This window comes from Kushneria sp. AK178, assembly GCF_053903105.1.
Genome location: NZ_CP096381.1, coordinates 1,891,567 through 1,949,237 on the forward strand (window position 1 = coordinate 1,891,567; position 57,671 = coordinate 1,949,237).

At 59.3% G+C, this 57,671-nt stretch carries 47 protein-coding genes (2 of these 47 only partly in view); 21 read left to right on the forward strand and 26 right to left on the reverse strand.

All coding sequences use genetic code 11. The annotated features are described in order from the left end of the window. The 3 genes from mscL to M1D97_RS08565 all read right to left on the reverse strand — a co-directional run. Positions 1–459 carry the 5' portion of a large conductance mechanosensitive channel protein MscL gene (gene mscL, locus M1D97_RS08555; RefSeq protein ID WP_456267323.1) on the reverse strand. Its footprint begins 48 nt before the window's first position, so the window shows 459 of its 507 coding nt (coding positions 1–459); it begins with the start codon at positions 457–459; its stop codon lies off the left edge, out of view. A gap of 120 nt (positions 460–579) precedes the next feature. Continuing rightward, positions 580–2,166 (reverse strand): peptide chain release factor 3, encoded by a 1,587-nt coding sequence (locus M1D97_RS08560; protein WP_456267324.1) that lies wholly within the window; start codon positions 2,164–2,166, stop codon positions 580–582. Between the two features lie 189 nt (positions 2,167–2,355). After that, the gene (locus M1D97_RS08565; RefSeq protein ID WP_456267325.1) at positions 2,356–2,586 is read right to left on the reverse strand and encodes a hypothetical protein; all 231 of its coding nucleotides are present in this window, start codon (positions 2,584–2,586) and stop codon (positions 2,356–2,358) included. Between the two features lie 207 nt (positions 2,587–2,793). On the opposite strand from M1D97_RS08565, the gene M1D97_RS08570 reads away from it, so the two are divergent. The 5 genes from M1D97_RS08570 to M1D97_RS08590 all read left to right on the forward strand — a co-directional run bounded on the left by M1D97_RS08570 (position 2,794) and on the right by M1D97_RS08590 (position 8,344). Further along, on the forward strand, positions 2,794–4,086 hold the full coding sequence (locus tag M1D97_RS08570; protein ID WP_456267326.1) for an ATP-binding protein: 1,293 nt from the start codon (positions 2,794–2,796) through the stop codon (positions 4,084–4,086). A 5-nt stretch (positions 4,087–4,091) separates the two neighbouring features. Further along, entirely contained in the window at positions 4,092–4,628 is a 537-nt protein-coding gene (locus M1D97_RS08575) for a response regulator transcription factor (RefSeq protein WP_456267327.1), read from the forward strand. A gap of 53 nt (positions 4,629–4,681) precedes the next feature. After that, the gene (locus tag M1D97_RS08580; protein ID WP_456267328.1) at positions 4,682–5,497 is read left to right on the forward strand and encodes an inositol monophosphatase family protein; all 816 of its coding nucleotides are present in this window, start codon (positions 4,682–4,684) and stop codon (positions 5,495–5,497) included. A gap of 95 nt (positions 5,498–5,592) precedes the next feature. Next, positions 5,593–7,404, forward strand: coding sequence for a monovalent cation:proton antiporter-2 (CPA2) family protein (locus tag M1D97_RS08585; RefSeq protein ID WP_456267329.1), 1,812 nt, complete (start codon positions 5,593–5,595; stop codon positions 7,402–7,404). Between the two features lie 97 nt (positions 7,405–7,501). Further along, positions 7,502–8,344 (forward strand): fructosamine kinase family protein, encoded by an 843-nt coding sequence (locus tag M1D97_RS08590; RefSeq protein WP_456267330.1) that lies wholly within the window; start codon positions 7,502–7,504, stop codon positions 8,342–8,344. An 18-nt stretch (positions 8,345–8,362) separates the two neighbouring features. Here the strand turns inward: M1D97_RS08590 and M1D97_RS08595 are convergent, their stop codons facing one another. Further along, positions 8,363–9,646 carry an MFS transporter gene (locus tag M1D97_RS08595; RefSeq protein ID WP_456267331.1) on the reverse strand — a complete coding sequence of 428 codons (1,284 nt, stop codon included), beginning with the start codon at positions 9,644–9,646 and terminating at the stop codon, positions 8,363–8,365. A gap of 148 nt (positions 9,647–9,794) precedes the next feature. Here M1D97_RS08595 and M1D97_RS08600 point away from each other — a divergent pair, with 148 nt between their 5' ends. From M1D97_RS08600 to M1D97_RS08635, 8 genes are all read left to right on the forward strand, one after another. Beyond that, entirely contained in the window at positions 9,795–10,673 is an 879-nt protein-coding gene (locus tag M1D97_RS08600) for an acyltransferase (RefSeq protein WP_456267332.1), read from the forward strand. Beyond that, positions 10,655–11,515 carry a LysM peptidoglycan-binding domain-containing protein gene (locus tag M1D97_RS08605; RefSeq protein ID WP_456267333.1) on the forward strand — a complete coding sequence of 287 codons (861 nt, stop codon included), beginning with the start codon at positions 10,655–10,657 and terminating at the stop codon, positions 11,513–11,515. The genes M1D97_RS08600 and M1D97_RS08605 overlap by 19 nt, the downstream gene beginning before the upstream one ends. Before the next feature lie 41 nt (positions 11,516–11,556). After that, on the forward strand, positions 11,557–12,744 hold the full coding sequence (locus M1D97_RS08610; protein ID WP_456267334.1) for a glycosyltransferase family 4 protein: 1,188 nt from the start codon (positions 11,557–11,559) through the stop codon (positions 12,742–12,744). Further along, positions 12,734–13,303: a phosphatase PAP2 family protein gene (locus tag M1D97_RS08615; protein WP_456267335.1), complete on the forward strand. Its 570-nt coding sequence runs from the start codon at positions 12,734–12,736 to the stop codon at positions 13,301–13,303. Before M1D97_RS08610 ends, M1D97_RS08615 begins: the two co-directional genes overlap by 11 nt. Before the next feature lie 314 nt (positions 13,304–13,617). Beyond that, positions 13,618–14,637 carry a TRAP transporter substrate-binding protein gene (locus M1D97_RS08620; protein ID WP_456267336.1) on the forward strand — a complete coding sequence of 340 codons (1,020 nt, stop codon included), beginning with the start codon at positions 13,618–13,620 and terminating at the stop codon, positions 14,635–14,637. 65 nt (positions 14,638–14,702) lie between these two features. After that, positions 14,703–15,761, forward strand: coding sequence for a TRAP transporter substrate-binding protein (locus M1D97_RS08625; protein WP_456267337.1), 1,059 nt, complete (start codon positions 14,703–14,705; stop codon positions 15,759–15,761). A gap of 77 nt (positions 15,762–15,838) precedes the next feature. After that, entirely contained in the window at positions 15,839–16,471 is a 633-nt protein-coding gene (locus M1D97_RS08630) for a TRAP transporter small permease subunit (protein WP_456267338.1), read from the forward strand. Further along, positions 16,468–17,769, forward strand: coding sequence for a TRAP transporter large permease (locus tag M1D97_RS08635; protein ID WP_456267339.1), 1,302 nt, complete (start codon positions 16,468–16,470; stop codon positions 17,767–17,769). Before M1D97_RS08630 ends, M1D97_RS08635 begins: the two co-directional genes overlap by 4 nt. A 68-nt stretch (positions 17,770–17,837) precedes the next feature. Here the strand turns inward: M1D97_RS08635 and gcvT are convergent, their stop codons facing one another. Beyond that, positions 17,838–18,953: a glycine cleavage system aminomethyltransferase GcvT gene (gene gcvT / locus M1D97_RS08640; protein ID WP_456267340.1), complete on the reverse strand. Its 1,116-nt coding sequence runs from the start codon at positions 18,951–18,953 to the stop codon at positions 17,838–17,840. Between the two features lie 83 nt (positions 18,954–19,036). Beyond that, entirely contained in the window at positions 19,037–20,407 is a 1,371-nt protein-coding gene (locus M1D97_RS08645; protein ID WP_456267341.1) for an alanine/glycine:cation symporter family protein, read from the reverse strand. Positions 20,408–20,739: 332 nt separating this feature from the next. Here M1D97_RS08645 and gcvH point away from each other — a divergent pair, with 332 nt between their 5' ends. Both gcvH and gcvP read left to right on the forward strand, forming a co-directional pair. Further along, entirely contained in the window at positions 20,740–21,138 is a 399-nt protein-coding gene (gene gcvH / locus M1D97_RS08650) for a glycine cleavage system protein GcvH (RefSeq protein ID WP_456267342.1), read from the forward strand. Between the two features lie 144 nt (positions 21,139–21,282). Then, positions 21,283–24,174 carry an aminomethyl-transferring glycine dehydrogenase gene (gene gcvP, locus M1D97_RS08655; RefSeq protein ID WP_456267343.1) on the forward strand — a complete coding sequence of 964 codons (2,892 nt, stop codon included), beginning with the start codon at positions 21,283–21,285 and terminating at the stop codon, positions 24,172–24,174. A gap of 77 nt (positions 24,175–24,251) precedes the next feature. Here gcvP and M1D97_RS08660 read toward each other — a convergent pair whose 3' ends face one another. Then, positions 24,252–25,184 carry a LysR family transcriptional regulator gene (locus M1D97_RS08660; protein ID WP_456270199.1) on the reverse strand — a complete coding sequence of 311 codons (933 nt, stop codon included), beginning with the start codon at positions 25,182–25,184 and terminating at the stop codon, positions 24,252–24,254. Between the two features lie 196 nt (positions 25,185–25,380). On the opposite strand from M1D97_RS08660, the gene M1D97_RS08665 reads away from it, so the two are divergent. Then, positions 25,381–25,665, forward strand: a complete 285-nt coding sequence (locus M1D97_RS08665) for a hypothetical protein (RefSeq protein WP_456267344.1) — start codon at positions 25,381–25,383, stop codon at positions 25,663–25,665. Between the two features lie 62 nt (positions 25,666–25,727). Beyond that, complete coding sequence (gene ppnN, locus M1D97_RS08670; RefSeq protein WP_456267345.1) at positions 25,728–27,101, forward strand: nucleotide 5'-monophosphate nucleosidase PpnN; 1,374 nt, start codon at positions 25,728–25,730, stop codon at positions 27,099–27,101. A 20-nt stretch (positions 27,102–27,121) separates the two neighbouring features. Here ppnN and M1D97_RS08675 read toward each other — a convergent pair whose 3' ends face one another. The 13 genes from M1D97_RS08675 to galE form a co-directional block, all read right to left on the reverse strand. Continuing rightward, on the reverse strand, positions 27,122–27,499 hold the full coding sequence (locus M1D97_RS08675) for a hypothetical protein (protein WP_456267346.1): 378 nt from the start codon (positions 27,497–27,499) through the stop codon (positions 27,122–27,124). After that, the gene (locus M1D97_RS08680) at positions 27,496–27,948 is read right to left on the reverse strand and encodes a flavodoxin domain-containing protein (protein ID WP_456267347.1); all 453 of its coding nucleotides are present in this window, start codon (positions 27,946–27,948) and stop codon (positions 27,496–27,498) included. The genes M1D97_RS08675 and M1D97_RS08680 overlap by 4 nt, the downstream gene beginning before the upstream one ends. A 146-nt stretch (positions 27,949–28,094) precedes the next feature. Continuing rightward, positions 28,095–28,391, reverse strand: a complete 297-nt coding sequence (locus M1D97_RS08685) for an integration host factor subunit alpha (protein WP_086622906.1) — start codon at positions 28,389–28,391, stop codon at positions 28,095–28,097. Positions 28,392–28,432: 41 nt separating this feature from the next. Beyond that, a complete protein-coding gene (gene pheT / locus M1D97_RS08690) occupies positions 28,433–30,817 on the reverse strand; it encodes a phenylalanine--tRNA ligase subunit beta (RefSeq protein WP_456267348.1) in 2,385 nt (794 codons plus the stop codon). Between the two features lie 24 nt (positions 30,818–30,841). After that, positions 30,842–31,861, reverse strand: a complete 1,020-nt coding sequence (gene pheS, locus M1D97_RS08695) for a phenylalanine--tRNA ligase subunit alpha (RefSeq protein ID WP_456267349.1) — start codon at positions 31,859–31,861, stop codon at positions 30,842–30,844. A 169-nt stretch (positions 31,862–32,030) separates the two neighbouring features. Continuing rightward, positions 32,031–32,381, reverse strand: coding sequence for a 50S ribosomal protein L20 (rplT, locus tag M1D97_RS08700; protein WP_456267350.1), 351 nt, complete (start codon positions 32,379–32,381; stop codon positions 32,031–32,033). A gap of 33 nt (positions 32,382–32,414) precedes the next feature. Beyond that, the gene (gene rpmI, locus M1D97_RS08705) at positions 32,415–32,609 is read right to left on the reverse strand and encodes a 50S ribosomal protein L35 (protein ID WP_456267351.1); all 195 of its coding nucleotides are present in this window, start codon (positions 32,607–32,609) and stop codon (positions 32,415–32,417) included. Between the two features lie 104 nt (positions 32,610–32,713). Beyond that, a complete protein-coding gene (gene infC / locus M1D97_RS08710) occupies positions 32,714–33,259 on the reverse strand; it encodes a translation initiation factor IF-3 (protein WP_456267352.1) in 546 nt (181 codons plus the stop codon). A 26-nt stretch (positions 33,260–33,285) separates the two neighbouring features. Then, entirely contained in the window at positions 33,286–35,184 is a 1,899-nt protein-coding gene (gene thrS / locus M1D97_RS08715; RefSeq protein WP_456267353.1) for a threonine--tRNA ligase, read from the reverse strand. A gap of 262 nt (positions 35,185–35,446) precedes the next feature. Further along, positions 35,447–36,382: an OmpA family protein gene (locus tag M1D97_RS08720; protein WP_456267354.1), complete on the reverse strand. Its 936-nt coding sequence runs from the start codon at positions 36,380–36,382 to the stop codon at positions 35,447–35,449. A 339-nt stretch (positions 36,383–36,721) separates the two neighbouring features. Next, complete coding sequence (locus M1D97_RS08725; RefSeq protein WP_456267355.1) at positions 36,722–37,183, reverse strand: DUF2489 domain-containing protein; 462 nt, start codon at positions 37,181–37,183, stop codon at positions 36,722–36,724. A 102-nt stretch (positions 37,184–37,285) separates the two neighbouring features. Further along, a complete protein-coding gene (locus tag M1D97_RS08730; RefSeq protein WP_456267356.1) occupies positions 37,286–38,434 on the reverse strand; it encodes a glycosyltransferase family 4 protein in 1,149 nt (382 codons plus the stop codon). A 213-nt stretch (positions 38,435–38,647) separates the two neighbouring features. Continuing rightward, entirely contained in the window at positions 38,648–39,670 is a 1,023-nt protein-coding gene (gene galE / locus M1D97_RS08735) for a UDP-glucose 4-epimerase GalE (protein ID WP_456267357.1), read from the reverse strand. 156 nt (positions 39,671–39,826) lie between these two features. Here galE and M1D97_RS08740 point away from each other — a divergent pair, with 156 nt between their 5' ends. Beyond that, entirely contained in the window at positions 39,827–41,281 is a 1,455-nt protein-coding gene (locus M1D97_RS08740; RefSeq protein WP_456267358.1) for an SLC13 family permease, read from the forward strand. A gap of 121 nt (positions 41,282–41,402) precedes the next feature. Here M1D97_RS08740 and gltS read toward each other — a convergent pair whose 3' ends face one another. Beyond that, on the reverse strand, positions 41,403–42,590 hold the full coding sequence (gltS, locus tag M1D97_RS08745) for a sodium/glutamate symporter (protein WP_456267359.1): 1,188 nt from the start codon (positions 42,588–42,590) through the stop codon (positions 41,403–41,405). A gap of 539 nt (positions 42,591–43,129) precedes the next feature. Further along, positions 43,130–44,908: a methyl-accepting chemotaxis protein gene (locus M1D97_RS08750; RefSeq protein ID WP_456267360.1), complete on the reverse strand. Its 1,779-nt coding sequence runs from the start codon at positions 44,906–44,908 to the stop codon at positions 43,130–43,132. A gap of 269 nt (positions 44,909–45,177) precedes the next feature. Between M1D97_RS08750 and guaD the strand changes: the two genes are divergently transcribed. Both guaD and M1D97_RS08760 read left to right on the forward strand, forming a co-directional pair. Next, a complete protein-coding gene (guaD, locus tag M1D97_RS08755; protein ID WP_456267361.1) occupies positions 45,178–46,494 on the forward strand; it encodes a guanine deaminase in 1,317 nt (438 codons plus the stop codon). Positions 46,495–46,586: 92 nt separating this feature from the next. Then, complete coding sequence (locus M1D97_RS08760) at positions 46,587–47,960, forward strand: uracil-xanthine permease family protein (RefSeq protein WP_456267362.1); 1,374 nt, start codon at positions 46,587–46,589, stop codon at positions 47,958–47,960. Positions 47,961–48,443: 483 nt separating this feature from the next. Here M1D97_RS08760 and M1D97_RS08765 read toward each other — a convergent pair whose 3' ends face one another. The 4 genes from M1D97_RS08765 to M1D97_RS08780 form a co-directional block, all read right to left on the reverse strand. Then, a complete protein-coding gene (locus M1D97_RS08765) occupies positions 48,444–51,671 on the reverse strand; it encodes an efflux RND transporter permease subunit (protein ID WP_456267363.1) in 3,228 nt (1,075 codons plus the stop codon). A 15-nt stretch (positions 51,672–51,686) separates the two neighbouring features. Beyond that, positions 51,687–52,970, reverse strand: coding sequence for an efflux RND transporter periplasmic adaptor subunit (locus M1D97_RS08770; protein WP_456267364.1), 1,284 nt, complete (start codon positions 52,968–52,970; stop codon positions 51,687–51,689). Positions 52,971–53,205: 235 nt separating this feature from the next. Then, complete coding sequence (locus M1D97_RS08775) at positions 53,206–54,030, reverse strand: helix-turn-helix domain-containing protein (RefSeq protein WP_456267365.1); 825 nt, start codon at positions 54,028–54,030, stop codon at positions 53,206–53,208. Positions 54,031–54,869: 839 nt separating this feature from the next. Continuing rightward, complete coding sequence (locus M1D97_RS08780; RefSeq protein ID WP_456267366.1) at positions 54,870–55,586, reverse strand: RNA polymerase sigma factor FliA; 717 nt, start codon at positions 55,584–55,586, stop codon at positions 54,870–54,872. A 1,232-nt stretch (positions 55,587–56,818) separates the two neighbouring features. On the opposite strand from M1D97_RS08780, the gene M1D97_RS08785 reads away from it, so the two are divergent. Further along, a protein-coding gene (locus M1D97_RS08785; protein WP_456267367.1) for a FliC/FljB family flagellin crosses the window boundary here: on the forward strand, positions 56,819–57,671 show its 5' portion. 236 nt of this gene lie beyond the right edge of the window; the window shows 853 of its 1,089 coding nt (coding positions 1–853); it begins with the start codon at positions 56,819–56,821; its stop codon lies off the right edge, out of view.

Below are 57,671 nucleotides of genomic sequence, written 5' to 3' on the forward strand. Positions count from 1 at the left end.
ACAGCTGGGGCAGCGGGTCGCCTGAACCGAGATGGGTGTCACACAGTAGGGGCAGTTGCGAACGGTCGGTGTCGTGGCCGGCACGGCCTCCTCCCTGCGTGCCCCCAGCTCGCGAATGCGGTGGATGTTGCGAATCAACAAAAAGCAGACCATGGCCACCAGCGTGAACGAGATCAGGGCATTGAGGAAAATGCCGTAGTTGATGGTCACCGCACCGGCCGCCTGCGCCTCCGCCAGGGTATTGTAGGGGCCTGCTGCCCCAGCACCCTCCTTGAGCACCACGAACAGGTTGGTGAAATCGATCCCCCCGGTGATCAGGCCCAGCACCGGCGTAAAGACATCCCGGACCAGGCTATTGACGATGCCGGTAAAGGCCGAGCCGATGATGATCCCCACCGCCAGATCCACGACGTTGCCCTTGACGGAAAAATCGCGAAACTCCCTGAAAAATCCTGGCATGCCATACCCTCCCGGGCTCAAATGTCATCCCGGGTGGCCGCATGTCGGCCACCCCGCCGCTATCAACAGCACTACTGTAGCGAATGCCTATAAAGACGCACCGGCAGGCTACCCTGGCGCTCAGTGCTCACGCGTGGCATCGAAGGAGAGGTCGGGCCAGCGCTCCTCCATCAGCTGCAGATTGACGCGAGTGGGCGCCAGATAGGTCAGGTGCCCGCCGCCATCGATCGCCAGATTGGTGCTGACCTTGTTGCGCAGCTCGTCGATCTTGCGCTCGTCACCATGGATCCAGCGAGCCGTCTGAACGTTGACCGGCTCGTAGATGCAGTCGACCTTGTACTCGTCCTTGAGACGGTGCGCGACCACGTCAAACTGCAGCAGGCCGACCGCCCCCACGATCAGGTCGTTGTTGTCCAGTGGCATGAAGACCTGCGTGGCCCCCTCTTCGGAGAGCTGCTGCAGTCCCTTCTGGAGCTGCTTGGTCTTGAGCGGGTCCTTCAGGCGCACGCGGCGAAAGAGCTCGGGGGCAAAGTGCGGAATACCGGTGAAACGCATCTGCTCGCCGCTGGAGAAGGTGTCGCCGATCTGGATGGTGCCGTGATTGTGCAGCCCGATGATGTCACCGGGCCAGGCCTCCTCGACATGCGCCCGGTCAGCGGCCATGAAGGTCAGCGCATCGGCAATCTTGACGTCCTTTTTGATGCGCACATGGTGAATCTTCATGTTGCGCTCATACTTGCCGGAGCAGACGCGCAGAAAGGCGATCCGGTCGCGGTGGCGCGGGTCCATGTTGGCCTGGATCTTGAAAACGAACCCGGTAAAGCTGCCATCTTCGGAGGAGACTTCCCGCACGTTGGTCTCGCGCGGACGGGGCGACGGGGCGTACTCGACGAAACCATCGAGCATTTCACGCACGCCGAAGTTGCCCATGGCCGTGCCAAAGAACACCGGCGTCAGCTCGCCGCGGCGGTAGGCCGCCAGATCGAACTCGTGCGAGGCACCCTGTACCAGCTCGATCTCGTCGCGCAGTTCGGCAGCCTGTGAGGCACCGAGTGCCTCATCGACCTCCGGATTATGCAGTCCCTCGATCCGGACATCCTCCGGAATGCGGTTGCCCTGCCCCTGACGATAGAGATGGACCGTGTCATTGATCAGGTGATAGACGCCACGGAAGTGACGCCCCATACCGATCGGCCAGGTCACCGGCGCACAGGCGATATTGAGCACGGTCTCGATCTCGTCCATGACCTCGATCGGGTCGCGCGTGTCACGGTCCATCTTGTTGATGAAGGTCAGGATCGGCGTGGTGCGCAGCCGGCAGACCTCCATCAGTTTGATGGTGCGGTCCTCGACCCCCTTGGAGCCGTCCACGACCATCAGCGCGGAGTCCACCGCGGTCAGCGTGCGGTATGTATCCTCGGAGAAGTCCTCGTGCCCCGGCGTGTCCAGCAGATTGACGATGCGATCCTTGTAGGGGAACTGCATGACGGAGGTCGTCACGGAGATACCGCGCTCCTGCTCCATTTTCATCCAGTCGGATGTCGTGCTGCGGTCCTGACGCTTGCTCTTGACGGCGCCGGCCACCTGAATGGCATTGCCGAACAGCAACAGCTTTTCGGTGATGGTGGTCTTGCCCGCATCAGGGTGGGAGATGATCGCAAAGGTTCTGCGAAGGCTGGCTTCCCGGGCGATCCGGGTATCGGTCATGGATGTTTCGGTAGTCATTAAGTACACAGTCTGTACGTGGACGGGTTTGTTTGCATTCTACAGGCAGTGCCGAGCGCGGGGATAGAAGCTCTGACGTATCGCTCGTGACCGCCGGACTGCAGGCACTAAAAAGCCGACCCCGGCAGGAGTCGGCTAAAAGGGTATGGCTCGGGTGCGAGTCATCCGATATCAGGGCTGATACGGCGGGGTCTGTTCCGGCGGCACCTCGGGCGGTGGCTGCGCCGGCGGGGGATCCTGCAGCGGTGGATCTTCCCGTGGCGGCTCCTCGACCGGCGGCTCCTGCGGCTGCGGCGGTTCCTCGGGCGGGGAATGCGGCGCCGGGTCCGGCGGCTGGACCGGCGGTTCGCTCATGGCCATCCAGGGCATGCAACGAGCATCAACACGGGATTGCATCATCATGATCATCTCCTCCTTCGAGGCGCACAGCGGGGCGGGCGTATCGGGATATCGCCAGGTGCCCGCCCCGTTGTCATCACGGTAGGCCCGATATCGCCATGACGCCAGCCCATTATCATCATGGCGTCAGTGCGCATTCTTTACTCCACGACCCTGCAGCGATTGCGATATCATGGACACACAACGCTACATTCTCTGCTCTGGACACTCATGACGCAGGCGCTACTGCTGACCACACCGGCGCGCAATCTGGTACGGCTGACCATCGCCCGCGGTATTACCTGGACCTGCTTTCTGGTCGTGATCCTCTTTGGCATCGAGGTCATGAACTTCAAGCTCAGGGTCGTGCCGATCATCACCATCATCGTCGCCATGGGGCTTTTCAACGTGGCCACTTGGTGGCGGCTGGGCCAGACCCGTCAGGTCACGGATATCGAATACCTGATTCACCTGCTCATCGATGTCACGGGCCTGACCCTGATCTTTTATTACACCGGCGGAGCCACCAATCCGGCCATTACCTACTATCTGATCCCCGTGGCCATGGCCGCCGCCACGCAGCCCTGGCGTCACGCCTGCATCACGGCGGCCTCGGCCTTTGTGGCCTATTCGCTGCTGATGGTCTTTTTCGAGCCGGTGCCGGAGCTTCGCCACACGATCGGCGACAGCCTGCTGACGCTCAACGTGCTGGGCATGTGGCTCAATTTTGCCCTGTGTGCCGGGCTCATTACCTTTGTGATCTTTCGCATGGCCGACACCCTGCGACAGCGCGACCGGATGCTTTCCCGCACTCGTGAATCCTCCCTGCGCAACGAACAGATCCTGGCCGTGGCCAGCCAGGCCGCGGGTACGGCCCATGAGCTGGGCACGCCGCTGTCCACCATGACCATGCTGATCGACGAAATGAAAGCGGAGCCCGTCACCGACACCCAGCGTGCCGATCTGGACCTGCTGCGCAGCCAGGTCGACACCTGCAAGCGCCACCTGCGCGAGCTGGTGGCCAGTGCCGAACGGCGCCAGAGCGATACACCGGCGCGCGTCAACGCCGCCGACTGGCTGGAAGCGCTGATTCAGCGCTGGCTGGTCATGCGCCCTGATGTCACCCATCAGCTGCACATCGAGCACCGCGATATACCACTGATGGCGGACCCAACGCTGGATCAGGCCATCATGAACCTGCTCAACAATGCCGCCGATGCCAACCCCCGCGATATCACCATCACGCTGGGCGAGAGCACCTTCAAGGAGGACATGCGCCGGATCGTGATCTCGATTGTCGATCACGGCCCGGGCATCTCGATGGACATTGCCAACCGCATGGGCGAAGGCTTTATCTCCGGACAATCCAGAGGGCTGGGCATCGGGCTGTTTCTGACCCACTCGACGCTGGACCGCTTCGGCGGCAGCGTCAGCCTCTACAATCAGACCGAAGGGGGCACACTGACCGAGGTCAGGCTGCCGCACCCGGATGCCGATCCGTCCTCTTCACTCTCAAGGGAATGAACGTCATGCACGAAAAGGCTTCCTTTCTGGTCGTCGACGACGACCCTGTATTTCGCCGAATCATGGAGCGTGCCCTGACGCGCCATGAATTTGATGTCATGGTGGCTGCGACCATCGAAGAAGCCCGGCAGCTGTCGCAGCAGCGCCCGCCGGAGTACGCCACGCTCGATCTGAAGCTCGAGGAGAGCTCGGGACTGCAGTTTCTGCCCACGCTGCTGTCGATCAGCCCGGCCTGTCGCATCGTGATACTGACCGGCTACTCGAGCATCACCACCGCCGTCGAGGCAATCAAGCTGGGCGCCGTCAACTATCTCTGCAAACCGGTCGAGGTCAGCGAAGTACTGCAGGCGCTGGATGCCCAGGAGGGCAATCCGGATGCCGAGGTTCCCGATAACCCGCCATCGGTCAACCGGTTGACCTGGGAACATATACAGCGTGTGCTGCAGGACAACGACGGCAATATCTCGGCCACCGCCCGAAGCCTTGGCATGCATCGCCGCACCCTGCAGCGCAAGCTGCAGAAACGCCCGGTCAAGCGCTGAGCGCTGATCCGCCAGCGCCCCGTCCTTCACGACAGAATCCGACAGGAGTTTGCATGACCCTTGAAGAGCGCCTTGAACAGGCCACCCGCATTGCCGAGGAGGCAGGACGCCGTATCCGGGCGGCCCGTGAAGGCGGCAGCCTTCAACGCAACATCAAACACGGCAATGAGCTGGTCACCGACACCGATGTCGCCATCGACCGCTATATCAGCGAACAGCTGGAATCACTGTTTCCGGGCGAGGCCCGCCTGACCGAAGAGCTCTCGCCGGACCGCCACGACCTCGGTGACGAGGGCCCCCTGTGGGTGGTCGACCCCATTGATGGCACCGTCAACTTTGCTCATGGCCATCACCATGTGGCGGTTTCCATTGCCTGGGCCGACCGGGGCCGCATTCAGGTGGGGGTCGTGCATGCCCCGTTTCTGGAAGAAACCTTCAGCGCCGTTCGCGGCAGCGGTGCCTGGTGCAACGATACGCCGATTTCGGTCAGTGGCACGCGCGAACTCGATAATTCGCTGATCGGCACCGGCTTTCCCTACAACCGCGATGCCCGCTTCCCGCTGCTCAGACGCCTGCACGCCGTGCTGGAAAACTGCCGCGACATTCGCCGCAACGGCGCCGCGGCGCTGGACCTGTGTGCGGTGGCCTGCGGCCGACTGGACGGCTACTACGAAAGCAGCTCTCCCTGGGACTTTGCCGCGGGCCTTTTGATCGCTAGGGAAGCCGGCGCCCGCACCGGCCATGTCTATGACTGTCCGGAGGGCATTGCCGCCGAGCTCTACGGCGAGAACCTGCTGGTCTGCACGCCGGAGATCTACTCTCCCCTGAAAGGGTTGATCAAAAAGGCCGATAGCGGGCAGTACCGCTGATCGTCCATCATCGGCGGTATCGATCAACCGGTCGGAGGCCATGATGCCTCTGACCGGCCCACTGCGCCGGCCGGCACTGCTCGGGACGTACTGTCATGCACTTTCTGTTTGAAGCAACCGTCATGCTGGGGGCTGCCGTGCTGGCAGTGCCCCTGTTTGCACGCTTCGGCCTGGGCTCGATACTGGGTTATCTGTGCGCCGGGCTGATTCTGGGCCCCTCGATCAGCGGTTTTGTTGCCGACCCCGAATCGGTGCTTCATTTTTCCGAAATCGGCGTGGTCATGCTGCTGTTCGTGATCGGACTGGAGCTGGAGCCCGCCCGGCTCTGGCGCCTGCGCGGGCGCCTGTTCGGTCTGGGCAGCCTGCAGCTGTTGCTCACCGGTCTGCTGCTCACGCCGCTGGGATTCATGCTGGGGCTGGGTCAGGCCGCCTCGATCATGCTCGGACTGACGCTGGCGCTCTCCTCCACCGCCTTTGCCCTGCAGCTTTTAACCGAACATCAACACCTTGCCAGCCCTCACGGCCAGACCGCCTTCGCCATTTTGCTGTTTCAGGATCTGGCGGTCATTCCCCTGCTGGCCCTGATGCCCATTCTTGCCGGCAGTGCCGGTGCTGAAGACACCAACCTGTGGCTGGCCATTGCCAGAACCACCGCCATCGTCGCGGCCACGCTGCTGGTGGGCCGTTTCGTCTTTCCGCGCGTGCTGCGCATTGTGGCACGCAGTGAAGTCCATGAAGTCTTCACGGCGGCGGCCCTTTTCATGGTACTGGGCACGGCCTGGGTCATGGAGGAAGCCGGGCTGTCCATGGCACTGGGCGCCTTTCTGGCCGGCGTTCTGCTGGCGGACACACCCTATCGCCATGAGCTTGAAGCCAACATCGAACCCTTCAAGGGCATTCTGCTCGGCCTGTTCTTTCTCTCGGTCGGCATGTCGGTCGATCTGTCGCTGGTGTTGCACAATCTGCTGACCGTGCTGGGCATCACGCTGGCCGTGCTGGTGGTCAAGATCGGGGTGCTGTGTGTGGTCGGCGTGATCGCCCGCCTGCCGCGTCAGAACATTCCACGTCTGGCCGCCGTGATCGCCCAGGGGGGCGAATTCGACTTCGTCCTGCTGACCACGGCCGTGGCCGCCGGCGTCTTCGAGCAGCGCATTGCCAGCCTGGGTATCGCCGCCGTGACGATCTCGATGGCCTGTACGCCCTTTCTCTACACGCTGGGCAGCCGCCTCGGCAATCGCCTCAAGCCCTCACAGGACTGGGACAATCAGTTTCCCGATGATGACCCGCCCGTGATCATCGCGGGCCTGGGCCGCTTCGGCCAGATGGTGGCGCGCGTGCTCAAGATGCAGAACGTACGCTTTACGGCGCTGGACCCCAACATTCGCCAGGTAGAGTTCATCCGCCAGTTCGGCTCGCGCATCTACTACGCCGATGCCACCCGTCTGGAACTGCTTCGCTCGGCGGGCATCGACCGCGCGCGCATGCTGATCATCTGCGTGGACGACGAGCAGGCCTCGCTGACCATCGCACGCCTGGCGCGCGACAATTACCCTGAACTGAGCATCCATGCCCGGGCCCGTAACCGCCACCATGCCTGGCGCCTGCAGGAGCTGGGCGTGGAGGTGGTGGTTCGCGAAACCTTTTCCGCCAGCCTGGAGCTCTCCCAGGAAGTGCTGGTCGGGCTGGGCTACCCCAGCGCCAGTGCCAGCCAGGCGGTCAGGACCTTCCGCGACTTCGATGTTCGCCTGTTTGAAGAGTCCTATCAGTATCGCAATGACAATGCGCAGCTGCTCGAAAGTGACCGGGCCGCCATGGAGGAGTTCTACAAGCTTTTTCAGAGTGAAGAGAGATCCCACCACGCTCCGCGTCAGAAGCCCCGCGATGAGGACAGTCCCGACCCGTTTTGATCGCGACCTGCCTTAATGGGGCGTCGTGGCGCTGCTACGCTGGGAAGACATTGTTCTGCAACAACATCGTTTCATGTCGACACAGGAGTATCGCGCCATGGCGTCCTCAACCCCACAGGCAACGCTCGAGGCACTGGGCATCCACGCCACGACCCCTCCCGAGCCGCTGGGCGGCGGCGATATCGGTCAGGTCTGGCGGGTCACTACCGCCGAGGGGGATGTGCTGGTCAAGCACGCCGACCCGGAAGGACTCGACGCGGAGGCCGACGGGCTGAGAGCCCTGCTGGCCGCCGACACCGGATTGGTCATTCCGGATATCGTGGGCGAGCTGCCCGGGGCGCTGGTGATGACCTATCTGCCCCGGGCCCGGCCCGACCGGCAGGCGCACGAGGCTTTTGGCCGCGGCCTGCGTGCGCTCCATGCCGATATGGACACCAGCCACGGCTGGCATCGCGACAATTTTGCCGGCACCACACCGCAGATCAACACCCAACATGACGATGGGCGCGTCTTTCAGCGCGAGTGCCGGCTGCTGCCGCTGGCGGACAGGTGTCTGCAAAAGAAACGCATGGATCAGGGCCTGCATGATCAGCTGGTCAGCGTCGCCAGCGCTTTGGAAGAGTGGCTGCCCGACGCACCGGCCAGCCTGGTCCACGGGGATCTCTGGTCCGGCAACGTACACTTCAGTCAGCAGGGGCCGGCCCTGATCGACCCGGCCATCTATCGCCACTACCCGGACGCGGACATCGCCCTGCTGGAGCTTTTCGGCAGCCCCGCCGATGCCTTTTACGAGGCCTACTGGGAAGGCGACGCGCCGGATGACTGGCCCCGACGACGCGCGCTCTTTCAACTCTACCCGCTTTTGAACCATCTCTACATGTTTGGCGGCAGCTACTATCAGGGCGTGCGCTCGGCCGTGGCGCAGCTGCCCGGAAGCTGAGGCCGGGCGACTGCCGCGCTAGTGGTGGTCGCCTTCCGGCGCCAGTTTAAGCTCGAACTGGTAGGGCTCATAGCGCGGGTCCAGCTCGACATAGTGGGAGGTTTCCATGGGCGCTGTCGGCAGCCAGGGCTCCTGGGCTACCTCGGGCGCCCAGCTGCGGCGTCCGCGCAGGCGCGTCAGGATAAATCCTGCCAGCAGCAGCGATACGCTGCCCAGAAACATCCACAGGCCATCGGGCCCGAGCAGCTGCATGGCCAGCGAGGCGCTGAACGGCCCCACGATCGAGCCGATGCCATACCAGATCAGCAGCTTGGCATTGGCCTGAATGGTCTCTTCCGGCTCCAGCCAGTCATTGGTATGGGCAAGGCTCAGGGAGTACAGGGTGTGCAGCATGGACGTATGCAGACAGGCCACCAGCAGCAGAAACAGGTAGTCAATGCGTGCCACGGTGGAAATCATCGCCCCTGATATGGCCATGACCAGCGCCATGAACAGGATCACCTTGCGTCGGTCAAACCGATCGGACAGTCGCCCCAGTGTCCATTGCGCCACCAGCGCTACCAGCGTGGTGATGGACATGAACTGGGCGGTCTGACCGGTGGACAGCCCGATCTCCTGACCATAGTACGGCGTCATGGCAAAGAAGGCCTGCACCATCATGCCGGCTACAAAGGCTCCTACCAGCCCCACCGGGGCTCGCTTGTAGAGCATCTTGAGCGGCAGCTTGAGCGCTGTTTCATGGCCGGAACGTTTGGGTCCATGGATCCGGTAGATAGATAACGGTATAAGAGAGAGGGCAAACAGGATGCCGGTCACGCTGAACAGCACCATCGAGGCCGGATCGGCCGCATTGAGCAGCCACTGTCCGCCCGCCAGCGAGGTGGTAGAGATGACCAGATAGATGGCCAGCACCCGGCCCCGGTTGTCGTTGCTGGACTCGCCCGAGACCCATGACTCCATGACCATCAAAAGGCCGGCAGTGGCCGCGCCCCCGAACAGGCGCCAGAACAGCCAGGCCCACTGATTGACCCAGAGCCCGTGCAGGATGGCCGTCACGGCCAGAACGGCAGCACAGGCGGCGAACACACGAATATGACCGACCGAGCGAATTCGTTTTTCGAGCAGATAGCTACCGGCCACGAACCCCAGCGAAAAGCTCGACATCAAAAGGCCCGCCATCTGCGAGGGGAATCCTTCAAGCGACATGCGCACGCCAAGCAGGGTCATGATCAGACCGTGTCCCAGCAAAAAGAAGATTTCACAGATAAACAGTACTGGTAATGTCGATGGCAGATTCCGCACTCGCGACTCCCCCGGGGTTGTCGAAATGTCACCATGTGCCTGGCGGACAGGCATTGTAGTGGCCCCGGCCAAACGACGTCATCCTTGCGCTGGGCCCGACGCGGACGATCCATTACGATACCGGCACTGCAACAAGGATCCGGACACCATGGCATGGCTCAAGGGCATCATCAGTATCGTGCTGCTGACCGGCAATACGCTGTTCTGGGGCATACCGCTGGTGGCATTAAGTCTTCTCAAACTGGCACTCCCCATTCGCCCGGTACAAACGCGGCTGCTCAGGGGATTGAACCGGATCGCCAGCTTGTGGATCACGACCAATAATGTCTGGATACGCCACTGGCTCAGACCGGACTGGCATATCGCCGTGCCGGCGACGCTGTCCAGAGAGCGTCACTGGCTGGTCATTGCCAATCACCGCAGCTGGACGGATGTCTTTATCCTGCTGTACGCCCTGCACGACCGGCTGCCGATGCCGCGTTTTTTCATCAAGCGCGAACTGATCTGGGTACCCATCCTGGGGCTGGCCTGGTGGGCGCTCGAGTTCCCCATGATGCGACGCTACAGCCCCGCCCGGCTCAAACGCCGGCCGCAGCTGGCAAAACACGATCTCAAGGCAACGCAAAAACTGCTGACCCAAATCGATCGTACGCCTGTTACCATCTACAACTTTGCCGAAGGCACGCGCTTTACCCGGGTCAAACATGAACAGCAGCAAAGCCCCTATCAGCATCTTCTCAAGCCTCGTGCCGGCGGTTGCGCCCAGGTAATGACAATGATGGGCCATGAACTCTCCGGTGTCGTCGATGTGACCCTTGACTACCGCCATGGCCGAACACGCTTTCGCGACCTGCTGTGCGGTCGAAGCGGCGGCATCAGTCTGGAGGCCAGACGACTGACCATCCCCGACTGGATGCCCGGCGGGGATTACCTCAACGACACGCATTACAGGGAACGCTTTCAGGCATGGATCAATGCACTATGGCAGGAAAAGGATCAGCAGCTTTCATGTACCACCGCTTCCTGACCCTTTTAGTGCTTCTCCTGCTGGCAGGCTGTGCCGGTCGTCACGCCGGTGGCGGGGGCGAGGCCGGCTACATTACCGTCCAGCGTGGCGATACCATGAGCGCCATCGCTCGTCAGGCAGGCATTCCATTACTGCGTCTGCAGCGCTTCAACCCGTCCGTCAAGGCCAACGACATGCGTATCGGTCAGCAGTTGATGCTGCCCGGTCGCAACGAACGGGCCCCGGGAAGCGGCCAGTATCGCTACGCTGTCAGAAGCGGCGATACGCTGGGACGCATTGCCAGCCACTTCGGCACCTCCAGCAGCCGCATCGCCGCTGCCAACCGTGGCATCGATCCCGACCGTTTGCGCATCGGTCAAGTGCTGACCGTCCCCGTTGGCAATGCCTCGTCCAATACGGCGACATCCCGGACAACGGGCACCGCCGGTGCCAGCACCAGCCCGGCACCGGCAAGCGCCCTGCCGAAGGGCGCCGGCCCATGGTCGTGGCCGCTGCGCGGTGGCCGGGTCCAGCGCGAGTTCGGCAAGGACGGCCGTGACGCGTTGCAGCCCATGCTGCTCTCGGCGGGCAGTGACCACACCGCTCGTTCCGTGGCCGCCGGTACCGTGCGTTTTGCAGGCACGATGCGCCAGCTTGGCGGCGTCGTGATCGTGCATCATGACCAGAACCTGCAGAGCGTGTATGCCCAGTGCAACCGTCTCAATGTCAGCAACGGACAGCGCATCGGTGCGGGAACCCCTGTCTGCGAGGTACGTCGTGATGCCGGCACCGGCCGCCATGACCTTTTGTTTGATACGCGCAATGCCGGACGCCCCTTCAATCCCAGGCAGATTCTGCGATGACACGCGACACAAGACCGTCACCCGAGCGACCTGCGACTGTCATGAACGGCCCCGATACTGGCAGACATCATGAGACAACCCGGCCACCGTTGAAGGTCGCTTTTGTGAGCGAAACCTGGGCACCCGAAATCAATGGCGTCACACATACCCTCGGCCATCTGTCGCGACATCTCGGCGCGTGCGGCATGTCGCTGCAGCTGATTCGCCCCAGACCACAGACGCCCCATCATGACAAGCTCATGAGTGAAGAACTGCAGGTTGGCGCCATCCCCATCCCGGATTACGACGGTGTCAGCATGGGGCTGCCGGCGCCCCGCAGGATCACCGGACTGTGGCGCACGCATCGCCCCGATGTTGTCTACATCGCAACGGAAGGCCCGCTCGGGCTTTCCGCCCTCAATCAGGCCCGAAAGCTGGGCATTCCGGTGGTCAGCGGCTTTCATACCAATTTTGATCAGTACAGCCGCCACTACATCATGCTGAAGGTCCTCACGCCGCTGGTGAGGCCCTTTCTGCGTCGTTTTCACAATCGCTCGACCATGACGCTGGTACCGACCAAAGCCCAGGCAGACAATCTCGCCCAATATGGTTATGACAATGTTAAGGTGCTCAGTAGAGGGCTTGATTGCGAGCGCTTCTCGCCCTCTCGCCGTGATACGTCGCTGCGAGCACAGTGGGACGCGGATGACCATACGCCCGTTGCCCTCTACGTCGGCCGCCTGGCGGCCGAGAAAAACGTTTTGCTGCTGATCGACACACTCGACACCATGCGTCAGCACCAGCCTGACCTCAAAGCGGTACTGGTTGGCGATGGTCCCCAGCGGGCGCTGCTGGAAGCACGTCTGCCCTGGGCAGAGTTTGCAGGCTTTCAGCGCGATGAAGCGCTGGCAAGGCACTATGCCAGCGCGGACATTTTTCTGTTTCCATCGCTGTCGGAAACCTTTGGCAATGTCGTGACCGAGGCAATGGCGAGTGGTCTGGCAGTCGTCGCCTTCGATTACGCCGCCGCCGGCGAGCTGATTTGTGAAGACAGACAGGGTAAGCTTGCCGCCCCTGACAGACCAGCGCAGTTCATCGAGGCGGCCGTGACGCTCTGCAACGACATGGCATCCGCCCGGGAAATGGGGCGTGCTGCCTGTGAGCGGGTACATACACTGGGCTGGCCAAAGATTGGCGATGCCTTTATTGATTATCTGCTTCAGGCACAGGAGGTGAACGATGGCAGGTGAACGACTTATCCCGGTTTTCAAAAGGCTCGATACACTCGAGTGGAAAGCCTGCAATCGGCTGGCTCGCCTTGGCGCCTATCGTCCGCTGCTTTTCGTTCTGCGCTGGGCAAGCCGACTGGGCGATGCGCCGGCCTGGATCGCGATGTGTCTGAGCATTCCACTGCTGACGCAGTGGTGGTACGGCTGGTTTCTGGGCGTATGTTTCGGCCTGTCAGCCGCGGTGGGCGGTATTCTCTATCGGCTGCTCAAGAACCGGCTGTGCCGCGAGCGCCCCTATATCTCCTTTGAAATCCCCTGCACCATGCCGCCGCTGGACCGCTACAGCTTTCCCAGCGGTCATACCCTGCATGCCGTGATGTTCACCACCCTGGCCGCGCTGTTCGTGCCCCAGATGCTGATTGTGGTCGCGCCGTTTGCGGTGCTGGTCATGCTTTCAAGGATCATTCTGGGCCTGCACTACATTACTGATGTGGCAGCCGGTGCCCTGATCGGTTTTGTTCTGGCCCATGGCACGGCACTGGTGATCGTGGCCCTGCGCGGCATGCTGTTCGGCATGTAATCAAGAGCGCCTTGATACGATATAACTTCCGGGCCGGCGCAATTTCTGCGCCGGCCCCTTTGTTGCGTGCAAATGGAGGCCCTGCCCTTCACTACCCTCTCCATTCCGACGCGTCCGATTCTGCCATCATGCCACCTTACTTACGGTAATCCGCTCCACCTGGCTTTTTAACTCTTGTAACACTCTGGACTAACGTCTTACAGCCAGACGCAACGCATTACTGAATGCTATTCCAGCAAACATAATGACAAGGAATCGGTCGGGACAAGGTGTCTGTCCCGCCTCTATCCATACATTCAGCGGAGCGCGTCATAATGAATACTCTCCTATCGCTGAAGGCAGGTGCCTTTGTTGTGCTCGGTGCATTGGCATTCAATGCCTACGGCGCCGAATACGAATGGAAGTTCCAGGCCTCCGAAACTTCCGGCGAACCCAGTTTTAAAATCAAGCAGGAATGGGCCGACAGGATCGAAACCATGACCGACGGGCGTGTTTCGATAGAGGTCATGCCAATCAACGCCGTAGTAGGCCCGACGGAGACACTGCAGGCCGTCAGTTCAGGCATCCTGCAGGGGCATATGACCGATCCCAGCTACTTCTCCGGTCAGAACCCGGCCTTTGGCATGCTGGGCAATCTGGTAGGCGCCTGGCAGAATCCCTATGACTTTCTGGAGTACATGAAATACGCCGGTGGCGAAACGCTCTACAACGAGCTGGTTGAACCCTACGGCGCCCACCTCATCTCGGCAGCCACTTTCCCGCTGGAGTCGGTGCCTTCAACGGTGGAGATCAAGACCATCGAGGATTTCCAGGGGCTCAAGATCCGAGCGCCGCAGGGCATGGTCTACAACATCTTTGAACGTATCGGTGCTACACCCGTCAATCTGCCCGGGTCAGAGGTCTATACCGGTCTGGAAAAGGGCGTCATCGATGCCGCCGATTCCACGGTACTCTCCAACAACGATGCCCAGGGACTCCACCAGTTCGCCCCCTATCCGCTCTATCCGGGCTTTCATTCGATGCCGATGATCGCGGTGTCGATCAACAAACAGATCTGGGATGGCCTTCCGGAAGATTTACAGACAACCCTCAAGACCGCCTTCGACCGTATGGCATATGACCTGATCGCCCGTCTCAAGGCTCAGGATCTGGAAACGCTGGCCAGACTCGAACAGGATCCGAACGTTCATCCCTATGACCTGCCACCGGAAGAGCGCAAAAAGTTCCGTCAGGCTGCCGAGAAGGAGTGGCAGGACTGGGCCGGTCGCAACGAGATGACCCGGGAGATCTACGACTCGACAACAGAATTTTTGCGCTCTCGAGGCCTGCTCTGAACACAGATTCCGATTAGCCACAATTCTTTTGGATAAACCGATAATAACATCAAGGGGAATTCATCATGCCGATTTGCTTTCCGCTCAAAGCCCTCGCCTTCATCACGCTTGGCATGGCAGCCGGCCATACCTGGGCTGCGGAATATGAGTGGACATTCCAGACATCGGAAACCTCCGGCGAGCCGCAGTTCGAGATGAAAAAGACGTGGGCCGAAAACGTCGAACAGATGACAAATGGTCGTATCGCTATCGAGATTCTGCCTGTCGGTGCGGTAGTACAGGCCAACCAGACACTGCAGGCTGTTCGCTCGGGTATTCTGCAGGGACATCTGACCGATCCCAGCTACTTTACCGGTCAGGACCCCGCCTTCGGCATGATCGGCAATCTGGTAGGTGCCTGGAGCGATCCTTACGACTTTCTCGACTATATGAACAACGCTGGCGGCGAAGCACTCTACAACAGATTGGTCGAACCTTATGGCCTGCACCTGATTGGCGCCGCCGCGACCGGGCTGGAGTCGCTACCTTCCAGCAAGCCGGTGCGTACCATCGAGGACATGAAGGGGCTCAAGCTGCGCGCTCCGGAGGGAATGGTCTACAACATTTTCGAAAAGGCGGGCGCCACCCCGGTCAACCTGCCCGGTTCGGAGGTCTATACCGGGCTTGAGAAAGGCGTCATCGATGCCGCCGATTACACTGTCTTCGCTACCAACCAGGCCCAGGGCCTGCATGAGTTCGCTCCCTACCCCCTGTATCCCGGCTTTCATTCACTGCCGATGGTCGCCGTCTCGCTCAACAAACAGATCTGGGACGGCCTGCCGGAAGATCTCAGAGCGATTCTGGAAACGTCGGTCGATGCTCTCGCCTACAAGATGGTTGCCGAACTCAAGACCCGTGATCTGGACGCGGTACGCGAAGCACGACGGGACCCGGCTATCGACATCATCGATCTGCCTGCCGAAGAGCGCGTCAGATTCCGTGATATTGCCCGTCAGGAGTGGGCCGAGTGGGCCGAACGCAACGAGATTACCCGTGAGTTCTACGACTCGGTGGTCGCCTACCTTCGCGCGCACAATCTACTTGCTGACGACACACAGGAAGACAGCGCCAACGTTTCATCCTGATTCATTGTGGGTACCGGTGCGCAGCGACCAGTCATCGCGCACCGGGATTCTTATTGCATGTCATGCGGAGACCGCTAATGCCCAGAGATTCCCGCAGCCAGGACGGCGTTATCAAGTCCAGCGATCCGGAGCTTGCCCAACCGGACCATGAAAGCAGCGAACGCGCGCCGGACCCGGTACGCAGCAACCTTGACCGCGGCGTCGTATGGTGCGCCCGTGGCGCTGCCTGGCTGATCTTTATTGCCATGGCAATCAGTGTCTATGAGGTCATCATGCGTTACGGCCTCGATTCTCCGACCTCCTGGGTCCATGAAAGCGTGGTCATGCTGGTAGCCGTCAGTTTTGCCCTTGGCGGACCGGCGGCACTGGCCAGCAATCGACATATCAGGGTGCGGGTGCTTTATGACAGCGCCGGCCCACGCCTGAGACTGTGGCTGGATCGTTTCAACGACCTGGTGACCTTCGGTTTTTGTGTTGCCATGAGCTACGCCGCCTGGATCATGTTCTGGGACGCCTCACACAACCCCATGGGTGCCTGGCAACTGGAACGCTCGGGCACATCCTGGAACCCACCGTTTCCAGCCTTGATCAAGGGAGTCATCATGATCTCGCTGATGGTGATGTGCGTCCAATCCCTTGTTCATCTGGTCCAGTCGCTACGCGGCCGCCCGGCGACAGCCGGGACGATCGATGAGGAGGCACGCTCATGAGCATTGCCGACGGTACCATCCTGATGGTTGGAGCCATCTTTGCACTACTCATTACCGGCCTGCCGCTTGCCTTTATTACCGGTCTGGTTGCCCTGGCCTTCACCTTTGGCTGGTTCGGGCCCATGGCGATGCCACTGGTCACCAGTCGTGTATATGGTTTTGTCACCGAATATTCGCTGGTAGCGGTGCCAATGTTCGTCTTGATGGCCTCGCTGCTGGACCGTTCGGGAATTGCGAAGGATCTCTTCAATGCCATGCGGGTATTCGCCGGACGGTTACCCGGTGGCGTTGCGGTACAGACCGTCGTGGTTGCCTTCTTCCTCGCCGCACTGTCAGGCATCATCGGCGGCGAAATCGTACTGCTGGGGATTCTCGCCCTACCGCAAATGTTGCGACTGGGTTACGACAAGCATCTCTCCATTGGCGTGGTATGCGCCGGCGGCTCGCTGGGAACCATGATGCCGCCGTCGATCGTATTGATCATCTACGGCCTGATTGCCAGCGTCTCGATCGCCGACCTGTTCACTGCAGCCATTACGCCGGCGGTGATTCTGATGCTCTCCTACATCGGTTACATACTGGCACGCTGTCTGAAAAACCCGGACCTCGGGCCGCCGCTTACCGAAGAAAACCGGGGCGACACTTTCGAGACAAGGGGCCAGGCCCTGCAGGCCATTATTGTGCCGGCTCTGATCGCGGTGCTGGTGCTGGGATCGATCTACGGGGGGGTTGCCTCGGTTACCGAAGCGGCGGCAATGGGTGTGTTCGGCGTGTTGCTGGCCATCGTGCTGCGCGGTGAATTCTCGTTCAAAACCATGCACGAAAGCCTCGGCCAGACGCTGATGACCTGCGGCATGATCATCTGGATCGGCATCGGCGCAGCGGCCCTGGTGGGGGTTTACAATCTGATGGGCGGCAACCGCTTCATCTCGGGCATGATTATGGGCCTGGATGTGGCACCCATCGTGATCATACTGGTCATGATGGCCATTCTGCTGGTGCTGGGCATGTTCCTTGACTGGATCGGTGTGGCGATGCTGACCCTGCCGATTTTTGTGCCGATTATTGTGGAGCTCGGCTACAGCCCGATCTGGTTCGGTATTCTGTTTGCCGTCAACATGCAGGTCTCCTTTCTGTCGCCGCCTTTCGGGCCCGCTGCCTTTTATCTAAAAGGCGTGGCGCCGCCGGAAGTCAGTCTCAAGGATATTTTTGTCTCGGTACTGCCCTTTATTGCCCTTCAATTGCTGGTGCTGTTTGCGCTTTTGTTGTGGCCCGACCTCGCTATATGGTTGATATAACACCTCTGGACAGGTCACTACCTGACGTCGTGGCCCTGCCATCCGTGGCAGGGCCTTTTGTATCCGCATCAGCCGCGATACTGACGCGTCGTGATAAACGGCATGGGGGTTACGGTCATGTCCAGTCGTCGACCGCGCACCTCTGCCTGCACGGTCTGTCCGACCTCATGGAAGCCGCGTCTGACGTAGCCCATGGCCACGGGCGCCCCCACCGACGGGGCAAAGGTGCCCGAGGTCACCTCACCGATGGGATCACCATCCGTATTGTAAAGCTCGGCACCTTCGCGGACCGGCGCCCTTCCCTTGGCCTTCAGGCCCACCCTGACACGCTCGGTGTCCTGGTTGCCCTGCTGGGTCAGAATGACATCGGCGCCGGGAAAGCCGCCTTCGCGTTCACCGCCGCGCCGTCTCGCCTTGCCGATCGCCCAGCCCAGCGATGCCTCGATGGGGGTGGTGTCCTTGTCCATGTCGTGGCCGTACAGACACAGCCCTGCTTCAAGGCGTAGTGAATCGCGCGCGCCCAGGCCGATGGGCGCGACCTCCTCCTGATCAAGCAGCCACTCGGCCACAGGGATGGCGCCTGTATCGGGGATCGACAGCTCGAAACCATCTTCGCCGGTATACCCCGAGCAGCTGATCCAGAGCTCATGGCCCATGACCTCGAACTGCCCGTACTGCAAAAAGGTCAGCTCTGCCGCCGCCGGACACAGCCGACGCATGATCTCGCGCGCCATGGGCCCCTGAAGCGCCAGCAGCGCCCGGTCCTCGAGTACCTCGAGTGTCCCTTCATCTCCCAGCCCGCTTCTCAATAGCGCGGCATCCGATGCACGGCAGGCGGCATTCACGACCAGGTAGAGGTGGTCCCCGGCATTGACTGCCATGAAGTCGTCATGAATGCCGCCCATGTTGCTGGTAAACAGACCGTAGCGCTGGCGCCCGGGCGCGATGCCGACGGCATCGATCGGAGACACGCGCTCCAGCGCCCGGGCGGGATGACTTCCCCGGATCAGCATCTGACCCATGTGAGAGACATCAAACAGTCCGCACTGGCTGCGGGTGTGCTCATGTTCCCGCTTGATTCCCATATCGAACTGAACCGGCATCTCATGACCGGCAAAGGGGACGAACCTGGCCCCGCGCTGTTGCCAGAGCGTATAGAGCGACGTTCGATGCAGGGTGGACATAAATCCTCCGGGTCCGGTGCGTGAATGAATGCTGTTGAATGGGCATGGCCTTTTCTGACAAAAGCCATGCCCCTGCAGCCGATCTATTGCTGCCGATGATCGACCGTCTTCCCTTCGCCGGCGAAATGCTCCCGGGTCAGCTTGAACACGACCGGCGACAGCAGCGCCAGCGCAATCAGATTGGGAATGGCCATCAGGGCGTTGAATGTATCCGCCAGCAACCAGATGAAATCAAGTTGCGCCATTGCCCCCACGGGGATCGCCAGCACGAAAACGATGCGATAAAAGCGCGCAGCGCGGCTGCCGAAAAGATACTGGAAGCAGCGCTCACCGTAATAGGACCAGCCCAGAATGGTGGTAAAGGCAAAGATTGCCAGCGCGATGGCGACGATATAGTCCCCGGGCCCCGGCAGTGCAGTGCGAAAGGCCAACGATGTCAGCGAGGCCCCCGAATCTCCTTCAAGCCACTGCCCTGACGTGATGATGGCAAGCGCCGTAATCGAGCAGACCACGATGGTATCGATGAAGGTGCCCAGCATGGCCACCATGCCCTGGCGGATGGGGCTGTTGGTCTGTGCCGCCGCATGAGCAATCGGCGCGCTGCCAAGACCCGCCTCGTTGGAAAAGACACCCCGCGCCACGCCAAAGCGAATGGCCGCGGCCACGGCGGCACCGGCAAACCCGCCCGCCGCCGAAATGGGCGTAAAGGCATGCTGAAGGATCAGCCAGAGCGCCGAAGGAACGGCGGCATAATTGATGGCCAGCACCACCAGACCCGCCAGCAGATAGGCCACGGCCATGAACGGCACCAGACGGCCGGCAACGCTTGAAATACGCTGGATCCCCCCCAGAATCACGGCCCCTGCCAGCACCATGATGATCAGACCGGTCACCCATGACGGGATGTTGAACGAGGTCGACAGGGCATCGGCGACCGAATTGGCCTGAACCGTATTGCCAATACCAAAGGAGGCCAGCGTGCCAAACAGGGCAAACATCACACCCAGCCAGGCATAGCGCTTGCCGAGACCGTTTTTGATGTAATACATCGGCCCGCCCACAAATTTCCCCTGGTCATCGCGTTCGCGATAGCGCACGGCACAGACCGCTTCAGCGTATTTGGTCGCCATGCCGACCAGTGCCGTCATCCACATCCAGAACACGGCGCCCGGTCCGCCCAGAGCGATGGCGGTGGCAACCCCGGCAATATTGCCGGTGCCGATGGTGGCCGACAGCGAGGTCATGAGCGCGTTGAATGATGAAATCTCGCCGCTGCTTTTCTCGCCCGGTGAGCGCCCCTGCCAGAGCAGGGCAAAGGCGCGGCCGATGTTGCGCACCGGCATCCCCCTGAGCCCGATCTGCAGATAAAGCCCCACGCCCAGCAACAGCACCAGCATCAGTGGTCCCCAGACCACCCCGTTAATGCCTTCCACCAGTCCCTGTAATACGTCCATGCCTGATATCCCCGTAATTGTTATTGACGTCATTGTGCATCACACACCACGACCACTGGCGCATCATGGAAATCTACAGGCTGACTCACCTGATGTCATGGCAAGCCGGTCGAACGGCGACGTTTTTAACGCCCGCCCCTTTCAGTCCCTGATCGGCAACGTTACGATAAGCAAAAAGTTTCCGATCGGAAACACGCGGGCATGACAAATTGCCGATCCGCAATCAGCAGTGGACGCGCCGGCTGCCTGAAGCCACCCTATAGACAGGTCAGCCTCGTTATTCCCGGGATGTTTCGCCATCCGTTATCTTGGCATTGAACAGGACATACAAAATGAGCCAGATCCCCTCTAATCTCCGCTATTCGGACAGTCACGAATGGGTCCAGGACAATGGTGATGGTACGGTTACCATCGGCATTACCGATCATGCCCAGCAGGCGCTCGGCGATGTGGTCTTCGTGGAGCTTCCCGAGGTGGGCAGCACCATCACGACCGGTGAGGAGTTCGGTGTGGTGGAATCGGTCAAGGCCGCTTCCGATCTTTATGCCCCTTTGGGCGGTGAAGTTCTGGGTGTCAACACCCTGCTTGAAGACACGCCGGAAAGCCTTAACGAAAGCCCCTACGACGATGCCTGGCTGGTCAAGATTCGTCTGGCAGAACCCGATGAACTCGAGTCGCTGATGGACGCCGACGGCTATGCCGAGCTTGTCGCCAATGAAGAAAGTGACTGATCGCAACAACCAATAGCGCTTACGACTGACACCACGAGGCTGACCTCCTCGCTGCTGTCAGAAGGGCCACCTGATCACCGCTCGTCCATCCGTCGGCTGCGCCCTGCAGAGCCACCTTCTGATACGCCATCTTACGGAGATCCCATGGCCGCTGATTCTCGCTCGCTGGATGACCTCTTCGCGCATGACGCGTTCATTGACCGTCACATCGGCGTTGATGCCGAGACCCGCCACAGTATGCTGGAGGCCCTGGGTGCCGACTCGATGCCGGAGCTGCTCGATCACACCATTCCCCGGGATATTCGCCTGCAGGAGGCGTTGAACCTTGCCGGGCCGGTGTCGGAAACCGACGCACTGACGCGTCTGCGCCGTGTGATGAGCACCAACCGGGTGATGAGAAGCCATATCGGTGCCGGCTATTACGGCACCATCATGCCCGCGGTCATTGCGCGCAACGTTCTGGAAAATCCGGGCTGGTATACGGCCTACACGCCCTATCAACCCGAGATTGCCCAGGGGCGCCTTGAAGGGCTTCTCAACTTCCAGCAGATGGTCATGGACATGACCGGCATGGCGCTGGCCAACGCCTCGCTGCTGGACGAGGCGACCGCCGCGGCCGAAGCCATGGCGCTGTGCAAGCGCGCCAACCGGAAAAACAAAAGTTCGGCCTTTTTTGTCGCGGACCACGTGTTTCCCCAGACTCTGGATGTCGTACGCACCCGTGCGCACTGGCTGGGCCTTGAGGTTATCGTTGATCGGGCCGAGCGGCTGGATCAGTACGACGTGTTCGGCGCGCTGGTGCAGTCTCCGGCCGATGACGGCAGCGTCACGGATCTTGGTGATCTCATCGAGCGCGCCCATGAGCGCAGCGTCATGGTCGCAGTTGCCACGGATCTGCTGGCGCTGGCACTTTTGAAGACGCCGGGAGAGATGGGCGCCGATATCGCCCTCGGGTCGGCCCAGCGTTTTGGTGTTCCCATGGGCTTTGGTGGCCCGCATGCGGCCTTTTTTGCCGTCAACGATGATCTCAAGCGCGCCATGCCCGGACGCGTCATCGGCGTCTCCCGCGATCGTCACGGCCAGCCGGCCCTGCGCATGGCCATGCAGACGCGCGAGCAACATATCCGTCGCGAGAAGGCGACCTCCAACATCTGCACGGCGCAGGCACTGCTGGCCAATATCGCCGGCTTCTATGCGGTCTATCATGGCCCTGATGGCATTCGCACCATCGCGACACGCGTTCATCGGTTGACCCGGATTCTGGCCCACGGTCTGGCCGGCAGCCGGATCCAGATAGACAACGAGCATTTCTTCGATACGCTGACCCTGCGCGTGGACGACACCCGGGCCCTGCGCCAGCGCGCCGAAGATGCCGGCCACAATCTGCGCTATCGCGAGGATGGCCGCGTGGGCATCAGTCTGGACGAGACCACCACATCGGACGATATCGAGGCGCTTTTCACTGTTTTGCTGGGAGAACAGCACGATCGTAATATTGCCGCCATTGATGCCGAACTGCAGAAAACCGACGCACAGCTGCCACCGTCCTGTCAGCGGCAGTCGGAATTTCTGACGCACCCGACCTTTTCGCGCTACCACAGCGAAACCGAGATGCTGCGCTATTTAAAGCGTCTCGAGAATCGCGATCTGTCGCTGACGCACGCCATGATTCCGCTGGGCTCCTGCACCATGAAGCTCAATGCCACCACCGAGATGGTGCCGCTGTCATGGACCGAGTGTGCCGATATCCACCCCTTTGCGCCCGACTCGCAGGTTCCGGGCTACATGACGATGATCAGGGAGCTGGGCGACTATCTCATCGAGGTGACCGGCTATGACGCCATCTCGATGCAGCCCAATTCGGGCGCTCAGGGAGAATATGCCGGGCTGCTGGCCATTCGACGCTATCAGCAGTCGATCGATCAGGGCCACCGGCACATCTGCCTGATCCCGTCATCCGCGCATGGCACCAATCCGGCATCGGCCGCCATGGCCAGCATGAAGGTGGTGGTGGTCGAGTGCGATACCGAGGGCAACATCGATCCGAGTGATCTGCAGGCCAAGGCCGAGCAACACAGCAGCGAACTGTCGGCCATCATGCTCACCTACCCCTCGACCCACGGGGTATTCGAGGAGGGCATCCGTCAGGCCTGCGAGATCGTGCATCAGCACGGCGGGCAGGTCTATATCGACGGCGCCAACATGAACGCTCAGGTCGGCCTGTGTCGGCCGGGCGATTACGGCGGCGACGTCTCGCATCTCAATCTGCACAAGACCTTCTGCATTCCGCATGGCGGCGGTGGTCCCGGCATGGGACCGATCGGTGTCAAGGCGCATCTGGCCGAGCACCTGCCGGGCCATGTGCACCGTCAGGGGGAAACCCGCTTTGAACCCGGGACCGCCGTGGCCTCGGCCGCCTTTGGCAGTGCGCTGATTCTGCCCATCTCGTGGGCCTACATCGTCATGATGGGCGCCCGAGGGCTGCGCGAGGCCAGCGAAGCGGCCATTTTGAATGCCAACTACGTGGCGCATCGCCTGAGCGATCACTACAGCGTGCTTTATCGCGGTCAAAAGGGTTACGTGGCCCATGAATGCATCATCGACATTCGCCCGCTCAAAACCGCCAGCGGCATCGATGAGGAAGACATTGCCAAACGGTTGATGGATTACGGCTTCCACGCACCGACCATGTCCTTCCCGGTGGCAGGAACGCTCATGATCGAACCGACCGAATCCGAATCACGCCAGGAGCTGGACCGTTTCTGTGACGCGATGATCGCAATTCGCGAGGAAATTCGTGCCATCGAGCGAGGTGATGCCGCCCGCGACAACAACGTCCTGGTCAATGCCCCGCACACCCAGCATGACCTGTACCGCGATGACTGGCCCTGGCCCTATTCGCGTCAACAGGCCGCCTTCCCGACACAGGCGACAAGGGCTGCCAAGTTCTGGCCCAGCGTCAATCGGGTGGATAACGTTTATGGCGATCGCAACCTGATCTGCAGCTGCCCGAGCATCGACGACTATCGTGACTAGGCAGCCATGATTTATCAGGCCGATCCGGGAGGCACTTATCCGATCGGCCTGGTCATGACAGTATGCGAAGGCATTCATCAGGCGCTGCGGTCGTCAGACACCATGTCGGCAGGGGCTTCGTAGCCGTAAAGCGCGTTGCGACGCTGCTCGCGGAACTCATCCAGCAGCTGGCGATAACGCCGTGGCAATTCGGCACCGCGGCGCGTCAGCACATACAGCGACTCATAGACCGGCACCGATAGCGGCACTTCCTGTACCTGCCGCTGCCAGGGCGAGGTTTCCAGCACCGGTCGCGATACCACGGTAAATCCCAGCCCGCGCGCCACCGCATCGAGCACGACCGCGACATCGTTGGTATAGCCCTTCTGCGGGAAATGACTGATCGAACGAAACTCGTCGGCGTAATTGTCGCGCAGCACCTGGCTGGCGTTATGAATGCCATCGAAGTAGTTCAAAAAGCCCAGCGCCAGCAGCTCATGGATACTGTTGCCGCGAAAATCGGCCGGCACCACCAGACACAGCGGCTCGTGATGCCAGAGCTCATACTCGAGATCGGGATGGCGCGTGATGTCGGTCACAATGCCCAGATCATGGCGACCCGCCATGACGTCCTGAACGATTTCGGCATTGAAGGCAAAGTTATAGCTGATGGTCAGCCCGGTATGCACCTGCTGATAGCCCAGTGAGAAGGGATAGAACATCAACCCGATGCTGGAGGGGCTGGCAATACGACAGTCACCGCTGCTGAGGGATTCATCATCGAGGCCGTGACGAAACTGTTCGTGCTCGGCAAAAAGCCGGATGGCATAGTCATAGGCACGCCGGCCCGCCTCCGTTAACGTGAAACGGCGACCATGGCGGCGCAGCAGCGTCTTGTCCAGATAGTGTTCAAGCTTGCGGATGTGCTGGCTGACCCCCGGCTGGGTCATCTCCAGTTTATGAGCCGTATGGGTAAAACTGCCTGTTTCCACCAGCGTGATAAAGGTCTTGAAATACTGGGCATTAAACATGAGGGATTGTCGGCTCACTAACGGCTCTGGCCGCAGTACGACCCAGGCAGATAAAAATCTTCATGTCCGATCAGACAGATACGACGTGACCGCCTACCTTATCAGAAAATGGCACGGCTCGCATGAGCTCTCGAGGCTCACGTGTTAGCATCCACAAACATGATTTCTGACACCGCTGCCCACTGGAATATCCATCATGTCCGATCCCTTTCTGGAACGCGCTGACAACATCAAGAAAACGCTGCTTTTGATGGAATCCGAAGCGCCTGACGATGATCTCTTTGCACTGGGTTACATGATCCCGCAGATCGAGCTTGTACAGGAGATGGCGCAATACGACCCCGAGGACGTGACCGGTGAGGATTTCGATACCACCTATCGACAGTGGCTTGAAAGCACCTTCACGGAAGATGCCATGGCAAGCGATGACCGTCGACGCATTGAAGAGCTGTGGCGAAGCGCCCTGAACCGAACGGCCTGATACATCGCTGCCAGGGCCCCTCTCTGGCATTTGTTGACTGCAGGAAAAGGATATTGACGAGGATGACAGAAGCCACCCGAATTTCAGCCACCATCTCTCCGGAAGGCAGTCTCGAAGTACTCTCGCAGCAAGAGGTCAACCGCCTGCGGGATACGTCGTCCAACGGCATGCATGATGTGCTGCGTCGCTGCGCACTGGCCATTTTGAACTATGGCACCATGGTCGACGACAGCTGCAGCGTGCTGGAGACCTATCACGACTTTGATATCGAGGTCATTCAGCAGGATCGGGGCATCCGCCTGAAACTCAGCAATGCCCCGGCGCACGCCTTTGTGGATGGCAGCATGATTCGCGGGATTCGTGAACTGCTCTCTTCTGTCCTGCGCGATGTGGTCTATGTCTCCAACGAGATCGAAAAGCACGGCCGTTTTGATCTTGATTCTGCCGAAGGCATCACCAACGCCGTCTTCCATATCCTGCGCAATGCCGGCGTCATGAAGCCCTCGCGCGATCCCAACCTCGTGGTCTGCTGGGGCGGGCACTCGATTTCACGTGACGAGTACGACTACAGCAAGTCGGTGGGCTATCACCTGGGCCTGCGCGACATGGACATCTGCACCGGCTGCGGACCGGGCGCCATGAAAGGACCGATGAAGGGGGCCAACGTGGCGCACGCCAAGCAGCGCCGCCGCGAAAGCCGCTATCTGGGCATCTCGGAACCCGGCATCATTGCTGCTGAATCCCCCAACCCGATCGTCAATGAGCTGGTCATCATGCCGGACATTGAAAAGCGTCTCGAGGCCTTCATCCGGGTCGGACACGGCATCATTATCTTTCCGGGGGGCGTGGGCACCGCCGAGGAAATTCTCTATCTGCTGGGCGTACTGCTGCACCCGCGCAATGCCGATATCCCCTTCCCCATCATCTTTACCGGGCCCGCCGGCAGCGCTGACTATTTCCGGCGTATTGACGAGTTTATCGCCTTTACGCTGGGCGCCGAGGCGCAGAAGTATTACCGCATCATGATCGATGATCCCGTGGGCGTGGCACGTGCCATGAAAGAGGGGATCGAGGAAGTGACCGAATTTCGCCGCCAGCATCAGGATGCCTTTTACTTCAACTGGCGTCTGGACATTCCCCGCGACTTTCAGCAGCCCTTTACGCCCGATCACGACGCCATGGCCGGCCTGGCACTGCATCGCCGCCAGGATGTTCATGACCTGGCCGCCAACCTGCGCCGCGCCTTTTCGGGCATCGTGGCCGGCAACGTCAAGGAACAGGGCGTGCGCGCCATCGAAAGACATGGCCCCTTCCGCCTGAACGCCGAAAGCGAGCTCATGCAGCCCCTTGATGAACTGCTGACCTCTTTCGTGGCTCAGGGACGCATGAAGCTGCCGGGCAGCGAATACGTCCCCTGCTACACGCTCAACGCATAGCTTCCGAACCGCTGGCGGCGCTACTGCCCTGCAGGGCGCCACCAGCCGTAGAGGGTGTGCAGCAAAAGCCCTACCGTCATGGCTCTGGGCAGCCATTGATACCAGCGAGTCGCCTCGCCGGTCATCAGCTGCCACAGGGCCGTGGCGGCCACTCCCGCCACCAGCCACAGCAGCAACCGCTTCAGCGATCGCTGCGTGTCGTTTTTGACACTGTCTGATGCCCGCTGCCACAGCAGCGCGGCGACCACCACCAGGGCGGCCACGCCCGCGCAGACCAGTACCAGCCGCTCGTTGTCACGAACGATATAGTAGCCGGGCGCTGCCATCAGCATGGTCAGGGCCAGCCCCAGCAGGATGGAAATCCGCTCACCGCTGGCCAGCAATCCCTGACGGCTCATGAATGCGTTGCCAGCCACTGCTCCACCCAGGGCAGTGCCGCATCATCGGCCATGGGCGTTTGTGTGGCATCCACTTCCAGACGCTCACCAACCCGGGTGGCCCCCAATTCGGTCAGGAGCTCATCCAGTTTGCGGCCGGCACCACAGAAGCTCTCTTCATAGTCACTGTCTCCCATGGCAATCAGGGCATACCGCAGCCCTTCAAGCGAAGGACGCTCCTGCTCGAGGGCATTGCTCAGTCCGGTGAAGTTGCCCGGATAATCCCCCCGCCCCGTAGTGGAAATGCAAAACAGCGCCAGATCCGGCCTTGGCTCGATCAATCGATCAAGCGTTGGTGTTTCATGAATGTTGACACCGTATCCCGCCGACTCAAACAGTGGCGCTACCTGCTCGGCCACATCCAGCGCGCCGCCATAAACAGTTGCAACATAGATTCCGACATCAGACATGACGTGTAATCACCGCGTTGAATTTAATACACAATAGCATGGTTCACCGGGCGCTTTCCCGGATGGTCATACAGGAAAGCCCCGCCATGAGCGGGGCTTTCAATGACACGACGAACCCGGGTCAGGTTCGTGACGCCAGCGTCGAATTACGCCTTGTCGCGCTCTTCCACCAGCGCCTTGAGCTTTTGACCCGGTCGAAACGTCACAACACGGCGCGCCGAGATAGGAATTTCTTCTCCCGTCTTGGGATTACGACCAGGCCTTTCGCGCTTGTCACGCAGATCGAAGTTACCAAAGCCCGAAAGCTTTACCTGTTCGTTTTCCCTGAGACAACCGCGGATTTCGTCAAAAAACTGCTCGACAAGCATCTTGGCTTCACGCTTTGAAAAGCCAAGCGACGTGTGCAGATGCTCTGCCAGTTCAGCCTTGGTCAACGCACTCATTTATCCGCCATCCTGTAGGAGACCATACCCCGTCACTGCCGTCAGTTGCGCAGCAACGCACCAAAACGTTCCGAGGAAACCGCTACAATATTGTCAATCGTTTCATTGATTTCAGTATCTGTTAGCGTGCGCGAAGGATGCTGCCAGGTCAAGCCCAGCGCCACGCTCTTGCGCCCCTCTTCCACGCCGGCACCCTGATAGACATCGAACAGCCGTAGATCCGTCAATGCTTCCCCGGCCTGCTCATGGATCATGTCCATAAGCGATTGTATCGGCAGGTTTTCGTTCACCAGTAACGCCAGATCACGTCTGACTTCAGGGTGACGGGACAGGGGCGTGAAGGCCGCCAGCCTGCCCCTCTGTAGCGACGCCAGCTCGAGTTCAAAGACGTAAACCTCGGGCTTGATCCCGAGACGCTCCCTGACCGCCGGGTGCAGTGCACCGAGCCAGCCGGCGCAGTGGTCGCCGCGCATGATACGGGCACACTGCCCCGGATGAAGCGCGTCGTGCTCACCGGCTTCAAAGCGCCATTCATCGTCGGCCCCCCCCAGAGCCAGAAGCCGCTCGACATCTCCCTTGATATCGAAGAAGTCAACACCCTCCCTGCGACTCGTCCAGCCTTCCGGGTCGCGTGTGCCGCAGATCATGCCGCCCAGCATGGGCCTTTGCGTCAGCGCATCGATCTCGCCGCTGAACACCAGCCCCGTTTCGAAAAGGCGAACACGCTGCTGCTGGCGATTGAGATTGTGCAGCAGTGCACGGCTGAGCCCCGTCCACAGACTCGAGCGCATGACGGACATATCGCTGGAGATGGGGTTGGCAAGGGTGGGCGTCACGGCGCCGGGAGCAAACGCCTGCTGACTCTCATCGGACACGAAACTGTAGGTAATGGCTTCCTGATAGCCGCCTGCCACCAGATGCTGGCGAATGACGTCCAGAGAAACCTTTGCGCCATCCTCTCGCCCAGGAGAGAGATTCGACTGCGGATACCGCACGGGCAGCCGGTTATAACCGTGAATGCGTGCCAGCTCCTCGACCAGATCCTCTTCCAGACGTACATCAAAGCGCCAAGCAGGAACACTGACGTTCCAGCTGCCCGCCCCCTGAGGGGTCAGGGTCATGCCAAGCCGCGACAGAATGTCGTTGATCTCGTGATCGTCGAGTGCCATGCCCAGCATCCGGGTGACACGTTCGGCGCTCAGCGTGATCTGACAGGTCCCGGGCAGTGCCTGCTGGTCCGTCTGCTCGATGACCGGGCCGGGGCGACCACCGGCCAGCTCGACCAGCAGCTTCGTGGCGCGCTCGAGTGCACGCACCTGCAGCTCCGGGTCCACACCACGTTCGAAGCGATGCGACGCATCCGTATGCAGACCGTACTGGCGCGCCTTGCCGGCCACGGCCAGCGGCGCAAAGAAGGCCGACTCCAGCAGCACATGGCGCGTGCCCTGATTGACCCCCGAGCGCTCGCCCCCCATGACGCCGGCAATGGCCAGCGGGCCTTCGGCATCGGCAATCAGCAGGGTATCGTCTTCAAGCTGAACGGTCTGGCCATCGAGCAGCGTCAATGTTTCGCCCTGGCGTGCATTTCGCACTTCGATATGCCCCTGGAGGCGCTCAAGATCGAAGGCGTGCATCGGCTGGCCAAGCTCGAGCATCACATGGTTGGTAATGTCCACCACGATATCGATGGATCGCAGTCCGCAGCGTCGTAGCGACTCGGTCAGCCACAGGGGGGAAGGCGTGCTGACATCGACGTCACGAACCACACGCGCACTATAGCGTGGGCAGGCGTCAGTATTTTCAAGACGAACCTCAAAGCGCTCGTCCATCTGCGCCGCAACGGGGGCAATTTCGGGCGCCTTGACTTCAACGCGATTGAGCACACCAATCTCGCGTACAAGCCCCATCACACTCAGACAGTCGCCACGGTTGGGCGTGAGATCCACATCGATACTGTGATCATTCAGCCCCAGCCACTGTCTCAGGTCTTCACCAACGGGTGCACTGTCCGGCAGCACCCAGATGCCCGGCGACTTCTCTTCAACCAGCCCCAGTTCGGACTCGGCGCAGATCATGCCATGAGATGCCACACCCCTGAGTCTTGCTTCCTTGATGGCGAAATCGCCCGGCAATACGCCACCGGGCCTTGCCAGCGCCACTTTCTGCCCGGCAGCCACGTTGGGCGCCCCGCAGACGACCTGCTGATGCTGACCGCTGCCATCATCAAGCTGACAGACACTCAACCGGTCGGCATCAGGGTGCTGAGCCACCTCCTTGACCTGTGCAACGACCACGCCCGAAAACGGGGCTGACACCGGTTCAACGGCATCCACTTCCAGCCCCGCCATGGTGATCTGATCGGCAATCGCCTGCACATCCTGCGCCACATCAACCCATTGACGCAGCCACTGTTCGAAAACTTTCATCTTGCCTCGCTATACCGAAACGGATTACTGAAACTGGCGGAGAAAGCGCAGATCGTTGTCGAAGAAAAGGCGCAGGTCGTTAACGCCATACCGCAGCATCGCCAGACGTTCGACCCCCATGCCGAAGGCAAACCCGCTGTAGCGCTGCGAATCGATACCGACATGGCCGAACACGTTGGGATGCACCATGCCGCACCCCATCACCTCGAGCCAGCCGGTATGGGAGCAGACACGACACCCCTGGCCACTGCAGTTCACACACTGAATGTCGACTTCTGCCGAGGGCTCGGTGAAGGGAAAATAGGAAGGTCGAAAACGGACATCGAGCCGATCACGCTCGAAAAAGGCTTTCAAAAAGGCTTCGATGGTGCCCTTAAGATCGGCAAAGCTGACGTTTTCGTCAACAAACAGGCCTTCTATCTGATGAAACATGGGGCTGTGGGTGAGATCGGAATCATTGCGATAGACGCGACCCGAACACACCAGACGCACCGGCGGCTCCTGATGCTCCATGGTTCGTATCTGCACGGGAGAGGTATGCGTGCGCAGAACATGGCGTGCATCGAAATAGAAGGTGTCATGCATGGCGCGGGCGGGATGGTGAGCCGGTATGTTCAGCGCCTCGAAGTTATGATAATCGTCTTCGATTTCAGGGCCTTCGGCGATATCATACCCGATATTGGCAAAACACTGCTCAATGCGTCGCAGCGTCTGCGTAATGGGGTGAAGACCACCCGACGATTCACGCCGGCCCGGCAGGGTAACGTCCACCTTCTGTGCCGCCAGCCTTTCTGCCATGGCACGCTCTTCAAGCGTGGTCCTTCTGGCATCCAGGGCGGTTTCGATCTGCTGTCTTGCCTGATTGATCACTTCTCCGGCAGCAGGTCGTTCCTCTGCCGGCAATTTCCCCAACCCCTTGAGCAGGGCTGTCACCTCGCCCTTCTTGCCAAGGTAACGGACACGAATTTCTTCAAGTGCCCTGATATCTTCGGCAGCGTCAATGGCCTCGACTGCCGTCGCTACTACTTTGGAGAGATGCTCCATCCGTCCTGCTCCATGAAAAACGGCAGATTGCAGATACCAGAAAAGCTCTGCACATGGATCCTGTTATCAGGGATCTGACGATAAATTGTTGCCATACAAAAAAACAAGGGAAGAGCAACGGCTCTTCCCTTGTAGCACTTCGGCAGGTGATATTGGATCACCCGGACCGTCAGGCAGCCTTGGCCTGCTCGACGATAGCGCCAAAAGCCTGCTTTTCGTGAACGGCCAGATCGGCAAGGATCTTGCGGTCGATCTCGATACCGGCCTTTTTCAGGCCACTGATAAAGCGGCTATAGGACATGCCGTGAGTGCGGGCTGCAGCGTTGATACGCGCGATCCACAGCGCACGGAACTGACGCTTGCGCTGACGGCGGTCACGATAGGCGTACTGTGCCGCCTTGATGACCGCCTGTTTGGCAACACGGAAAGTACGTGAACGAGCACCGTAGTACCCTTTTGCCTGCTTCAAAATCTTCTTGTGACGACGACGGGCGACGACACCACGCTTTACACGGGCCATGAGAGCCTCCTGACTTCAGTTGTTAAAATCGACTTAGATATAAGGGAGCATGCGCTCGATCAGATGACGATCGGCATCATGGATCTGCTTCATACCGCGCAGCTGACGCTTACGCTTGGTCGATTTCTTGGTCAGGATGTGGCTGCGAAAGGACTGCTTGTGTTTGAAGCCCTTGGCCGTGCGCTTGAAGCGCTTGGCCGCACCGCTGTTGCTCTTGATTTTCGGCATGAGAATAACTCCGCACGATATTTTTTAGAAAACTCGAGGCCAGCATGGCGCGCCACGCAGGGTTACTGCCGTGGCGACGACATGCTCGTTAAACTGCCCGCGGATCACTTTTTCCTGGGGGCCAGCATCATGATCATTTGCCGGCCTTCCATCTTCGGACGCGATTCTACAACAGCAAGATCACCCAAGTCATGTTCCACGCGTTCCATGAGCTTGCGACCGATCTCCTGATGCGCCATTTCGCGACCGCGAAAGCGCAAGGTCACCTTGCCCTTATCGCCATCCTCAAGGAAGCGGGTCAAATTCTTGAGCTTGACCTGGTAGTCACCTTCATCGGTGGCAGGACGGAACTTGACTTCCTTGATCTGGATCTGCTTTTGCTTTTTCTTCTGAGCGGATTTCTGCTTTTTCAGCTCAAATTGATGTTTGCCGTAATCCATGATCTTGCAAACGATCGGATCGGCATTGGATATCTGCACGAGATCAAGCCCAGCTTCTTCGGCCTTGGCAAGCGCCTCGTTCATGGGCACAACACCCAGCTGCTCGCCCTCGCTATCGATAAGCCGAACTTCATCCGCACGAATACGGTCATTTATGGGTGCGCGCTTTTCCTGAGGGCGCCCACGTTGGTTATTTCGCTTGATCGTCAAGTCTCCATTGCTGAAAAGAAATGCTGCTATCGACGCTCTGTGTCGAGTCTGGCAAGAAATTCGGAAACGGTCATTGTTCCCAGATCCTCGCCAGTACGCGTTCTGACGGCAACGCTATCAGACTCCACTTCCTTATCACCGACTACCAGCAGATAAGGTACCTTCTGGAGTGTATGCTCACGAATTTTAAAACCGATCTTCTCATTCCTCAAGTCCGACTTGACACGAAGGCCGGCTTGTTGCAAACGCTCGGTCAGTGCCGTGACGTAGGGTGCCTGAGCATCGGTGATATTCAGCACGGCTACCTGCTCCGGAGCGAGCCACACAGGCAGTGCCCCTGCGTGATGCTCGAGCAGGATACCAATGAAACGCTCGAAGGAGCCGATAATGGCACGGTGCAGCATGACCGGCGTATGACGATTGCCATCTTCCCCGACATACTGCGCCCCGAGCCGACCGGGCATCATGAAATCGACCTGCATGGTACCGACCTGCCACTCGCGGCCCAGACAGTCACGCATATGATACTCGATCTTGGGGCCATAGAAGGCGCCTTCGCCCGGTAATTCCTGCCACTGAACGTCGCAGGCCTCCAACGCAGCGCGAAGGGCGCCCTCGGCCTTGTCCCACTCGTCATCGCTGCCGATGCGCTTTTCGGGTCGCAGGGCGATCTTGACATCAATGTCGTTGAAACCGAAATCCTCATAGACCCTGAGCGCCTGACGATGAAAATCGGTCACTTCCGGCTCGATCTGGCGCTCGGTACAGAAGACGTGGCCATCATCCTGGGTAAAGGCACGTACCCGCATGATGCCATGTAGTGCACCCGATGGTTCGTTGCGATGGCAGCCCCCGAACTCCCCGTAGCGAATGGGCATTTCACGATAGCTGTGCAGCCCCGAATTGAACACCTGCACATGTCCGGGACAATTCATCGGTTTGAGCGCATACTCACGCTTTTCCGATTCGGTAAAGAACATGTTTTCCGAATAGTTGTCCCAGTGGCCGGACTTTTTCCAGAGGCTGACGTCCATCACCTGCGGACAGCGAATCTCCTGATACCCCCCGTCGTGATAGACCCTGCGCATGTACTGCTCGACCGCTTGCCAGATGGCCCACCCTCTCGGATGCCAGAAAACCATACCGGGCGACTCTTCCTGCTGATGGAAGAGATTGAGCTGGCGGGCAAGCTTGCGGTGGTCGCGTTTTTCCGCCTCCTCGAGCCGCTTGAGATAGGCATTCAACTGCTTCTTGTCTGCCCAGGCTGTACCGTAAATGCGCGTCAGCATGGTGTTGGAGGCATCACCTCGCCAGTAGGCACCGGCCAGCTTCAAGAGCTTGAAGGACTTGAGGTGGCGGGTGTTGGGCACATGAGGCCCCCGACACATGTCCGTATATTCCTGGTGATGATACAGCCGAATGGTCTCGCCTTCGGGAATCCGCGAGACAATATCCTGTTTGTAGGGCTCATCCCGTGACACGAACGCCTCGAGGGCCTGATCGCGGTCAACGTACTCTCTTTCAACGTCATACCCTTCGTCGATCAGTTCCCGCATGCGCTTTTCGATCTTTTCCAGATCATCACTGGAAATGGACTGCCCGAAGTCGATGTCGTAGTAAAACCCTTCATCGATGACAGGCCCAATGGCCATTTTGGCGTCAGGATAGAGCTGTTTAACGGCATGCCCAATCAGATGTGCACAGGAGTGGCGAATGATTTCGAGGCCCTCCTGATCCTTGGCAGTCACAATGGCAACTGCGGCGTCATGGTCGACAACATCGGCCGTATCGACCAGCTCTCCATCAATCCTGCCGGCCACGGCGGCTTTGGCCAGGCCGGTTCCGATGGATTCGGCAATGGTCATGATGGATACAGGGGATTCATATTGACGCTGGCTACCGTCAGGAAGCGTGACGACGGGCATAGGAGTTCCTTCCTTGTTTCAGTGGTGACCGCTACCAGGAGTCACTTGAGGTATTACATTGTCAGCAGGGCACGGCAGAAGCGCCGCAAAACTGGCAGGCGTGAGGCAAGCTATTAAACAGGAACGCAAACTAGCAAAGAGTGGTAAAGGCCGTCCAGTCAATCTCCGGAAATGACGATGAACCTCGGCCCTGATACACAACCAACATATAAAAAAGAGGGCGCCGAAGCGCCCTCTTTTATCGGGTGACAATCAGTACAAATTACTGATTGTTGTCACCGTTCTGGCCGGTACGATCCCTTACCTGACCATCGTCACCCAGCGGATGAACTTCGGTACGACGGTTTTCTGCACGACCTTCGGCAGTGTCGTTGCTGGCTACCGGGTTCTGCTCACCGAAGCCGAGAGCTTCCATGCGATCAGCGGAGACATCCTGAGAAACCAGGTATTCACGCACGGATTCTGCACGACGCTGAGACAGGTCCTGGTTGTAGGAATCGCTACCGATGGAATCGGTGTAGCCTTCCAGGCGGACGCGGACCTGCTCGTTGCTGTTCAGCTTCTCGGCAACGTCGTTGAGGATCTGCTCGGCGTTGGAAGTCAGACGTGCAGAGTCAAACTCGAAGTTGACATCACGCAGTACCAGCGCTGCGGGGCAACCCAGAGCGTTGACCTGCGTACCGGCCGGGGTATTCGGGCACTGGTCCTGGTAGTCCGGTACACCGTCACCGTCGGAATCCAGCGGGCAGCCACGCGAGTCGACTTCTACGCCAGCCGGTGTGCCCGGGCACTGGTCGAGGTAGTCAGGTACGCCATCACCATCGGTGTCGATCGGGCAGCCACGAGCGTCAACAGCAACGCCTGCCGGTGTGTTCGGGCACTCGTCACGAGAATCCGGCACACCGTCGTTATCGGAATCCATCTCACGGCTGTCGCCACCCGAGCACAGCAGGGCGCCTGCTGTTGCACCGGCAGTCGCACCAACGGCAGCACCGGTTTCTTCATCGTCATCGCTGCTGACGCCGTAACCGAGGCCACCACCGATCAGGCCACCCGCCAGACCGCAGACGAAAGGAGAAGAGTACCAGGAATCGCCGCTGGAAGAAGTTCCAGAGGATTGAGAACCCGAGCTGGCGCAGCCGGCAAGACCCATTACGAGAGCGGATCCCAGCAGCAAGCCAGTTGTTGATTTATTCATGCAAGACTCCTTCTTTTTTGCAACGCTAGGGCAACGATGTTGTTACTAAGCGGTTCCGAGTATAGGCAACGCCAACGGCGCTAGAAAGTTTTTCTTCTATCAACAAGAAAAGCATATCAGAAACGCTGGAGCCAGCCCGACCACCCTGCTTTGGTCTTTCGAAACCACCAAACGATGCCATGATGAAAAACGCGTCACTGGCAATCCATTGTGACGTATTCGAACACTGTTTTCGCACTGAAAGCGCTGAAAGTCAAACCCTGTTTATTGCATTGATTAAATTTCAGGTTAATTGCTTCGAACTTCAAAAAAAATGAATCTTCATGACTTCATTGTTTATTAATGCGTAGCGACGTGATCCGTTCGGGCGATCAGATTACGAGCCGCGTCGAGAATAGCAGCTTCATGCGTACTGATAATCTCCATCCTGTTTTGATCTTCCTGCATTCTTTCACGCGCAGTCAGTGTCGAGCGCGCCTGGTGGGTATGCAAATGAGACGTACTGTCGCTAACGCGTGCGATAACGGCGAGCTCATCGTCTTCCCACCAACCGTCATCAAGAATATCGATAATGACTCGAGCCCTCAGACACCCCTCCGCAAGGTCCATCTGCCCTTCCTGCATGGCTCGGGCAATGACATTGAGATTGGACAGACACTGATACTCTGCCTGTGCCTGCTCCTGTTGCCGGCGCATTTTGCGTCGACGCAGTTCGCGGAACATGCGCCAGATCACTACCAGCAGAACACCGACAATCACGAGCGCCATGCATAACAGCGCTATCGCCCAGGTTTGTGACACGTCAACATCACTCCTTTAGTGCAGATGCGGTCATTGGCCCCATCAAAATGGCACTGAATCGCTCAAAAACCGGAGAGGAACAGACAGGACAACAGGCATCCGCTATCTGTCGGCCGGTTCAGCGGCCAGCTCCCTGAACGCGGCCGTCAATTTTTCCTGCTGCTGTTCGTGGGAGTAGTTTCTGGCCAGTGTGGAAAGCTCATTGCTCAGAGTTTTGCGCCTGTCGCTGTTTTCCAGAAGCTCTCGAGCGCGCTGTGCCCATCCCGAAGTATCCCCGGCATCCAGTACAAGCTCGGGATAGCGATTTTCCAGAAGCTCCGCACAGCCAACGCCTGAAGAAAGCATGACCGGTGTACCACACGCCATGGCTTCCAGTGCGACGCGCCCGAACTCTTCGATATGTGCGGGAAGCATGAAGATATCCAGCGCCCCGTAAAACCTTTCAACTTCATTCACGGTAGACCGCCAGATAAACCGCTCGGCGACATCGAGCACTTCAGCCTTGCGCTGCCAGGGGGACGCATCATCCTTGCCGACCACCAGAAAATGACAGCGATCGGGTAGCAGCCTGTCCAGCTCGGCAGCCAGCTCGATAAAACCGGCCACGTTACGCTTTTTGAAATTGCCGGAAGTCACCAGCCCGATCAGGAAATCTTCAGGCGCCACCCCCAGCGACCGGCGAATGTCTGTCCTGTCCGCCCGGGCACGCTCGGGATAAAACTGCCCAGGATCGTATCCGGGATAGCTGATGTCGATCCTGTCGGGGGCAATGCCATAACGCGTCGTCAGATCATCTCCCATCATTTTCGAGTTGACGGCGATGCGTTTAAAGCGCCCGGCCTTGAGCACGTGATCGTGAATGGCGGCCACTTCATGACGTTCGGGCAGCGCGCGACCGTGGATGGCCTGACTGGCCAGGTGTACACAGTTGTGGAGATACACCACATCAGGGGTTTCTACATCGCCATGACTGATCAACAACGCCGGCGAGTGGCGGCGTACCCATGCCTGAACACGGCGGTTGAACCAGAAACGTCGACGAGCGCCCTTGAAGGGCCAGCGTCGGGTCCTGATCAGTCGCGCCCCGGCACGCGCCACCAGATCGGGGTTGCCCCGCTCGGCAAGGATCACGACCCGGTACCCCAGCGCGATCAGCGCCGATGTCTGTTCGAGTGCGTTACGGCTGGCGCCCGTGCTTTTTTCTACCTGGCGAATGGCTATGGCGGCCAGGGGTCTTGCATGTTCTGTCATTCAGAAAGCACTCAAACAGCAGTAACAGCGAATGTGGTTTTACCGGCAACCATGAACATTCAAAACGCTGCATCCTGCGTCAGTGCATTGGCGCCGGTCTCATGATACCCCACGAGGAAATCTCGTGACCGATCAGGCCTTATCGTATCATGAAGCGCTACCGGACCGGTCACCCCATCCCCGGACGGTCGGCGCACGACGCCTGCCTTCAATTCACGACGGTTTTGAATCGCTGTAACCGTTGGGATTTTTCTGCTGCCAGCGCCAGGTATCTGCCATCATTTTTTCAATGCCACATTGGGCAGTCCAGCCCAGCACGCTTTCGGCATGCGCCGGATCGGCGTAACAGCGCGCTATATCACCGGCGCGGCGAGGTTTGAATTCGTAGGCCACCTTGCGGTCACTTGCCTTCTCGAAAGCCTGCACGACCTCAAGAACGCTGTAGCCCTTGCCGGTGCCCAGATTAAAAGTATGCACGCCGTCGTGATGCGTCAGATAATTCAGCGCTTTTAAATGGCCATCGGCCAGATCCGTAACATGGATGTAATCACGCACGCCAGTGCCGTCCTTCGTATCATAATCGTTACCGAATACCGACAACACATCCCGACGACCGATGGCCACCTGGCTGACGAACGGCACCAGATTGTTGGGGATACCGTTGGGGTCTTCACCGATCATGCCGCTGTCGTGTGCCCCGACCGGGTTGAAATACCGCAGCACCGAAACACGCCACTGGGGGTCGGAAACGGCAAGATCGTGGAGAATTTCCTCGACCATCAGCTTGGAGCGGCCATAGGGATTGGTCGCCGCCGTCGGGAAATCTTCCCGGATGGGAACGGATTCGGGATCGCCGTAGACCGTTGCCGACGAGCTGAAGACGATTTTTTTGACACCGGCGCGCGACATGGCATCACACAACACCAGCGTGCCGTTGACGTTGTTATCGAAATAGGCGAGCGGCTTTTGAACACTTTCGCCCACGGCCTTGAGGCCGGCAAAATGAATGACCGAGTCAATATCGTTTTGTTTGAAGACATCGTCCAGCAACTCTGCATCACGGATATCGCCTTCCACCCAGCGCACCTGCCTGCCGGTCAACGTGCTGACGCGCTCCAGCGACTTCCGGCTGGCGTTACAGAAATTATCCAGCACCAGTACGTCATGACCTGATTCCAGCAGTGCCAGAACCGTGTGCGATCCGATATACCCTGCACCTCCGGTAACAAGAATCATTTGCCTCCCCCTGTGTCCTGATCAGTATTCATGGTCGACGAAAGGCGCAAATACAATCGTCTTATGTTTCATTATAAACATGAATAAAGTCGAGCATTTATGCCGATCCATCGGTTGCCCGTGCTTTAACTCAATTCATGATACCGAGAATGAATAATGCCTGATACGACAACCGATACCGATAAACCATCTTCAGGCAAGGCACCGGTCATTGGCCTGTGGCTGGGCCTGCTATGGATTCTGATGGTCATGCTTGTGCCATCGCCGGAAAGCATGTCAGACAGTGCCTGGCACTGCGTGGGGCTGGCACTATTGATGGCGACATGGTGGTCGACCGAGGCCATTCCGATACCAGCGACCTCTCTGCTGCCCATTATTCTGGCCCCCGCCATGGGCATCGGTAGTCTCAAGGACGTTACCTCGGCGTACGCGGACCCTATTATCTTTCTGTTTCTGGGCGGCTTTTTGCTGGGTCTTGCCATGCAGCGCTGGAACCTGCATCGCCGTATCGCACTGCGCACCCTGATCGTGGTGGGTTCCGACCCCAAAAAGCAGATCGGCGGCTTCATGCTGGCAACCGGGTTTATCAGCATGTGGGTATCCAATACGGCAACGGCCATCATGATGCTGCCGATCGGTACCTCCGTGATTGCCCTGCTGTCTACCAGCAACGAAAGCGAAGTACGCCGCTATGCCACCACCCTGCTGCTGGCGATTGCCTATTCCGCCAGCATCGGTGGCGTGGCCACCCTGATCGGCACCCCACCCAATGCGTTGCTGGCCGGCTATCTCTCCAATAACCAGGATATCGATATCGGTTTCGCACAATGGATGGTCGTGGGCCTGCCGGTCTCCATTGCCATGATGCTGCTTGCCTGGTGGTGGCTGACACGACAGAACTTTGACCTTGAGCAGAGTGAGGCCGGCAGCAACCTCCTGAAAGAGGAGCTTGGCAAGCTGGGCAACATGAGTACCGCAGAAAAGCGGGTCGGCATTGCCTTTCTCGTGGCAGCCCTTGCCTGGATGACACGCCCGCTTTTGAACAACCTTGGCCTGGAGTGGCTCAGCGACACCACCATTGCCATGACAGTAGGCGTCGGCCTTTTCCTGCTGCCAGCCGGGAATGAGGACAACGACAAGCTCATGGACTGGGAAAGCTCGGCGTCCCTTCCCTGGGGGGTGCTGCTGCTGTTTGGCGGTGGTCTGGCGCTGGCCGGCGTCATTCAGAGCTCGGGGCTGGCCTCCTGGATTGCCGAGCAGCTCTCGCTTTTCTCCATTTTCCCGCTGGTGGGCCTGATCGCCATTATCGTTCTGGTCATCATTTTCCTGACCGAGGTCACCTCCAACACAGCAACTGCCGCCGCCTTTCTCCCCCTGCTGGGCGCACTGGCCATCTCTCTGGGGCTTTCACCGCTGCTGATCACGGTGCCTGCCGCAATCGCTGCAAGCTGTGCCTTCATGATGCCTGTAGCAACCCCCCCCAACGCCATCGTGTTTGCCACCGGCCAGATGAAGATTCAGTCCATGATTCGCGCCGGATTGCTCCTTAACCTTGCCGGCACCGTCATCATCACACTGCTGGTGTATGCGCTGGTGTCGCTGCTCTGGTGATACTGCCGCCCCGGACCACAAAAGCCGTCTGCCAGTGGCAGACGGCTTTTGTGTGCTCAAGAATATGCCGCGTTTTTCAGAACCACCATTCAGTCATTTCAATGACGCAAAAGTCCTGTGGTCAGGCAAAGAACAGGAAACTCTTGATAATCAGCGCGTTGGCAATGTCGATCAAGAATCCGCCAACCACCGGTACGATAATAAAGGCCAACCGGGAAGGGCCGAATCGTTCGGTGACCGCCTGCATATTGGCAATGGCCGTCGGGGTCGCCCCCATGGCAAAACCGCAGTTACCCGCGACCAGAACCGCCGCATCATAACCGCCCCCCATGACCCTGAAGGTCACCTGAGTGGTATAGAAAAAGACCAGTGCGACCTGCACGACCAGAATGGCCAGCATCGGCAGCGCCAGATTGGCCAGATCCCACAGCTTGAGGTTCATCAGGGCCAGCGCCAGAAACACGGAAAGGGCCACATTGCCGATCGTATTATTGGCAGCGTCATTGACATGATACAGACGGCTGATGCGCAGGAAATTGCCGATAAGAACGCAGGAAAACAGCACCCATACAAAGGTCGGCAGACTGAAAGGCGTGTCTTCAAGCACCCCATGCACAAGGGTACCTGCGACAAGACCTGCCAACAGACAGCACAGCACACGAATCATGCTGCCGACATCGGTTTGCTCTTCCCTGCCGGTGAGATCCGCCACATCTTCCTGATCATCACTTTCGATCCTGATCCCCTTTTTCCGGGCGCGTCGAATCAAGAATGATGCTGTCGGCCCGCCGATCAGGGAACCAAACACAAGACCAAAGGTTGCGGCGGCCATGGCCAGCGCCATGGCACTGTCCACACCATGATTATTGGTAAAGACCTCGGCCCACGCCGCACCGGTACCGTGGCCACCGGACATGGTGATGGATCCGCCCAGAAGCCCCATCACGGGTGACAATCCAAACAGAGTGGCAATGCTGACGCCCACAATGTTTTGCAGGATCAAAAGCCCCACAACCAGCGCGAAAAAAATCAGCAGCCTTTTGCCACCGGCGCGAATCAACCCGAAGTTGGCGGACAACCCGACCGAGGCGAAGAAAAGCAGCATGAAGGGCTCCTGAAGCCCGCCAAAGAAGGTGATTTCGATCCCAAAGGCTCGCAGTATCGTGATGACAACGGTGGCGAGCAGCCCCCCTACCACGGGCACCGGTATATTGAACTCACGCAGAAAACGTATTCGTTTGACACACTGCTGGCCAATAACCAGCACCACGATGGCAATAAAGAGCGTCGTTATGGGCCCTGGCGTCATAATGATTCCTGTCAATTATTGGGTCATGCAGTGCAACGCCGAAAAGGCAGCGCCGAGTATAAGGCATCCATCCCGCTCGCACCCAGCGCGCCAGTAGTGTCCTGTTTTCTCACGGGTCCGGGTCCGGGCCCGGGCCGGGACAGCCTCTTTCCTCAACCAAAGTCGCTCGGATGACAACGAAAAGCAACCTGCCCGGGAACCATCCTTATCGAATCCTTTTCAAAAACAAGATCGCAACAAGCGAAAATAATCAGAAACCGCCCCTGTAATGAGCGCTCAAATCGGGCCATGGACAAGCCCTTATGAGCAGCAGCGACGCTGCTGATGCCGCCACCGGGGGATATATGTCCCAGACAACCTGGTCATTACCGGACTGTGTTATGCCATTGTCAGCTTCCTCTGGTAGTGCATTTTCATGTTTTCCTGATCGGTCATCCTTGAGATGCCTTGTCCTTGAACAGAAGGCCACAAAAAAGGATCGCCGCTTGCGCGGCGATCCTTTTGAACAACTGTTGCCTACTGCGGCTCAGCGACGCGGCCTAGAAGGTTTCCCACTCATCGGTATCGCTGGTGGTCGCGGGCGCCTTGTAATTCTGGCTTTTCGACGTTTTTTGTTCGCTGGAAGCGCTATGCGCAGTAGACGTTCTGGATTCTGCAGCTGCCGTGGACGCTGATGCGTGTTTTGAAGCCGTCGATGACGCCGGTTTGTGATGCGTCGGCTTTTCCATGATACGACTGGCCGCCGGTGCCGGAGCATGGGCCTGCGCACCGCCTTTCGCTACCTTGAAAAACGCCACCTGCTCACGCAGTACCCGGGCACTCTGCTCCATCGAGCGGCTGGCCGCGGCCGCTTCTTCCACCAGCGCGGCGTTCTGCTGGGTCACACTGTCCATCTGCGAGATGGCCTGATTGACCTGCTCGATGCCGGTGGACTGCTCGCGGCTTGCCGCGGCGATCTCGGCGACGATGTCGGTCATTTTGTTGATGCTCTCGACGATACCGCCCAGCGTCTGGCCCGAACGGGTCACCAGCTCGGCGCCGTTGGCCACCTTGGTGACGCTGTCATCGACCAGCGTCTTGATCTCGCGGGCCGCCTCGGCACTGCGACTCGACAGGGTACGCACTTCGCTGGCGACCACGGCAAACCCACGCCCCTGCTCGCCGGCCCGCGCCGCTTCCACCGCGGCGTTGAGCGCCAGCAGGTTGGTCTGGAAGGCGATCGAGTCGATCAGACCGACGATCTCGGCGATCTTCTGACTCGAGGTGCTGATTTCATCCATGGCCTGCGTGGTCTGCTCGACCACCTGACTGCCGTCGCGCGCCTGCTGACGCACATCGACGGCCAGCTGATTGGCCTGGGCGGCGTTATCGGCGTTCTGCTTGACGGTCGAGGTCATCTCCTCCATCGACGCCGCGGTCTCCTCGAGACTCGCCGCCTGCTCCTGGGTACGGCGCGACAGATCATCGTTGCCCGAGGCGATCTGACTGGAGGCCGAGCCTACCGACTCGGCATTGACGCGCACGTCGTTGACCACGTGGGCCAGCTGCTGCTGCATGGCGCCCAGGCTCTGCAGCAGGCTGGCGAACTCGTCACGGCCGGTCACTTCGATATGGTTGTTCAGCTCGCCCTGGGCAATGGATTCGGAAACATCGCTGGCGCGCTTGAGCGGGGTCATGATATTGCGCATCAAAAGCCAGGCGACACCGCTCATGATGACAAACGCGGCTGCCAGTACGGCAATGATCGCAATGAGGGACAGATGTGAACTCTGGCTGCTGTCGGTATAGGCCCTTTCTGCCTCTGTGACGTTGAAACCGAGCGTGCTGCCGACACCGCTGGCCACCGTCTGGAAAGTATCGCGGAACTGGTCCATATCGCCCGGGGAAGGAAAGCTGCCGTTGGCCATATTGGTCAAAAACCGCTCATAGCTTTGCCAGTAGGCAGCCAGCGCCGGCGTCACGCTCGCCTCGAACGCCTCCTCTTCAGGTGTATCCACGAAGCGGTCGGCATAGCCCTGCCACAGCTGATTGAGCCGGTCCCGATGATCGCTGTCGTAGCGAGAGAGCAGCTCTCGCGCGACGCCGGTATCTTCATCGATCTGAACCCGCATGAAGTCGACCCGAGAGGCATAGAGCCCCGCCCTGAGATTCGCCAGCATCTGTATGGGAACAACATTATCGCTGTAAACGTACTCCAGATTACGATCGGCCGACCTTATGCCAGCAATACCGGCAATGCCGATCACCAGCATGACCAGCGCTGTCATGACGACATTGCCGGCAAGCTTGTATCTGACGCTACGATTCAGACCCAGCATGATAGGATTCTCCCAACGAATAAATTTGACGTCACCGTTGAGAACCTATCGGCGCATTAGAGAAAAACGTTGATAACACAAGCCATGTAAATATTCATGAAAACGCGTTTTCCGATAGTCCCGGTCATCATCGGTCAAAGTCATGTATGCGATGGCACCGAACAGAGGCCAGATCGCCCACCCCGTAAAGGATGTTCTGGCTCTGCACTGCTTTACGCACTGTCAACGTCAACGCGGACAGGCAATATCAAAGGGGGAGTCGATACACGATGAGTACACTGCACGCGCTACGGGGCATGACCCTGCACTTCAATGATGATCCAGGCACGGACGATGAGCCCCGGGAAGGCAGCGTGGAATATCATCGGGATGGCATGGTCATTATTCAGGAGGGCCGTATCCTGCGCAGTGGCCCGGCGCAGGCCCTGCTGGAGACCCTGCCGGAGGGCACGCCCATCGATCACTGGCCCGATCAATTGATCATGCCGGGGTTCATTGATCCGCACCTTCACTACAGCCAGCTTGATATCACGGCCTCCTACGGCCGCCAGCTGCTGGACTGGCTCAATACCTACACTTTCCCGGAAGAGTGTCGCTTCAGCGACCGCGCCTGGGCCGACGAGATCGCCAACGCCTTTCTGGAGCAGCTGCTGGCCAATGGGGTAACGACGGCGCTGGCCTTTTGCACCACGCATCCGGCCTCCGTCGAGGCGCTTTTCAGCGCCGCGCTCGATCGCAACATGCGTGTACTGGGCGGCAAGGTCATGATGGATCGCAACGCCCCCGAGGCACTCTGCGATACGCCTGAAACCGGCATCCGCGACAGCCGCCGGCTGATCGAGCAATGGCATGGCCGCGGCCGGCTTGAATATGCCATTACGCCGCGCTTTGCACCGACCTCGACGCCAGAGCAGCTGGCCGCCACCGGGCGCCTTTTGAGCGACTATCCAGGCATGGTGCTGCAGACGCATCTGTCCGAAAATCGACAGGAAGTGGACTGGGTCGCCTCGCTCTTTCCCGAGGCGCGCGACTATCTGGACGTTTATTCGCATTACCAGCTGGTGCGCCCGCGCGCCATTTTTGCCCACGGCATTCATATCGATGACGATGTCCGCCAGCGGCTGGCCGATGACGGTGGCGCCATCGCCTTCTGTCCGAGTTCGAATCTGTTTCTGGGCAGCGGCCTTTTCGACTGGCGCAGCGCGCGGGAACAGGAGGTTCGGGTCGGCATCGCCAGCGATATTGGCGCCGGCACCAGCTTCAGCCCCTTTCAGACCCTGCAGGACGCCTACAAGGTCGGGCAGCTCTCGGGACAGCCGCTGACGCCCTGGCAGGCCTTTTATGCCCACACGCTGGGCAACGCCCGGGTACTGGATATCGACCGGCATGTCGGCAGCCTGGCACCGGGCATGGAGGCCGATATCACGGTCATCAATCCGCGCGCCACTTCCATGCTGGCACGCAAGGATCGACGTGAGCCGACCCTCATGGAGCAGCTCTTCAATCTGATGATGCTGGGCGATGAGCGCTGCATCAGCGCCACTTACGTCATGGGTCAAAAACGCTTCGACGCCGCCCGCGGCTGACCCGATGCCCCTCCGGCGGCCGATAGCGGTCGCCATTCCCGCCTGCTTTCAGGCACACTTGCGCGCCGATCGTGACTTCCGCGGATTTTTCCATGCATGACAATGAGCTGATCTTTCGTCACGGCGACCGCCCGCCGTTTCACACCGCCACGCTGGTAGCCTTCCAGCACGTTCTGGCCTGCTTTGTGGCCATTATCGCCCCCACCATCATCGTCACAGGCGCCCTGGGCCTGCAGGATGAGGCCCCCTATCTGATCAGCCTCGCCCTGCTGGTGTCCGGGATCAGTACGCTGATTCAGACCCAGCGTGTCGGCCCGCTGGGCTCGGGCCTTTTGTGCGTGCAGGGCACCAGCTTCTCCTTCGTGGCAGCCCTGATTTCGGCCGGCCTGATCGCCCGGGAACGCGGCGCCTCCGACCATGAAGTGCTGGGCGTGCTGTTCGGCATCTGCATTGCCGGCAGCCTGATCGAAATGGCGCTGGGCAGCGTGTTGCATCACCTCAAGCGCGTGATTACGCCGACGGTGACAGGAGTGGTGGTCACCCTGATCGGGTTGAGCCTGATCAGTGTCGGGGTCACCGATATTGCCGGCGGCCATGGTGCCGACAACCCCGGTGATCCGATCAACCTGCTGCTGGCGGCCATCGTGATCGGCGTGGTGCTGACCTGTCAGCTCAGCCGCCACCCCATGCTGCGCGTGGGCTCTGTGTTTGTGGGGCTTCTGGCCGGCTGCGTGGCCGCGGCGCTGCTGGGGCGTCTGGATCTCGGCGCCGCCGCCAGTGCCCCGCTGTTTCAGCTGCCTCAGCCGCTGCGCTATGGTCTGGGCTTTGATGTGGCGGCCTTTATTCCCGTGGCCTTCATCTTTGCCATCACAGCGATCGAGACCGTGGGCGATCTGACCGGGTCGTCACGCGCCTCGCACATGCCGACCAGCGGGCCCGAGTATCAAAAACGCATCCGCGGCGGGGTTCTGGGCGATGGCTTCAACTCCCTGATCGCCGGCGTGCTTAACACTTTCCCCAACACCACCTTCAGCCAGAACACGGGCATCATCCACCTGACCGGCGTCGCCAGCCGCCACATCGGTCTTTTCGTGGGGGGCATCCTGATCATTCTGGGGCTGATTCCGGCCATGGGCGCCGTGCTGCAGTCCATTCCGCAGCCCGTACTGGGCGCCGCCACCACGCTGATGTTCGGCCTGATCGCGGTCTCGGGCATCCGGATGCTGGCCGAGCAGCGCATGACCCGCAAGCGGGTAATGATCATCGCCCTCTCCCTGGGCGCCGGTCTGGGCGTGGAGCTGGTCCCGGAAGTGCTTTCCGGCCTGCCGGAGCTGGTGCAGAGCGTGTTGTCCTCCTCCATTACCACCGGCGGTCTACTGGCCATCCTCATGCACCTGATCCTGCCCGAACGTCAGGCCACCGAAGACGAGGATGGCCCTGCTCCGGAAGCCGCCGAACCCCGCTGAGCGGCATGCCGGGACGTTCGACCTCGCCCGGCTGATCCGCCATCGTGGCAGTGACCGCTGTCACGATGGACGCTGTTCCCCAGGGGGGGGGTATCAAAAGCACCATGACCTCGCTGTTCCTCCCGTGACAGCGTCAGTTCCACCGGCACCCGGTCAAGCAACAATCAGTCCACGCCCCGGCTCGGATAATCGTCGCGCACGTGATGAATGCGCCGGTAATGCGATCCCATCGTATTGATCGATGACTCGAGTGGTCAGCGTTGCCATGGCTGTCTCCTGAAAAAGCGCCGTCCCCGCCCGGAACCGGCTGCCGGGTCGAGCAGAGAATGATCCGGCCCAACCGGACACGACCTCGGGCAGCGACTGTCATGATACGGCGCAACGACGGCTCAACGTGTCATCACTTTCATTCATGACCGAGCGGATAAAGACATAAAAAAGGCCGCACCCGGGGGTGCGGCCTTCGACAGACAACAGCGTCGATCAGTGGCGGTTGTCGTCATCCGAAGAGTGCGTCGAGCGTCCGGTCGTGGCGTTGACCGTCTCGCCCTGCGCCTCGCCTTCCTGCTGCTGACCGATGCCCAGCTTGCGGCTGGCCCACTGTGACCCCTGCATGATGTACACATAGGTGGCCGGCACAAACAGGCTGGCAAGAATCGTGATGGTGATCATGCCGCCAACCACCGGGGTACCGATATGGTTTCGGCTGGCCTCGCTGGCACCGGTGGCCAGCGCGAGCGGCAGCGTGCCACCGATGAAGGCCAGCGATGTCATCACGATCGGGCGGAAACGCTGCAGCGCGGCATGTTTGGCCGCCTCCACGATCGAGAGTCCTTCGTAAGCCCGCTGCTGCTGGGCGAACTCCACGATCAGAATGGCGTTTTTCGCCGCCAGTCCCACGACCACCAGCATGCCGACCTGCAGATAGACACTGGTATCAAAGTCCCGCAGCCAGACGGCCAGTACGGCCCCCAGAAAGGCGAAGGGCACCGAGGCAATGACCGCCAGTGGCAACGTCCAGCTTTCGTACTGCGCCGCCAGAATCAAGAACACCATGACGATGCCGAAGACGATGGCAATGACCGCAGCGTTGCCCGCATTCTCCTGCTGATAGGCCTCACCGGTCCAGCCCATCGAGTACTCGGTACCCAGCTGATCCTGAACGATTCGCTGCACGGCCTCCATCGCCTGGCCGTTACTGTAGCCCGGGGCGGCGGCGATCTGGAACTTGGCCGCCGGATAGACGTTGTAACGGTCCAGTGTGGTGGGCGCCTGCTGACGCTCCATCGTGACCAGTGCCGACAGGGGAATCCGCTGGCCGTCACCGCCGCGGACATAGACCTGATTCAGGTTCTCCGGCGACTGGCGAAACTCGTCTTCGGACTGCAGATAGACCTGGAAGTTACGGCTCTGACGGGTGAAGTAGTTCACGAACGCGCTGCCAAAGGTACTGGAAAGCGTTGTGTTCAGATCACCGAGGTTCACGCCCAGACTCTGCGCCTTCTCTCGATCCACCTCCGCATGATAGGTCGGCACCGAGGTATCCAGCGTCGTGAAGGCCTGCGCGATGGCCGGGTCCTCATTGGCCGCCTGCATGATCTTCTGGCTGGCCTGGAAGAGTTCATCGGCCTCGGCACCACCCAGCGACTGCAAAAAGCCGGTCAGGCCCCCGGTGGGTGACAGCCCGATAATGGGCGGCAGATTGAAGGCCATGGCCTGGCCGCCCGGAATACCGGCCCCCTTTTGCATGATGGTACCGATCAGCTCATCGGCGTTGAGATCACGCTGCGACCAGGGCTTCATCGAAATGAACATGGTGCCCTTGGCCGTATTGGCTGCTCCGGAAACGAGGTCGTAGCCGGGGATGGAGGTCACATAATCCACCGCATCAAGGGTTTCGAGCTCCTGGGACAGCTTCTGCATGTACTCATCGGTACGCTCTACCGACGACCCGGCCGGCAGATTGACCGAGGAGAGGACGACCCCCTGGTCGGTTGCCGGAATCAGTCCCGCCGGCAGCTGCGAATAAAGCCACCAGGAGAGGAAACAGCAGCCGGCAAACAGCGCCATGGTGATAAAGAAGTGACGGATCAAAAAGCCGACACAGGCCATGAACACGCTGGTGATTTTGTCAAAGCCCTTGTTGAACCACACAAACGGCTTTTTGACGATCTGCAGCCAGCGGGGTTCGTTATCCTTGTGGCGCTTGATGAAGATGGCCGCAATGGCCGGCGTGAACGACAGCGCGACCAGCGCCGAGATACCCACTGAAATGGCGATGGTGATGGCGAACTGGCGATACATCTGACCGGTCATGCCGGAAATGAACGCCACCGGGATGAAGACGGACGCCATGATAAAGGAGGTCGCCATTACCGGCCCGGTCACCTCCTTCATCGCCTTGAAGGCCGCATTCATCGGTGTCGTATCAGGCTCTTCCTCGAGTATGCGCTCGATGTTTTCGATCACCACGATGGCGTCATCCACCACGATACCGATCGCCAGTATCATGCCGAACAGCGACAGCAGGTTGATCGAGAAATCGAGCAGATACATGCCACCAAAGGTGCCCACCACCGAGATGGGGACTACCGACATGGCCACCAGCGTTGAGCGCCAGTTCTGCAAAAACACGAACACGATGACGGCGACCAGCAGCAGCGCCTCGATAAACGTATGCGAGACCGCCTCGATGGAGGCATCGATGAACAGCGTCGTGTCATAGGGAATGACGTAATCAAGCCCGGCCGGGAAGCGCTGTTTCATGTCGGCCAGCGCGGTCTTGACCTCTTCGGCCACCTCCAGCGCATTGGCCCCGGGCTGCTGATAGATGGCGATCGGTGCAATGGGCGAGCCATTGACCCGACCGATAACGCCATAGCTGGACGAGCCGAGCTCGACACGCGCCACATCACTGAGCTTGAGTGACGACCCATCCTCATTGGTTCGCAGCAGGATATTGCGGAATTCCTGGGCCGAGGACATTCGCCCCTGCGTCGTGACCGTATAGGTATAGGCCCCCGGCTCACGCTGCGGTGCCCCGTTGAGCTTGCCGGCCGACACGACCGTGTTCTGCGTCTGAATGGCGGTAGAGACTTCGGACGGGGTCAGATCATACTGCGACAGCTTGTCCGGATTGAGCCAGATACGCATGGCGAAATCCTGGTTACCCAGTACTTCGGCATTGCCCACGCCCGGCAGTCGGCGAATCTCATCAAGGATATTGATGTTGGCGTAGTTGTTCAGAAACAGCCGGTCATACTCACCGTTGGGTGAATAGAGCGCCGTGAACAGCAGCACACTGCTGGAGCGCTGCTCGACCGTGACCCCCTGGTTCTGAACCTCGGTCGGCAGCTGTGACAGCGCCCTTTGTACCCGGTTGTTGACATCGATAGTGGCCTGGTCCGGATCGGTGCCGATCCGGAAGTAGACACTCATGCTCAGCTGACCGCTGTCGGCGCTGGTGGACGTGATATAGATCATGTCCTGGACGCCGTTGATCTCCTGGGTGAGTACCGAGGCCACCGTTTCCGACAGCACCTGGGCACTGGCCCCCGGGTAGGTTGCACTGACCGACACGGTCGGCGGCACCACCTGTGGGTACTGCTCGACAGCCAATCCCCTTACCGACATGAACCCGATCAGCGTAATGATGATCGAGACGACGGTGGCAAAGATCGGCCGATTGATGAAAAAGCTCGAAATATTCATCGATTCGGCTCGCCCTTAATTGTCGCTGCTGCGTTCATCAGCACTGGTCTGGTCGGAGTCACCGCTGACACCGGTACTTTGCCCCGGCATGTTGTTCGCACTACCACCATCCTTGCCGGAAGGGTCTTCAGGGGTGTCATCCGTGTTGCCATCAAAGGGCTGCGGATCGATCTTGTCGCCTCCCGAGATACCGCCGAGATTGCTGACGATGACCCGGTCACCGGGCTCGATGCCTTCTGTCAGGATCACCCAGCCGCGAGCCTGTTCTCCCATCGTGACAAAGCGGCTTTCGGCCTCGTTGTCATCATTGAGCACAAAGATCTGCGGCCCCTTGAGCCCTTCGGTGACAGCCACTTCAGGCACCGCCAGCACATGGAAGCGCTTCAGGTTTTTCAGCTGGACGCGGACAAACTGCCCGGGCAGGAAAAGATGCTGAGGATTGTCGAAGATGGCGCGCGCCTGCACGGTACTGGTGTCGTCATCCACACGGCTTCCCAGAAAGTCGAGATCGCCTTCAAGGGAGGTATCCGTGGTACCGCTGTCCTGGCCATAGGGGAAATCAAGTTCAACGTTTACGTTGGGCGCCCCTTCCATCTGACGCTGGCGACGCAGCGCAAAGGCGTCGTCCTGGGGCAGCGAAAAGCGTACTTCAAGCGGGTCGACCGGGGTGACCTCGGCCAGCCGGGTCTGGTTCTGGCGCGTCACATAATTGCCGACGTTGACCTCGTTGAGGCTGACCTGGCCGGCCACGGGTGCCCTGACGTCGGTGTAACCCAGATCAATCCGGGCACTTTCCAGTGCCGCCTGCGCCTGAGCAACGGCGGCTCTGGAAGTGTCACGCTGGCTGAGCGCCTGGTCGCGCTGCTGCTGGCTGATCGAGCCATTCCGATAAAGACGCTGATAGCGCTCATAGTCACGCTGCGCCTCGCTGGCACGGGCACGCGCACTCTGCAGGTCGGCCTGCGCCTGATCCACGGCTGCCTGGTAGGTATCCTTTTCGATCGTGAACAGGATATCGCCCTTCTCCACGATGTCTCCGGCCCGATAGTGCTGCTCTTCCAGCGTGCCATCGACGCGCGCGATGATATCGACGGAGCGGTCGCTGCGCACCATGGCCGGATAGGTCTTGTCCAGCTCCAGATCAAAGGGCTTGAGCGTTTGCACCTGCGCCTGTTTAGGGGGCTGCTCCTGCTGCTCTTCGTTTTGTTCGTCGTCATTACCGCCACAGGCAACGAGTAACAGGGACAGGACGCCAACAAGACTCCATCCCTGGACCCGTCTGGCAAACTTGTGATTCATCTGGATGATATCCGTCTTTATTAGGTGATCAACTGACGCTCGCCGGGGAGCGTGCGGTGAGGGTCAAACCAAGAATGGCGCCAGTTTAGATGCATTCCTGTATGTATGTAAATTAACGGTGCCCAATAGCGGCCATGGCATGGTCCCGTGCATCCGCTACCACCGGCGAAGGATCAAGGATAGTCGCAAAAACGCCCCGCATGGCGGGGCGTTGGGAATATCCGGTGATGACCGATCAATCAAGCGGAACGCGCAGCTCCAGACTCTTCATGCCGGCATCGCGCATGCCTTCATGGTAGATGACGCGAGAGTGATCGACGCGAATCTGCTCGTTGTGTTCCTGCGCCCAGCGGATCGCCATGTGCTTGAAGCACCGCTCCCGATCCGTGTCGTTGCCGAGCGTGGCACTCATCGAACGGCCTGCCGGTACCGTCACCCAGCGCAGCGGCAGCGGCGGATTCCATGTCGCACGGCGCGTCATGCGATAGCCGACATCCTTGCGCATGCGATGGGCCGGCGTGATGTTCGGATCGTCGTAATAAAAGCAGACCGATTCGACGATGGACTCCTTGGCATGCTGCGGGCACATGGCCAGCAGCATCTGGCGCAGACTCTCCTCGCTGTTCTTGTCATCCCCGAAGGAGCGCATGACCAGAAAATACTCTTCGTCGTGCTCGACCACGTTGACCGGCGTGGCGTCATCGCGCACCAGACCGTTGGTGGCGATCTCCATGCGCATGTTGTCACGGTAACCGCGCGGCGAGCTGCCGAAGTGACGACGAAATACCCGGCTAAAGGCCGCATGATCCTGATAGCCGCACTCCAGCGCGACTTCCATGATGGACTTGCGCGTATAGATCAGCAGCATGGCAGCACGGTCAAGGCGAATCGCAGCATGGTAGTCAGTAGGCGTGACACCGAAGGACTGTTTGAATTTGCGGCGCAGATGCGAGCACGACAGGCCAACCTGCTGAGCGACCAGCGTCATCGGCATCAGAATGTTGGTGTGTTCATGAAGAATGACTTCAGTCGCGGCAACGTCAAATTCTCTGCTGTCCATCATCATATCCATTCCCTCGGTAATATTTGGTATGCGGTACGACGCATCTGTGCGCCAGAGTCTTCGCACTGAAGGGCGGAGGCTGTGTCAGGGGCCGGCATGGCATGACCCAGCGTCAGATCCTTTAGCGCATTAACCGTTTTCAGGAAGGCACCGGCACTATCGAGACATCGAAGCCGCAGGAAATAACGCACAACCTGCTGTCGGCATGACGACAATATTTCAGTGCTGACTCGCTGAAAGTTGTACGCAGAATAAGGGAAGGGCTGATCAAGTAAAGTATGAAACTGTCAAAGATTATTAAAATCGCGCTTTGACACTTTGAACGAGCAGTTAAAAGCTAAACTTACAGGAACTACAATATATAATAAAATATAAGTTTTACGATGGTTATTATAATACTAATAATTTGAAATAGTATTAGAAAACTAATCCCAGTGCGCGCAAATGCCTCATTTTGCCAGCATTTTCAGCATGGCGCCTCACAGGGACTCAGGTTTTAACAGGCTTGGGGATGACAATAGTGTGAAACAAAAAAGGCATGTCGATGACATACCCATTCCCGGATCATACGTACTTTTGAAAGCGGCAACTCATTGATGGCAATGAAATGTTTCGCGAGGTAATCACTGATATACCCCCTGGATTGTTCCCCTTTTTATCCCGAAGCCGCTTTGCGTAAAGCCGCGTAAAATTATATTAACACTAAATGAGACGAGAATTATTTTTGTGGTTCTCAACCAGCCGCGATGAAGTCGGATGGCAGGCGCCGGCCATAAAAAAGGCGCCCGAGGGGCGCCTGCAAGAATTTGAAGAGCTTGACAGATTCAAAAAACGGCTTATTCGTCGCTGGATGTCAGGGCCGATCGCAGCCTGGCCACCGCCTGGCCATGCAGCTGACACACGCGGGACTCGCTCACCCCCATGACCGCCCCGATCTCCTTGAGATTGAGCTCCTCCTGATAGTAGAGCGCCATCATCAGCTTTTCCCGCTCGGGCAGCGCCTCGATGGCCGTTTGCAGCTCCTGGCGCTCGGCGCCGGCAACCCAGACATCGTGAGGGTCGAGAGAGGTTTCAACATCCTCCGAAAGCCGTGAGGCCTCGGCCTCATCGGAATTGGCATCCTCATAGGTCATCAAAAAGCCATTGTTGGTATCGCTGAGCACCTGCTGATACTCGCTCAACTCGATACCCAGCTCGGCGGCCACCTCACGCTCGGTCGGCGCCCGCCCGTCGCGCTGCTCAAGTTTCCAGATGGTGCGGTCGATATCGCGGGCGCTGCGCCGGACGCTGCGCGGCAGCCAGTCACGCGAGCGCAGCTCATCGATCATGGCGCCACGGACACGCTGGGACGCATAGGTGGAAAACGTCGCCCCCTGATCGGCATCAAAACGCTTGAAGGCATCCAGAAGCCCCAGCATGCCTGCCTGTATCAGATCATCCAGTTCCACACTGGCCGGTAGACGAACCTGCATCGAAAGCGCCTGACGTCGAACCAGTGGCATATAGTCGTCCAGCAGTTGCCTCTGATCGATTCTGCCCTGAGCCGTATACATGCCCATATCCTGAAATCCGTTTGGTGAGGGGGTGCACGATGCACCCAGCCTGTCTTGTGCGCCCATTATTGACAGGCCGACGCCAAAACGAATGAGAAAGGAGCCATGAAAAGTACGGCTTTCTTCAGGGATTGGTGAGGGTGCCCGCCGACTCACCGCGGGCGCCCGCCCCGGCCCCCGGCGCTGAACCGGCCGCCCCCCTTCTTCTATAGAGACACTCACAGAGAGCATTTACGGCGCGACCTGCCTCATCCACAACTCCTCACGCGCTATATTCGAGTGCCCTCTCATCCAGCGGTGCTGATGACGGCTTCATTCGCCTCCCACACCGAACGGCAACGGCGCCGCAGAACAGCCGGCCAGTCAATAGAGAGAGGGCGTCAATAGACAGGGGTGGCCAGTAGAGAAGCGAGACATGGCAAAAGGCGGTTAATAGACAGAACCGTGAATGGACAGAGGCGGTCAATAAAAAGAAGTGGTCAATAGAGAGAAGTGGCCAATAGAAAGACGCCGTTAATAGAGAGAAGCGGTTGACCAGGGCAGCGCCCATCAAAAGACAACGCCGCCGGAGAAGCGCGCGCCCTCGGGCGCAGCATGAGGTTGTTCAGTCTCTTGTGCCGCCCGCCCCCGGGCGTACCGCGCTTGCAAACGCCATAAAATAAAAAAAATCTCATACAGAAAAATATTGATACATCAACACGATAGCGTGCCATGACCGCTTGCGGCGGTGATATTGCTCAAAAAGATCGCCCCGCCCCCTCAAGCGTTTCCCCGCCGCGTCGTTAATGCTCCTGCAAGCACGGTGAACGACTCACACAGCGTGCGAAGGCCGGTGGTTGGATGGTTTAACCACCTGATCGGGAAGAGAAAAAATTTCCTGACTGGCCTAAAGAAGGTATCACAAAGTACCGATAAGGCAGGTACGCGGTGAACACCGCAACGACAGGTGGCTCAGGACTTTCACCCCTTCCAGCGAGAAGAAAAAGTTTCCCGAAGCACCTAAAGAAAGCAGCAGGAAGTACCGATAACGGAAACAAGCGGCAGATGGAGCGCCGCGGCAGTAAGGAAGGGGGGGCAAGACGATAACCCCTTCAACAGGAAGAGAAAAAAGTTTCCTGAAGCACTAAAGAAAGCAGCACGACGTACCGATAACTGAAACAGGCGGCAGATGCCGCGACACACGACTCACAAGAGTCGCTTCCTTTTAGAAAGACATATAGGAAATCGCAAACATGGCAATGGTAATCAACACAAACGCTCTGTCGCTCAACGCCCAGAACAACCTGAACAAGTCCCAGCAGTCCCTGAACACCGCCATCGAGCGTCTGTCTTCAGGCTCCCGCATCAACAGTGCCAAGGACGATGCCGCGGGCCTCGCCATCTCCAACCGCATGAACGCCCAGGTCACCGGCCTGAACCAGGCCAACCGCAACGCCAACGACGGCATTTCGGCTGCGCAGACCGCTGAAGGCGCGCTGGGTCAGGTCACCGACAACCTGCAGCGGATTCGTGAACTGACCGTTCAGTCTCAGAACGGCACTCTGACCGATACTGACAAGACGTCCATCCAAGAAGAAATTACACAGCGCTTGGAGGAAATCGATCGTATCTCCGAGCAGACCCAGTTCAACGGCAAGAATCTACTCGACGGCAGCAACAGTACGCTCAAGATCCAAGTCGGCGCCAACGACGGCCAGACCATCGATCTGAATATGGTCAGTGTCGAGACCCAAGATCTGGGTGTAAAAGGCTTCCAAGTTGGTGGGACTTCTGGCGCCCTGACATCTATTGATACCGATGATGGTTCTGGCAAAAAGACTTCTACCCAAATTGGGGGCATCCCCGACGGTTATACACTGCACGGCGTGGGTGAGTATGATTCGGAAGCAGGTACCTATGACAATTACGCCCTCAAGAATAGCCAAGGCGACTTTTATGCCATAGAAACACCCACTGACTTCACTGATATTTCTACTGAAGCTGCTGCAGCTACTGGTGACCTTGACGCTGCCAAGACAGCTTATGAAGGTTACGAAAGTGCTGCAACTGCCAACCCGCTGAAAGCCATTGATGACGCTCTTGCGA

Coding starts and splice junctions, on each gene's coding strand:
- M1D97_RS08560 (WP_456267324.1), bottom strand. CDS start 2,166: ATGACCGATACCCGGATCGCCCGGGAAGCCAGCCTTCGCAGAACCTTT.
- M1D97_RS08565 (WP_456267325.1), bottom strand. CDS start 2,586: ATGATGATGCAATCCCGTGTTGATGCTCGTTGCATGCCCTGGATGGCC.
- M1D97_RS08570 (WP_456267326.1), top strand. CDS start 2,794: ATGACGCAGGCGCTACTGCTGACCACACCGGCGCGCAATCTGGTACGG.
- M1D97_RS08575 (WP_456267327.1), top strand. CDS start 4,092: ATGCACGAAAAGGCTTCCTTTCTGGTCGTCGACGACGACCCTGTATTT.
- M1D97_RS08580 (WP_456267328.1), top strand. CDS start 4,682: ATGACCCTTGAAGAGCGCCTTGAACAGGCCACCCGCATTGCCGAGGAG.
- M1D97_RS08585 (WP_456267329.1), top strand. CDS start 5,593: ATGCACTTTCTGTTTGAAGCAACCGTCATGCTGGGGGCTGCCGTGCTG.
- M1D97_RS08590 (WP_456267330.1), top strand. CDS start 7,502: ATGGCGTCCTCAACCCCACAGGCAACGCTCGAGGCACTGGGCATCCAC.
- M1D97_RS08600 (WP_456267332.1), top strand. CDS start 9,795: ATGGCATGGCTCAAGGGCATCATCAGTATCGTGCTGCTGACCGGCAAT.
- M1D97_RS08605 (WP_456267333.1), top strand. CDS start 10,655: ATGTACCACCGCTTCCTGACCCTTTTAGTGCTTCTCCTGCTGGCAGGC.
- M1D97_RS08610 (WP_456267334.1), top strand. CDS start 11,557: ATGAACGGCCCCGATACTGGCAGACATCATGAGACAACCCGGCCACCG.
- M1D97_RS08615 (WP_456267335.1), top strand. CDS start 12,734: ATGGCAGGTGAACGACTTATCCCGGTTTTCAAAAGGCTCGATACACTC.
- M1D97_RS08620 (WP_456267336.1), top strand. CDS start 13,618: ATGAATACTCTCCTATCGCTGAAGGCAGGTGCCTTTGTTGTGCTCGGT.
- M1D97_RS08625 (WP_456267337.1), top strand. CDS start 14,703: ATGCCGATTTGCTTTCCGCTCAAAGCCCTCGCCTTCATCACGCTTGGC.
- M1D97_RS08630 (WP_456267338.1), top strand. CDS start 15,839: ATGCCCAGAGATTCCCGCAGCCAGGACGGCGTTATCAAGTCCAGCGAT.
- M1D97_RS08635 (WP_456267339.1), top strand. CDS start 16,468: ATGAGCATTGCCGACGGTACCATCCTGATGGTTGGAGCCATCTTTGCA.
- gcvT (WP_456267340.1), bottom strand. CDS start 18,953: ATGTCCACCCTGCATCGAACGTCGCTCTATACGCTCTGGCAACAGCGC.
- M1D97_RS08645 (WP_456267341.1), bottom strand. CDS start 20,407: ATGGACGTATTACAGGGACTGGTGGAAGGCATTAACGGGGTGGTCTGG.
- gcvH (WP_456267342.1), top strand. CDS start 20,740: ATGAGCCAGATCCCCTCTAATCTCCGCTATTCGGACAGTCACGAATGG.
- gcvP (WP_456267343.1), top strand. CDS start 21,283: ATGGCCGCTGATTCTCGCTCGCTGGATGACCTCTTCGCGCATGACGCG.
- M1D97_RS08660 (WP_456270199.1), bottom strand. CDS start 25,184: ATGTTTAATGCCCAGTATTTCAAGACCTTTATCACGCTGGTGGAAACA.
- M1D97_RS08665 (WP_456267344.1), top strand. CDS start 25,381: ATGTCCGATCCCTTTCTGGAACGCGCTGACAACATCAAGAAAACGCTG.
- ppnN (WP_456267345.1), top strand. CDS start 25,728: ATGACAGAAGCCACCCGAATTTCAGCCACCATCTCTCCGGAAGGCAGT.
- M1D97_RS08675 (WP_456267346.1), bottom strand. CDS start 27,499: ATGAGCCGTCAGGGATTGCTGGCCAGCGGTGAGCGGATTTCCATCCTG.
- M1D97_RS08680 (WP_456267347.1), bottom strand. CDS start 27,948: ATGTCTGATGTCGGAATCTATGTTGCAACTGTTTATGGCGGCGCGCTG.
- M1D97_RS08685 (WP_086622906.1), bottom strand. CDS start 28,391: ATGAGTGCGTTGACCAAGGCTGAACTGGCAGAGCATCTGCACACGTCG.
- pheT (WP_456267348.1), bottom strand. CDS start 30,817: ATGAAAGTTTTCGAACAGTGGCTGCGTCAATGGGTTGATGTGGCGCAG.
- pheS (WP_456267349.1), bottom strand. CDS start 31,861: ATGGAGCATCTCTCCAAAGTAGTAGCGACGGCAGTCGAGGCCATTGAC.
- rplT (WP_456267350.1), bottom strand. CDS start 32,381: ATGGCCCGTGTAAAGCGTGGTGTCGTCGCCCGTCGTCGTCACAAGAAG.
- rpmI (WP_456267351.1), bottom strand. CDS start 32,609: ATGCCGAAAATCAAGAGCAACAGCGGTGCGGCCAAGCGCTTCAAGCGC.
- thrS (WP_456267353.1), bottom strand. CDS start 35,184: ATGCCCGTCGTCACGCTTCCTGACGGTAGCCAGCGTCAATATGAATCC.
- M1D97_RS08720 (WP_456267354.1), bottom strand. CDS start 36,382: ATGAATAAATCAACAACTGGCTTGCTGCTGGGATCCGCTCTCGTAATG.
- M1D97_RS08730 (WP_456267356.1), bottom strand. CDS start 38,434: ATGACAGAACATGCAAGACCCCTGGCCGCCATAGCCATTCGCCAGGTA.
- galE (WP_456267357.1), bottom strand. CDS start 39,670: ATGATTCTTGTTACCGGAGGTGCAGGGTATATCGGATCGCACACGGTT.
- M1D97_RS08740 (WP_456267358.1), top strand. CDS start 39,827: ATGCCTGATACGACAACCGATACCGATAAACCATCTTCAGGCAAGGCA.
- gltS (WP_456267359.1), bottom strand. CDS start 42,590: ATGACGCCAGGGCCCATAACGACGCTCTTTATTGCCATCGTGGTGCTG.
- M1D97_RS08750 (WP_456267360.1), bottom strand. CDS start 44,908: ATGCTGGGTCTGAATCGTAGCGTCAGATACAAGCTTGCCGGCAATGTC.
- guaD (WP_456267361.1), top strand. CDS start 45,178: ATGAGTACACTGCACGCGCTACGGGGCATGACCCTGCACTTCAATGAT.
- M1D97_RS08760 (WP_456267362.1), top strand. CDS start 46,587: ATGCATGACAATGAGCTGATCTTTCGTCACGGCGACCGCCCGCCGTTT.
- M1D97_RS08765 (WP_456267363.1), bottom strand. CDS start 51,671: ATGAATATTTCGAGCTTTTTCATCAATCGGCCGATCTTTGCCACCGTC.
- M1D97_RS08770 (WP_456267364.1), bottom strand. CDS start 52,970: ATGAATCACAAGTTTGCCAGACGGGTCCAGGGATGGAGTCTTGTTGGC.
- M1D97_RS08775 (WP_456267365.1), bottom strand. CDS start 54,030: ATGGACAGCAGAGAATTTGACGTTGCCGCGACTGAAGTCATTCTTCAT.
- M1D97_RS08780 (WP_456267366.1), bottom strand. CDS start 55,586: ATGTATACGGCTCAGGGCAGAATCGATCAGAGGCAACTGCTGGACGAC.